This window comes from Paenibacillus sp. MAHUQ-45 (assembly GCF_058133325.1).
Genome location: NZ_JBYUPV010000002.1, coordinates 1 through 56766 on the forward strand (window position 1 = coordinate 1; position 56766 = coordinate 56766).

Below are 56766 nucleotides of genomic sequence, written 5' to 3' on the forward strand. Positions count from 1 at the left end.
CACGATTATTAAGTTTACAAACAGTGTCGTCGGAGTGGAGAATTTATTTAGCTAAATTATGTATTTAAACTCATAATTTAGCTAATCAACAGGTCTAACAATAATGCCCTTAATTCCCTTTTTTACTCTAAAATCATCAATTTAAGGTACAAAAATGACGTTATTTTAATGCTGAGTAGACTTTAGAAAAAGAATTGTTACATGAAGGAAAACGGCGGGGATGGCAACCGTAGTAGCACAGGCGATCAAGTGAAAGCTTAGGTTTTCTGATTCACTGAGTTTGTGTGTCAGCTCCACATTGTGCTCGTCACTTTAGTTCCCAGTCTAGTTCTCGGTAAGCCCTCGGTAAGCCCTCGGTAAGCCCTCGGTAAGCCCTTTGTAAGTCCCAGGTAATGAATAAATTACCACTCTTGTTCGCTGTACGAATCTCCCCGTACCTCCCCGTACCTCCCCGTAATCTTTCCCGCACTAATTCCCCCAACTCCTGTTTACAAAGTACAACATATTCACCGAAGGACCGTCACCGGGTTTCCCTCCCGGGCATATGCTATTGCAGCAATGTGTGGAGGGAGAGATTCTGCAGATGACCTACAAAGGCTTTATTGTACATCATTCCCGCTGCCCGTCAATTAACGGTAAAGGCTTCGACTTTTGGGTCGGGAAGGATGGGGCCGTTTATGCCGCCCCGCTGCTCACCGATCCAGATTATATTCATCTCTGTCTGGAGGGGGATTACAGCACCGCCGAAAGTGTCCCGGAGCTTCAGCACAGAAAGGAGCAGCTGTTTGCCGCAGGCAAACTGATTCTAGAGCTAGCCTCGCGCTACCGAATTACCCCACTTCTTATCGAAGCCCATAACAATTCTTGCCCAGGTGCATTTTTTCCGTGGAATGAACTTGTGATTTATCCCTCGGGTGGTTATCATTAGTCTGAGGTGACTAGTCGAAAATGGAAAGATTACAGAAAGTTTTAGCACAAGCTGGCGTTGCATCCAGACGCAAATGCGAGGAATTGATTTTGGCCGGCAAAGTAGAGGTTAACGGGGAACTCGTAACCACACTGGGTACGAAGGTGGACCCCGCCCAAGATATTATCAAGGTCTCCGGCAAGGAAATCCGGGGCGAGAATAAAATCTATATTATGTTCAACAAGCCCAAGGGCGTAATCACAAGCGCTTCCGATCCTAAAGGCCGTAAGGTTGTTACGGATTATATCAAGGGCATCAACGAGCGGGTATATCCTGTTGGCCGCTTGGACTACGATACGGAAGGATTGCTGCTGCTGACCAACGACGGCGAATTCGCCAACTTGCTGACGCATCCTAAGCATCATGTTCCCAAGACGTACCTGGCCACGGTCAAGGGTGTGCCGCATGGTAGCGCGCTGGACAAGCTCAAGTCGGGCATCAAGCTGGAGGACGGCATGACAGCTCCGGCAGAGGTTGAGTACAAGGACATTGATGAAGCTAATAAGGAAGCGGTAATCAGCATCACGATTCATGAAGGCCGCAACCGTCAGGTGCGCCGGATGTTCGAGGCTGTGTCTCACCCTGTCACTCGTTTGAAGCGGATTTCGTTCGGGGATATTTTGCTGCAGAATCTCAAACGCGGCTCTTACCGTCACTTGACTAAGGATGAAATTAACCATCTGCAGCAAATTGCCAAAAATGGCTTACTCAAATCAAAATCACCACGCAAAGACACATAAAGTTCACAATTCAGCGCCCTAAAGTTGTGACAATATTCGTTATAATGTTCATAGGATGTTCACACCTAACAACTAAAGTAACGAGTTGCGTCACAAGAAGGGGGCTTCATGTGTGGGCAAAGCTAGAAAACCGGTGCAGATTGTAATTTTATTACTGGTAGTCCTGCTTGGCGGCTATGCCATCGCTACCTCCGTATTTGGAGGAGACGGCAAACCCAAGGAAGGTAGCAAGGCGCCAGCATTTGACCTGTTGGGCTTGGACGGCAAAGCTCATACGCTGGATGAGTACAAAGGTAAGGCTGTCGTGCTGAATTTCTGGGGCTCCTGGTGCGGGCCGTGTGTGAAGGAAATGCCAGCTCTCCAGGCTCAGTGGGAGAAATGGAAGAATCAAGGCGTTGTTGTCGTAGGCGTAAATGTAGGCGAAGACCAAATGACTGTGGAAAACTTTGTGAAGATGGTAAACATCAATTTTCCGATTGTTATGGACCCCGGGCGGGATGCAGTGCGCAGCTACGGGATTTCGCCGATGCCTACGACTTTTTTTATTAATAAAAAGGGTAGGGTGGACAGTATTCATATCGGTCAGCTTGATCTGGATACGCTGGATTCACAAATCGGGAAGCTGGTGAGCCCATGAGCGGACGGACGCCGTTAATTACCAACACCAAATGCGAATGCGGCCATCAGAACCCGGTAGGCACAGTCCTCTGTGAAGCCTGCGGTAAGCCGCTGGAGGAAGATGGGGATTCCAGTGAAAACCTTGAAATGCGTTATGACGGCGTAGCCCGCCGTTCACAACGTGCCAACCCGAATGTGATCGACCTCGTCTGGAACTTTTTTTCATCCGTCAAAATTGCTATCTATCTGATTGTTCTGACGCTGCTTGGCTCCATGCTGGGAACTATTTTTCCTCAGGAGAGTACCTTTCTCAATATTGATGCTTCAACGTATTACAAGGAAAAATACGGAATTGCAGGGCAGATCTATTATAAGCTTGGACTATCCCATACGTATGAATCGTGGTGGTTCGTCCTGCTGCTGGTCATGATCGGGGCCTCGCTCGTTATTTGTAGCCTTGATCGCGTGCTTCCACTTTATAAAGCGCTAACAAGACAGAAAATCCGCAAACACCGCCAGTTCCTGACTCGGCAAAAGGTCGTGCTGGTCACGGAAATGCAGGAAGAGCCGGAGGCCTGGGTCGGCCGGATCGCAAAGCCCCTGAAGAAGCGAGGTTACCGTGTCATCACGGAGGGCGGGGCGTTACTCGCCGAGAAGCACCGCTTCAGTCGCTGGGGTCCATACGTCATACATATCGGCCTGATTATTTTTTTACTTGCTGTACTGGCGCGAGGGTTGCCTGGTCTAAATATGGATCAGCATCTTGCCTTTCCGCAAGGAGAGATCACGCCAATTCCGGATACGACCTATTACCTTAAGAATGAGAAATTCACCGTAGAATTCTACACCGACGCTGAAATGCCAGAAGAATTCCGGGGCAAAAAAGTGCTGCCCAAGCTGTACGAAACCAAGGCGGTCCTGTACGAATGTACAGCAGATTGCGGAGATCCGACTCGTACACCGCAGCTTAAAGAAGTGGCCGCACATGATATTCAGGTCAACTCTCCTTTGAGTTACAAAGGTTTGAAAGCGTATCAGTTTGATTATGATCTCACGCCTATCCTGCGTTCAGTACAGCCGGAACTTAAGAATAAGCGTACTGGAGAGGCGTACGGCAAACTCAAGCTGGAGATGAAGAATCCGCAGCGTAGCTTCCAGGCAGGACCTTATACGCTTTCCCTGAAGGAGAAATACATGGATTTTGGCCTGAACGAGAGCGGGCAGCCAGTGTCCAAAACGCCGTATCCCAATGCACCGGCATTTCTCTTCCTGATCAAGGGACCGGACCTGCCGGCAGACGGTCAGCAGTACTTCTATTTCCCTAAGCAGGTAGACAAGGTGCAGTTCCAGCAGGAGGGCATCAACGACAAGCTGGGAGGCGCAGACCGATTCCTGGAGCTTGAAGTCAGCAGCATGCAGGACGTCGATTTTTCCGAATCTACGACATACCTGAATGTGCGTGTGGACCGGGCAATGCCTTTTGTATGGGTAGGTGCGGGTATAGTGATGTTGGGCCTTGTACTGGGCTTCTACTGGCAGCACAGACGTATCTGGCTGACCGTCGCGAATGAAGAGCTTATCCTTGGAGGACATACGAACAAGAACTGGTTCGGATTTCGCCGTGAGATCGTATCCATCTTGGAGAAGGTAGACATGGTAGTGGATGAAAAATCATTGGACAACGGGGGAGGTCAAGCATGAGCTTGCTCGATATCAGCAGTGATGTCTTTATAGCCGCCTTTTTCTTATACAGCGGTTCGTTCATGCTATTCACGATTGCCATCATGGGCCGGAAATGGTCCGGGCGCAAACCAGAGGAGCACACGGCTCGCTGGGGCCGAGTTGCTTTTATTGCCTCCTCACTGGGGCTCTTGTGCCACATGGCTTACTTCTTTACTCGCTGGGCAGGAGCAGGTCATATCCCGGTTAGTAACATGTATGAATTCATGACCTTCCTGTCGATGATGGTGATGGTCGCGTTTACCGTGATGTTTGCTATTTACCGTAAAATCTTGCTGGGACTGTTCGCGGTTCCAATCTCGATTATTATTATGGCTTATGCTGCGGTGTTCCCGCAGGAAGTTCAGCCGCTGATCCCTTCGTTGAAATCTATCTATCTGAACATTCATGTTACACTGGCAGCGCTGGGAGAATCATTCTTTGCCGTCGGTTTTGCTGCAGGACTCATGTATCTCTTGCGCACCGTAAACTTCACCAGCAAGGAGAAAAATGACCGGAAACAGCAACGTCTTGTTGAATTTACCTTGTTCTCGATTATTGTCATTATAGCCTTCCTAGGGTCCGTTTTCGCTTTCCGGGGAGCCGGATACGAATCGATTTTTGTCCGGGAGAACGTTACGATTGACAGCCCTGGGCAGGGAGATAGTACAATAGAGAAAGTGAGTTATAAAATGCCGCCTATTGTGGCACCTTACCATAGCGAAATTGAGAGCTTCCAGCCCTTTTTGGGTATGAAAAAACCGTTGTTCGAGGCGCCTTCGTGGATGAATGGCGTGAACGCGGGCCGGAAGTTTAATACCGTGATATGGTCGCTCCTTTCCGGGCTAATTCTCTACGGGTTGATTCGGCTGATTGTCCGTAAACCACTGGGAGCGGCCCTGCATCCCACAATGGACGGCATCGATGCCGATGATCTTGATGAGATCACCTACCGGGCCATAGCGATAGGCTTCCCGATTTTTACATTGGGGGCTTTGATTTTTGCAATGATATGGGCTCAAGTGGCCTGGGGAAGATTCTGGGGTTGGGACCCAAAAGAGGTCTGGGCTCTTGTCACCTGGCTGTTTTATAGCGCCTATCTCCATTTACGGCTTGCACGCGGATGGCAGGGACGTAAGTCCGCATGGCTCGCCGTACTCGGCTTTTTGGTCGTAATGTTTACCCTGATTGGCGTTAATCTGGTCATCGCCGGACTTCATTCCTATGCAGGAACGGATTAAGTGGTAAGTTAATCTGCCAAAGCAGCCGATAGTAAGGGTAACGTTCTACTGTATTTGATGAAGGGGTTGTTGTGAAATGGCAGATCATTTGAACAGAATTCTGGTTGTGGATGACGAAGAGCGTATCCGCCGCCTACTTAAGATGTATCTCGAAAAAGAAGGTTATGAAATTGATGAGGCGGAGGATGGAGAGATCGCCCTTCGCAAGGCAACAGCCAATGATTACGGGCTGATCTTGCTAGATGTGATGCTACCCGGCATTGACGGGATTGAAGTACTGACTAGACTTCGCGGCGTTAAATCGACACCGGTGTTAATGCTTACCGCCAAGGGCGAGGAGATTAACCGGGTACAGGGCTTTGAGATGGGTGCAGACGACTATGTCGTCAAGCCGTTCAGCCCGCGTGAAGTCATCTACCGGGTGAAGGCGATTATGCGCCGCTCCTCGGCTACAGCTTTTCTATCCAAGGAGAGCAATTCCAGCAATAACATTGTATTCCCGCATCTCATTATTGAGCATGATGCACACCGTGTAACCGCTGGTGGCCAGGAAGTCAGCCTAACCCCTAAGGAATACGAGTTATTGCATTACCTGGCGATTTCGCCGGATAAGGTGTTTTCACGTGAGGAATTGCTTAAGGATGTCTGGAATTATGAATTTTTCGGAGATTTGCGCACGGTAGATACGCATGTCAAGCGTCTTCGTGAGAAATTGAATAAGGTATCACCGGAATCCGCAGCGATGATCACGACCGTATGGGGAGTAGGCTACAAACTTGAGGTACCTAAATAGGTGAACTTCTGGAGAAGCCTTGTCGGCAAGCTGTGGGTCACGATCATCTGTCTGGTTGCTGTCGTACTGATGACACTGGGACTGTTCCTGTTGCCTTATATCGACAGTAATTTTGCCAATTCCGGGGCGATCAAGCGCTTATTTTTGTACACATGCATGATTGGGTTTTCTCTGACGACGTTCTTTGCCTTGTTTCTGTTCACTAAGATAACACAGCCGATGCAGCAGGTGATCGAGGCCGCCAACAATATTCGCAAAGGCGAATACGGAACCCGGCTGACTCTGGTCACTAGTGATGAAATCGGGCAGCTTGCCACCTCCTTCAACCATATGGCGGCAGAGCTGGAAGAGAATATTCGCAGTCTGAATCATGAGAAAGGCCATCTGTCCAGTGTTCTGCGTAGTATGAGTGATGCAGTGGTCACTTTTGACATTGAAGGCCAGATTATTCTCACTAATCCACATGGACAATCCCTGCTGGAGACTTGGCGTAACCTGGAGTGGGTGCAGGAAGCCGATCCTGAGCCCGGTGAGGAGATCATCAGCAAGGGAGAGGTACCACCTCCGCTGCGTCCGCTCTTTCTGAGCACACTGCAGGAAGGGGGAGACCAACGCTCTAACGTGCATGTCCGGCAAGGGGTCTGGTCTGTTCATATGGCCCCGCTGTATTCAGAGAACCATATTCGTGGGGCTGTAGCGGTACTGCGTGATGTGACTGAGGAGGTCAAGCTGGAGAAAATGCGGCGTGACTTCGTGGCGAATGTATCGCATGAGATTCGCACTCCGTTGTCTATGATGCAGGGGTACAGCGAAGCGCTGCTTGATGGCATGGCCTCTTCACCAGAGGAGAGCAGTGAACTGATTCAGGTCATTCATGATGAATCGCTGCGCATGGGCCGACTCGTGAAGGATCTGCTGGATCTAGCCCGAATGGAAGCTGGGCATACCGATATGCTGAAGGCTCGGGTTGATATGAGTGATTTGCTAGAGCGTGTCTATCGCAAGTTCTCTGTGCGGGCTAAGGAACGCGGTATTGATCTGCAGTACAGGAACCTAAGTGAAGAACTCTTGCTGAAGGCGGCCGATGAGGACAAGCTGGAGCAAGTGCTCACGAACCTGCTGGACAATGCTTTCCGCCATACCCCGGCAGGGAAAAAGATTCTGATTGTCGCCGGTCAAACCGTACAGGAGAGCCGCCGTTATGTCGAGATCGAAATTCGCGACGAAGGTGTGGGCATTCCGCCGGATGATCTTCCGTACATCTTCGAACGCTTCTACAAGGCTGACAAAGCCCGTGTTCGCGGAGAATCAGGGGGAACGGGGCTTGGTCTTGCCATTGTCAAGAATATCGTCGAATCTCACCATGGGCACATCTCGGCTGCGAGCAAATTGAGTGAAGGAACGACCTTTACACTGCGTTTACCTGTCGAAAAACAGTAATTCTAAACAAAGCCTGACGGCACCTCTGATTATCAGAGGTGCTTTTTTGTTGAATGGCACCGATTAATCTTGTTCATCGTGGAACAAATGGGGCTGTACAGCCCCTTATCGTCTCCAGAGGCATCTTCAACAGATAAATGAGTAAGACACTAAGACCAGGAAAGAAGAGCCTACTAGAATTGATTGTGGACAGATTTAGAGCTTATAGAAAAAGAAGCATTCCTAAGTAGAAACTACTGTTGGAATGCTTCTTCAGGTTGCTTAAGTAAATAAGCTTAGTATTCTATCACAACTGCAATATTTTGCATGCCTCCACCGACAGTCCAGAATAATACTTTATCGCCGCGTTCGATTTGACCGGTAGATACAGCCTTATGAAGTGCAACAAATGGACTGCTAGTCGAAGTATAGCCAAATTCATCCCCGACATACACGGCTACACTGCTATCAATTCCGACGTTTTCCGCAACACTAAGTATATTGGGAAGAGACAGCTGCGAGAAGCAGGCTGCTTTGATGGATTCTGGAGCGATATCTGAATCGGCAAGCAAGGTCTTGATTGATTCAGTAGCCGCTTCTACACAAATGGAATCATCAAATGGAGTGAATTTTACATTGAATTCACCAGGCGCAACGCCTGTTGTTCCCAATTTGGCTAAGCCTTCAACAGGAAAGATGGAATTGTATAACACACAAGTGTCTGTCTGGTAGATCGAATCGATTAATCCAACAGCATTTTCATCACGCTCTAGAATGACGGCCGCGGCAGCATCGCCGAAGCCGGCATAATATACTGGATTATTGCGGTCGGTATGCGGGAGAATATGGTCAGACCCGATAACTAGCGCGCGGCGGATACGGGGATTTGCCATCATCTGCCGGCTAACCTGATCAAAGGCTGCCGTCATACCTATGCAGTTTGCATTGCTGTCAATGCAGATGGTATGGGAAGCTGCATTAATCAAACGGTGCATGATCACCGAGTTGGTCGGGATAATATATTCCGGCGTCTGGGTGGAGAAGGCGATAAGATCAATATCTTGGCCAGTTAGTCCTGCTTGTTCCAGTACATTACTAGCCGCCTCAAATCCCATAGTCAGTGCATTCTCGTCCTCATTATTAATACTGTAGCGGGTGTTACGACCCAATGCCGCCAGAAGTCCACGAATCTCTATTCCTCTATCGTCAAAATGCTTGATGTAGAAATCATTGCCGATTTTATTACTCGGATGATAGATAGCGATGTCTCTGATGATTATGCCGGCCATTGAATTGCCCCCTTATTAGTGATGAGCTGATGGATAATTGCATGATCAGGCAAAATACAGGTTTTAATATGAAGTTGTGTCTTATGCAGTAACTGTAGAGATAATTTCCAGGTTATCCAGACCCGCTTTACGTCCCAGGCGCGCCAATTGCATTTTAAGAATTGGATTGTTCTCAAGGGTCAGTATCACTTTGGCAAAGCCATCTTGCTTGATCATAGTGAAGCATCCCTCCAGAAGAGGCACAACATTAGGAGCGGTAACGTTAAGCTTTCTGCAATCAAAGCGCAGCTCATAGTCTGCTGGGGTGATCGGATTAATGGTTTGTTGGTAGGCTTGAATGGATTTGATGCCATCCTCTTCAGAGAAAGTGCCATCCAATTCGACATTGATAATCTTTTTAACCGAATCTGTTTCCAAAATAAATTTACCCATTCATTCATCGCTCCCATAAATTAGTATGATCTGATAAATAGGACATCATTTTGCAAATTAATAATATATCCAAAAACTTTGATTCACGATTTTCGACAATCGATATTATACTTATTTTTGGGATATTTTAACTATATTAATAGCATATGATTTATATATTTGCAATGAAAAAGTCGAAAAATGTAAATTATTGTAGTGAACAGGGACTACTTTACTTCTTCCAAAACTTCGAGCAATACGTTAAAGGCACTAATTACACGTGGAGCCCCCAGAGCAGGCACCAAATGAAGCAGAACACCCTTAAGCTGCTCCTCAGTGACACCTACACTTAGCGCCATAACATAATGGACGCCAAGTTGTTCGTATTGTCCCATCGCAATCAGTGCGGAGATTACTGCAACTTCTTTCCAGTCATCACCGATCGTGTTGCGCTGAAAAATGTCACCGTAGGCGGCGCCCATAATATATTCAGCCAGATCTGGGAAATGGTCTTTAATAGGGGCCAAGGCTTTGGCACCATAGTCCCCTGATAAGTTAGCAAAGTGGTTCAGACCACTTTTGATGTTGTTGTTCAAATTGTCGCTCATAAATTGGCCCCCTAATTAAAGATTCACTACACGGTGTGCAGTAGGTGGTACTTCGTCACGGTCTGTCAACAGTTCGATTACTGCAACCTTGTTCAAGGCTACCGCATCTTCGATCGCAGCGGAGAATTGTTCCAACGTCTCACAGCGATATCCGCTTGCTCCAAGGGATTCACCAAACTTCACGGCGTCCATTGGGACTTCGAATAGGGTTCCGTCAATTCGGCCCGTAGTCTTCTGCATTCCCTTAAGCGCCATATCCAGTTGCATGTTGTTCACAACGATAAAAATAACCGGGATATCCTTACATACTGCTGTATTAATCTCTGCACCGAGCATCATAAAGCATCCATCGCCAGTCACACAGAAGATCGTTTCATCCGGTGATGCAACCTTGGCGCCGATAGCCATGCCAATGGCGTTGCCCATGCAGGCAAAATAGGCATCAAACACAAAACTGCCCGGTTTTTTAACGTTATACCATTTAACGGCATTAAAGCCATGGCTTCCGTCATCCACGAACATAGTGTTGTTGTATGGAATCAGATCACTCATCACATTCATGACTGAAGCCAGAGAGAGACCAGGGAGCTCAGGCAGTTCATCCCGATAGTTAAAGCTTTCGGTAGTACGTTTGGTCACAGAATCTCTATCCAGGTGTTCAAGATAATACACAAGATTATCACGCAGATCCCCGGTGACCGGTATTGTTTGGGAGGTCAGAATTTTGCCCACAAACGTAGGATCACTATCGAACTGAATTAAAGTCTCTGGATGGTTCTCACGTTTGAGATTACAGATGGTCATATCGCTCAGGCGGGAGCCCAGTACAATATACAAATCGCTGCGATTTAGCAGATCATCACCATGAGTGCATCCGCCGACACCGACAGGACCGTGATACAGCGGGTGATCCCAAGGAATAGCACCTTTGCCGCCAGGAGAAGTCACGACAGGGATGTTGAAGGTTTCAGCCAATTCGATCAGCTCTTTATGAGCTCCGGAACGGTTAACACCTTTACCCGCAATAATCAGTGGGTTCTCAGCATTGTTGATAGCGTTGATTACACGGTCAAAATTGGAGATGCTTACGAACGATTCGCGCTCTGGATAGACTACCGGGAATTCTTCCAGCAGTTCTGTCTGAACGTCGAAAGGCAAGCAAAGATGAACGGGACCACGGTTACCGCTCAGAGCAATCGAGATAGCATGATTGAAAATGGTACTGAAGTTATCGCCACGTTCTACAAGCTTGCTGAATAGAGTAGCCGGTTTGAACATATCAGCAAGATCAGCCAGATATGAGGAAGAATCCTGACATTGCGGAATACCTAATTCTTTTATGGATTGATGACCTGTAATAAATAGTACCGGAAGGTTATTCGCTTTGGCATGGGCCGCTGCAGTCAGTAGGTTCGTTCCTCCGGGACCGGATGTTCCGAAAGCAACACCTAGTCCGCCAGTCTTAAGGGCATAGCCTGCGGCTTCAAACCCGGAACTGGATTCATGTCTTCCAGGAATAAACTCAATACCGTAATCCACCATCTTTAGAACTAAAGGACAAATGGATTTACCAATAATACCAAATGAATGGGTTACTCCGAGATTACGTAGTGCCTCCGCCATAAAATCTGCGACTGTCTTCAAAAAAAACACCTCTCAAGTGTATGAATTGGGATAAGTAAAAAGATAAATATATTATCGTTCTGGTGATGCGAAATGATTAGAACGATACAAACGGGTATAAAGAAACAACAAAACCTGTGCTCGAATAATGGAGCACAGGTTGGAAGCAAAAAACCGCCACTCAGACCGCAAGATTAAGTCGATCCTCCTGGTTTTCTCTGCAACCTGGCAGTCATGGCCTCAGAAAAATGAGGCTGTAGATCCATGGCTTTGCGTCATTCCTTTTCAGGAATTTTGCCCATATAAATTATATAACTAATTATAAGAATAATTTTCCTTTACATTATATTCCTAGCTCGTCTTTGTCAATATATTTTACACAAATGAACTCGGAATTTGACGAAAAAAATGAAAGAGAATAGGGATATAGTTTTAATTTAAAATGTATCCAAGGGGGTATTGTAAATTAGAATGCGGTTACAAAATAGAGCGAAAATAAACTATTAATTGGGTCAGTATGGAATATTTGACTAGAGGGGTTGGTGCAAAAATGCAAATTGGATCAAAACAATTGGATGGAGAAGATTAGATAATAATTGAAGAAATTAGTTGACTCATCATTTGCCGTGATATTTTTAATGAAAGAATTGAATCCAAATACTTATTTTTTTCTAAACTATAATGGAAGTGAGTGGGTTAAAAGTAGGATGCTTGAGAGGGGAGAAGGCGAATCGTTATTTGTGAGTATGAATTTTACGGAAAGGTCTGAAAGCGATATAATGCAAACGTTTCATAAGTTTGAAAAACTGCCGTATAAAATAGAGCTTATACGGCAGTTTTGTGCTGAAAGGAACAAAAATTAAATTTTGATGACAAATTCTAAAATTTAAAAATATGAATCGTTTTTTGTAGCTGGAAGACGGCTGACGTCATTTTTTCACTCTCTTCTGCAACAGATTCCAGAGCATTGATCTGCTCACTCATCGATGCAGAGACCTCTTCAGTGCTGGCCGCTGTTTGCTGGGTAATGGCGGAGATGTTCTCGATCGCAGAGGAGATTTTCAGGGCACTGTCCAGCATCAGATCGCTTTCCGAAGAGAAGGCGGCGATCTGCTCGGTAATGTACTGTACGCTTTGGACAATTTGCCCGAAAATTTGTGCAGTCTGAATGATCATTTCATTCTGTACCTGAACGACTTCCTCATTGATGGTAATATTCGCAATGGCTTCCTTGATATCGGCTTCAATGCTTCGCACCAAGCTGAAGACCTCTTTGGTCGAGGCCGTTGATTCCTCAGCCAGTTTGCGAACTTCGTGGGCGACCACGGCGAACCCGCGGCCATGCTCTCCGGCACGGGCAGCTTCGATGGAAGCATTCAAGGATAACAGGTTGGTCTGTTCCGCAATTTCGGTAATTGTCTTGGTAATCATGGTGATACCGCGAGCGTTATGGGAGAGGGCATCAATAGTATCAGCTACTTTTTGTGTAGCTTCAATATTCTTGCGCATGCCTTCCGATTGGGTATCTACCGATTGGCGACCTTGCTCTACTAATTCCAGCGTATGTATAGTTTTCTTGTTCATTTCTTTGGTCGAATAAGCGTAATTGGACACCTTGGTTTCAATATCTTTAATAGAATCAATCATGCCAGCAATATCACTAGAAATCTCGTTGGCACCTTGAGCTAGCTCGTTGGAGGAGGTTGCCACCTGAGACATGACGATCTTCAGATTCTGATTCTTGTCTTCAATACCGCGGCTTGCATCCATAACCTGACGTGTGATCTGTGACGCATCGGTCAAAATGGTCTTCAATTTGTCGATCATCGTATTAAAGGAGCGGCTGATATCACCCATGGAGCCATTCTCATCGGCTCTTTGCGTAAAATCCCCCTTAGAAATCGTATGTGTAACGTTAGAGATATCATCAAAAGAAGATGTAAGCGTTCTCTCGACAAAGCGAGAAAGAGGGTAAGTCAGGGTTGTAAGCAGGACCACCAGAATGATGCCGATAACAATTTTGCCGAGAATAATAAATGTGACCAAAACAGGGATGGAGAATAAAGCGGCGATCAAGTAACATCCGGCGACAATTCTTTGTTTCAAAGGCAGCTTGTACATCCAGTCCATAGGAAATATGTCCCCCTTTATTGTTGTGTATTGTAATATTATAGGCGATTAACCGGGTATAGGTCTACTGTAAGAACTGACATAAATGCTATTCGGGATCATCTTTGACGAAATTCTGTCCGACAGACTCATATAGTGCGGTTGTATCTGCCAGTGCTTGTCGTACTTGTTCTTGCAGAACTTGTGGTGAGAGGGCTAGGACACTGGACCCATATGACAAAAGTACCCGGCAGGCCCACTCCATAGTGTTGAAATCGACATCAACCTTCAGCCACCCGGCGTTGGAACATGGGGTAGTTTTTTTTATAGTAAGATATCTCTCCCGCTCAAATTCCTGTATCGTTTCTTCCCGTATCAGCACAGTGGCTAGATAACTCGGCAGGGCAGATTTGAAGGCTTGCGTGGATTGCCGCCAGTACTGGCCAAGATCGAATCCTTCCGGGCGTTGGAAAAAATCGCTCGTGAGCTCTGCATGCTGTAGTCTGGACACCCGGTATGTCCGCAGTACTCCCCTACTTTCTGCAACGACATACCAAACTCCGCGTTTGGTTACTAGCCCGAGTGGATTAATAAGCCGTTCACTGACTTCGTTATTTCGCAGGTATGTTATTTTGACCACCCGATCGTTCCGAAGTGCATCCTGCAGCAGTGCTAGGTAAGGATATGCTTCATCTGAAGGATGCCAGCTCACGCCGTCCACATGTATACGCTGAACTGGATCAAGCGCGAACTTGTTGGAATGCGGGGCTACTATAGCCTCCAACTTCCGGGCGGCAGAAGAGAAGTCCTCTTCAATGCCAAGATCGCTAAGAATCGTTGAATCAGCAGACAGTAGGAGGGAGGCGATCTCTTTCGGTTTCATGCCTGTCAAGGAGGTGCGGTAGCCCTCGGTAAGCATCCAGCCGCCTTCTCGTCCCCGCTCTGCCAGCACGGGAATGCCAGCTGCACTGAGCGCTTCCATGTCCCGGATTATCGTCCGTTCGGACACCTCCAGCGTCTGCGCCAGGTCACGGGAGGTCATTTTGCCGCGATTCTGTAGCAGCAGTAATATAGAAACGAGCCGGTCAGCTCTCATATCTGTTCTCCTCCTTGAGTGTTATAGTTTGAGTTTATCATATTAATATGTCAGTTGATGTCATATATTAAATGGGATTTATGCAAAGCGTGAGTCCTTGTTCCTGAGTAAAATACAAGAAGCCACCCCGCTAAAGAACGGGGATGGCTTCTTAAATGTATCAATAAGAATAACATTTCTGGAGTAGCATTAAGCCTACAGCAGAACAATTTCCTCAGCGGTGTTGATTTCTGGCAGTCCAGCCAGCTTCACCAGCACGTCTTGTGGAACGGCCTTGTCAACAGTGAGTAGCATGATTGCTGCACCGCCAACAATTTTGCGTCCAACCTGCATGGAGGCGATATTCACATTGTTCTCGCCCAGCAGTGTGCCTACCAGACCGATGATACCCGGTTTGTCATTGTGCGAGATCACGAGTTGATGACCTTCTGTCGCAATATCAACCGGGAATTTATTCACTTGTACAATCCGCTCGCCATATCCTTGAAGCAGGGTACCGGCTACGAGGCGCTCTTCATCATGTTCAGCTTTCAAAGTCACAGTGATGAGGTTCGTGAAGCCTTTGGTCTTGGAAGCTTTAGTCACAACGACGTTCACATCGCGGGTCTTGGCCAGGTGCATGGAGTTGACAATATTGACATCACCAGCGAAGTGGCGGGAAAGCACACCCTTCACGATGTAGCGGGTCAGCGGCTGTGTATCTACATCCGAGAGGTCTCCGGCATATTCAACGTGAATTTCGCGAATGGCGGTGTCGGTGATTTGGGTCGCGAAGCTTCCCAGTTTTTCACCAAGGTTAAAGTAAGGCTGCAACTTGTTCATTACGCTTGGTGCTACCGGCGGAATGTTTACAGCGTTAATGAATGGTTCGTTACGCAGGATATTAAGTACCTGCTCGGAAACGTCGATTGCAACGTTCTCCTGGGCTTCAACGGTCGAAGCACCCAGATGCGGCGTTACGATAATTTTCGGATGGGAGAGGAACGGGTGATCAGCTTCAGGCGGTTCCTTCTCAAATACGTCAAATGCGGCTCCAGCAACAATTCCGCTGTCAATTGCTTCTACCAGTGCAAGCTCGTCAATAACGCCACCGCGGGCACAGTTTACAATGCGCATACCTTTTTTCATTACTTCGAATTGCGGACGGGCAATCATATGACGTGTTTCAGGTGTCAGTGGAGTATGAACCGTCATGAAGTCTGCATTCCGGACGATATCATCCACGGAGGCCAGCTTGACTTCGAGTTTCTCAGCACGATCAGCCGTCAGGAACGGGTCATAGGCAAGAATGCTCATGCCGAAGGCTTTGGCGCGTTTGGCTACTTCGCTACCGATCCGGCCCATGCCGAGTACGCCAAGTGTCTTGCCGCGCAGCTCAACGCCGAGGAAAGACTTTCTGTCCCAAGTGCCGCCAATGGTCTTGGCATAGGCTTGTGGAATGTGACGGGCAAGAGCCATCATCATAGCAAAAGCGTGCTCACAGGTCGTAATGGTGTTACCGTCCGGGGCGTTAATAACAACTACTCCACGTTGAGTAGCTGCATCCAGCTTGATGTTGTCAACGCCTACGCCAGCGCGGCCAATGACCTTCAGGTTGGTTCCAGCTGCAATGATTTTTTCAGTAACTGTTGTTTGGCTGCGTACGAGCAGGCCGTCGTATTCTCCAATAATCGCAATAAGTTCGTCTTCACTGAGTCCTGTTTTCTTGTCAACCGTTACATCACTTGCATCCACCAACTGCTGAATTCCCAAATCACTGATCGGATCCGATACTAATACTTTAAACATGTTTTCTCTTCCTCCTTATGATTAGAAAGCTTTTTATGTTGAGGATGCCCCCGAAAGGGCGGTCCACAGTACCTGAAGGATCTTGCATTGTTGCCGCCAAGAAGGAGTGCGCTACAAAAATAGCGAAGCAACGCGGTGTCGCATCAAAGAAAATAGATGCAGCTATCCCGCGAAAATTAGATAAATGCCCATATGAGAGAAGGCCAACGGGACGGCGGAGATACAAAAAAACCCTCAACCCCATACTACTGCCGTAGTAAGGGACGAGAGTTGTCGTGGTACCACCCTAATTCACTGCATCTTGTCAGAAGCAGCCTCAATGGCCTGCATAGGCCACACTGGTAACGGAGTGATCCGATTGCACCTACTTAAAAGTTCGATACAATATCTCAGGAGCGCTAAAGACTTCTGTTCGTCACCGGTTTGCACCAACCACCGGCTCTCTGAAGACTAGCATCGTCTTTGTTCCATCATCGCTTTTGCTTGATTAATTTTTCATAATGTAACATGGCTATGCCAAATGTGTCAATAGGCTTTTGCAGGATGAGTCTTCGGTCTGCTTGAAGTGCGCCTCATTTTTCGATATGATGCAGTAACTGGTCTTATTCATAAAAGAACGGGAGCTGGGGAATCGTTTCCTTGGGATAATATTGTTCCCGCCATTTGATGAAATCCTGCTCCTGAACAGCACCTGTGGAAACCAGCAGCGTCAGGGACGACTGAACGTCTGTGAGCTTGAGCGAGCTTGCAGTGCCAGAGTAAATCATATCGTCTACTTTTGCAGTTATATCCTGGGGATCATACCCCGCAAATATCCCTCGGTTCAGCAGCATGTCCGCGATTGTCGCATTTTTGAGCAGCAACGGCATCTTCTTCCATTGGACAAAGCTTAGACTATTGATTTCCTTGGAAGAGGCAGGGATCTTTTTGTTGGCGCTAGCTCCCCACTTCAGCATGGAATCGTAGAATTGTTTTTGTGACTGCAGGCCGAATTTAACTGCGCTGACTGTAAAAGGATCATTTTTAAGCAGCTTGGCAGTTTCCGTGCCCCCTGCACTGGCAGATACCTTGCCGGAGGCCTGAGAGAAGAGGGTCAGACTTTTCAGGATATTAAGTTGAGACTGCTGAAGCAGCGGCGAATTGGTAAAAACAGAGTCCTGGTTGACTTTTTTGTACTGTTTGTCGGCAAGGATACCTAAATTCTTGAGCGTGGCGGCGTTTTCACGGGCATTCGTGCTTCGAGCGAGCTTGTCGACTTCGCTGTTCCAACTGCGCTTGAATTCCCGATAAGGCAAAAATACGTTATGATAGAAGGTAACAAGATCCTGCTGCTGGTATGATCCAGAAGTTTCCTCGGCGCTCTTGGTTTTCTGGAGGTGCTCGTATTTTGCTTCAGTTTTATCTGCGCCAACCTTCACTCCCGTAAAAAAAGCGGCGAATGTGGAAATCAGGAAAAACAGAAATCCAAGCGTGTACAGCATCTGGGTTCGGGAGGTTAGATTCTTCATAATAAGTGCTCCTTTTTCTGGGGAAATAATCGTTATGTATTTTGCAGTAATTGCTAAGGACGGACTCTACTTTGGGACTGCCCGGAAAAATCATTATAGAACAGGCAGGTTATGATGAGAAAAAAATTTAAGATTGGTGATATCAAAGTAAAAAGGGTAGAACCGCAGCAGCTTACAGACCGTCTTCTTTTGCTTAATCTCTACATTACACAAGGGCTTACGTTATTTATCGGTTTGATCTGGATTTTATTACAGAAAAGAAATCCGCTTCAAGTCATAAATCTGCCCGAAAACACACAATTTCTGTACTGGGGCCTTGGTTTGGCTGGGTTAATGCTAATTGTTGACTTTTTGTTAACATATATTGTGCCAGAAGAAACAATGGATGATGGAGGCATCAATAACATGCTATTCCGCGCCCGGCCCATCTGGCATATTGTGCTGATTGCGGCAATGGTGGCGGTGTGCGAGGAAATGCTGTTCCGGGGAGCGATTCAACATGCATTTGGTCCATATTGGACCAGTATTTTATTCGCTCTGATCCATGTTCGTTATCTGCGGCACTGGATTCCTACGGGCTGGGTGTTCTTGAGTAGTTATGGACTGGGATATATTTACATTCACACAGGAAGCCTCTGGGCGCCTATTTTATGCCATTTTGTAATCGACCTCTTCTCCGGTTTGGTCATCCGATACAGGAGGGAGTCATGAGCGAGCAATTAAGCCGGGTTCAATCCCGGCAGAAGAAAAACCGGAAGCAGTCCTCTGCCAAAGCCGAACCGTCAACCCGGGCAAACCGCAATCCAGCTGTAGATGAGCCGGTTCGTCCAGTCGCGGTAAAGCCGCCGGCCACGCTGTCTCGTAAGGGCCGCCATCAGTCGACCGCGGTTACGCCTCCTGACAAAGGAAACACAGGTGAAGAGTCAACCCCGTCCCGTTCCGAAACCTATTCCTCCGATCGTGTACGCCTCAGTAAAATGTTCGTCAATTCGCTGATTTTTCTATTCGTTTTGCTGCTAGGTTTTCTTTTGACGTGGGGAATTAAGGGTGCCCCGCCATTGGGTGAGTTATGGTGATTGTCTCCATCTACATTTTTGGATCCCTTTTGCTCATTGCAGGAGGTTCATTTGTGCTGCTGATGGTGATCAATGCGTTTAAGAATCGGATTATTGCCGAGGAAATATTTTTGGAGAGTTTGCCCTCATCTTTTGATGGCTATCGGATTCTGTTCATTACCGATATTCATCGGCGGCGGCTTCCTTCGGATATGCTGATGGCACTAAAAGGCAAGGTGGATGCTGTTTTTGCTGGGGGCGATCTGACCGAAAAGAATAGTCCGCTGGATCGTCTGACTGACAATATGGAACTGATGGTATCTATAGCGCCGACCTATGCCGTCCATGGGAATCATGACTATAAGGCAGATATAGATACTGTAGATGAGATTATCCGAAGCAGCGGTGCAAGACTCTTGCTTGATGAGAATGTTCTTATTGAACATGAGGGAGAAGCGGTCTGGCTGACTGGAGTGGACTTTCCCAAGCAGGGTGGGAAGATAGCATATGCCCCACTACCGGTGTTGTCAGGTTCGAAGGCTGACGTCTGCAGAATCTTTCTGGTTCATGATCCGATGTGGCTGTCACAAAGGCGTACAGTTCCAGGCGAATTGGTGCTCACAGGACATACCCATGGCGGTCAGGTGGTTCTGCCGCTTATCGGTAGCAAGCGTGTGGAGAGTTTTTATGATCAATACAAGGCAGGGATGTATCCATGGCCCCGCAATGACGGTTCAGGAGGAACTGCCAAGGTGCTGATCAGCCGTGGCTTCGGTACGGCGCATTTTCCGATCCGTTGGGGCAGTCCTGCCGAGATGCATATACTCACGTTGCGATGCAAGAAGGATGTGTGACACATAAAGAGTCTGTCCCAAACTAGGTATCTCCTTGATGAGAAGCCCATTGACGAAGCTAGCACTGATTTTGTAGTAAGTCCCTAAAAAATACAAAAATAGAACATGGCGGTGCTCAGGAGAGTTCCTGAACCCGCCATGTTTTATTTTGGTTGACGCTCCGCTTCTGGAAGCAAGGAGGGGCAGGCCAAAACTAACGTGAGAGCCAATCTCAACCTCAACCTCAAGCCCAACCCGAACCCGAACCCCACTTGGCCTTCAGACGTGCCGATCCGGTAAAGCAAAAGTGGATGTCATGGGATGCTTAAACAACTGGAAAAACTCCCGTTATTGATTCGCAGAAAGGGATGTTTCTAAAAATAACGGGAAAAACTCCTGTTAATCTCTAGGGTTCCCCTCTATTTTCGAATAAATGGGGAATTTAACTGGAGAAATTCCTGTTAATTCGAACAAAACCCGAGGAAAGGGGAGAAATAACGGTACATTTTCCAGCTAAATCAGGTCCAAACCCAGACCAATCCCAGACCAATCCCAGAGCCAAGCCCAAAGCCCAAAGCCCAAAGCCCAAAGCCCAGAGCCCAGAGCCCAGAGCCTAAAAGCCTAACTCAGAACTTTAGCTCCAAAGATAGGGCGTGGGGACTTGCACCGGGCTCTGATCATCCCAGCATTCTGCACGACATGCGCACGGCGGCGGTTTAAGGTCCCATTTTACTTTTAGTTACTGAACTTTATATACCACTCCTGAGCGTCAGGTGTTGCGTTCGAGCTGGAGCATGCTCTACCGTATCCATTATTTGAATTAACAAAAAACTCCCCTAGTCGTAGCAGAGTTAATGGTTATCTCTGCCTACCAAGAGGGGAGCTTTTACGTTTAGAATCAACGCTGCTTCAAGGGAGCGTTGATTCTAAAATGTCTATTTTTGAACTTTCTACCTCAGTCCTGTCTACTTGAAAGGGGACCGCTCACTTATGAGACGACCCCTTTAATTTTCACAATATCAGCAAGTGGTCTTATTAGTCTTCCATACTCAGCGCATCTTCAATTCAATGCTGCGGGGATCTACAAAGCTGTAGCCTTTTTCCTCCAGTGTCGTTAGCAGCGTATCCAGCGCTTCGGTTGTCCAGGGAAGCTCATGCATCAGAATGTTGCTTCCGGAGTGGAGCTGGCTTGTTACGTTTCCAATCAGTTTTTCTGTCTTGTTGCTATCCTTCTCTTTCATCTCCCAGTCCAGTGAGCCTACTGACCAGGTCATGTAGAGCATGCCATTCTCGGCAGCAACCTTCTTGCCAACATCGCCGCCGCCCCCGTGGGGAGGCCGGAAGAAATGCGGTGTCTCGCCAGTAATCTCTTTGACTGCGGTCTGAACATCTTCAAGCTGCTTCTTTACTGTGTCATAAGGCTTATCCTTTAGGATAATATGATCCCAGCTGTGATTGCCGAGGATGCCGCCCCGTTCGTAAATAAGCTTCAACAATTCGGGATGCTCTTTAACCCGGTAGCCGTTTACGAAGAAAATGGCTTTGGCATGGTGCTTGTCCAAGGTATCTATAATCGAATTGATCATCTTGGCTTCCTTGGGGCCGTCGTCGAAAGTGAGGAGGACTACTTTCTTGGGTGTGCCTTCCTCATTAGGGACGATATCATAATTTTTGTTCATATGGTACAGGAGCGGAATTTCCGTTGCCTGTTCATTGCCACTTGTACTGCCCTCCACGTCTTGGCTTGCCTGTGGGGACGGGCTTACCACATTAGCATCAGAGGTTCCAGTGTTGGTTGCAGAATCAACTGTTTCTGTCGGTGCTGCCGATGCTTCCTGCGATGCAGTTGCTTTAGGTGAATTTCCTGTGGATTTCACTGCCTCAGACTGGCCCCCATTATTGCTGCATGATGCCAGCAGAAAGGCGGCGAGCAGTAGCGTTATTGTTGCTTTACCCACTTTTTTCAACTCGCTTTCCTGTTATTAGACTGTATGAGCCGGATTCTTTCCGCGAACACTAGACATGATTTTACCATACAAGGAGGTTGAGGATATGAATACTTCGTCATTTTTATGCGGAGTTTTGCTGGGTGCTGCTGCCAGTATGATTATCTCGAAAAAACGCAACGCGCTCATGTCTTCGCTAGGACAATCAGGCGCGAACGGGCACGGCGCCGGTGAACGGGCCAAGGATAAAATATTCGGCATGGCTATGACAGGTTTTGGAAATACCTCGGCAGCGGGAGAACAAGGTCAAGAGCATGATGCCAAATCGGACAAGGGAGAGCATAAGAAATCCGAATCCCCGGTTCAGTCCAAAGAATCCAATCTGAAAATGCTTAAGGAATTTATTGGAAGTAATCCTGATGTGAAGCAAGAAGTCGAGAAGATTCTGAAAGAAACGCACTCGACCATACCGGGCTTGTAACCGCAAAAGGCTTCTGCAGAATCATTTTGAGGATGCACATATCCGCAAAATGATTCTTTTTTATTCAGCAAGGCAGACAGCTTAAAAATGGGGTGCGGATTTTATATTTATTTACGTGCATTTATGGCGCCAAAATGATAACATACATACATAGTAACCATTTTTGGCTCATTACTCGGGACTCATCATACATTATAATAAATTGAGCTTGCAAAAGGAGGATCCTGTCATGAGAATAGAGAGATTAGGTCAAGATAAGATTCGGATTTTCCTCACTTTTGACGACCTGAGCGAGCGGGGCATCCAGAAGGAAGATATGTGGCAGGAAGTTCCCAAGGTGCACGACCTGTTTACGGAGATGATGGATCAGGCTTACAGCGAACTTGGCTTTGACGCGACTGGTCCGTTGGCCGTGGAAGTGTTCGCTTTGCCCGCGCAAGGCATGGTCGTTATTGTGACCCGGGGAAAATATGATCACCATCAGTACGGTGCGTCCGGGGAGGATGAATTGCCCGAAGAGATTTACGAAATGGAAGTTACTCTCGAACAAAGCGACTCCATTGTATATGCATTCCGCGACTTTGAGGTTCTGGTTGAAGCGGCTCATGTACTCATCGGCAATATTACTTCCGGGGGAAAACTGTATTCTTATAATGATAAATGGTATCTCTACTTCGATCCGAAGGAATATGAAGAATCTGTGTTATCCGGTCTAGTGGCCGTACTGGCTGAATTTGGTGATTCGTCATCGGTTACAGACGCCGTACTGGCTGAATACGGTAAGACCGTTATGGCTGAGAACGCAGTGGAAGTACTCTGCACGCACTTCAAGCGGCAGGAATAATCAGGGAGGGACAGGGCTGGTAAGCTTGCTTGTCAGCCCTGTTTTGCTTTAAGGAATAGGCAGCTCTTAAGTTGAAAATAGGTTTTGAGGAGCTGGGCATATGCCCGGTTCTTAACATGCAGGGAGGTTGTTCGGTGCTTATCTTATCGATTATTTCGTCGGCAGTGGCGCCAGGCCTAGCTCTGCTAACTTTTTTCTATCTGAAAGACAAATATGATCAAGAACCATTGCACATGGTGATCAAGGTGTTTCTCCTTGGATTTCTGATCGTTTTTCCGGTAATGATTATTCAAAGAGGACTTACGCTAGGCTGGGGCGACGGTCCGTATGTGGAATCTTTCCTCATATCGGCCGGCGTGGAAGAATCTCTGAAATGGTTTGTGCTGTACCATATGATTTACAACCATACCGAATTTGACGAGCCATATGATGGAATACTATATGCCGTAGCGATCTCGCTTGGCTTTGCAACAATAGAAAATGTAATGTACGCCTGGTACAGCCATGCCTCCATCGGCTCCATGTTTCTGCGGGCTCTGCTTCCTGTTTCTGGACATGCCATGTTTGGCGTGATTATGGGTTATCACATGGGCAGGGCCAAGTTCTCAAAAGGGGTCAGAACGCGGTGGATTCTGTTCATTTCACTGGTTTTGCCGTGGGCTTGGCATGGGATTTATGATTTTATTTTGAACACAACAGCTAACTACTGGATATGGTTCATCGTTCCTCTAATGGCTTTTCTGTGGTATGGGGGAATGGGTAAGGTCGCCCGAGCTAACAATCGATCCCCTTTCCGGGCTCTGAAGCGAGAAGAAGAGGTTAATACGTAGTAGAATTGGACACACTTACTCTAAAAGCAATTCCGCAGCAAGGAATTCCATAGAGTAGCGAGGTGTCTTTTTTTGCGGGTAAAGGTTCGAATCATTTGCAGAAACTGCGGGGAGACCTATATTTTAAGAGGGGTTAAGGAACAGGGTGTCATCCAGACCGGCTTCAGGCAATGTCTATGCAGTAACAGCAGCGGCTTTCATATTGAAGAGCATATTTAAGGAGCAGGAGACTGTTAGGGTATAACATTCTTGACTGCATCATGTCCTCGCATTACGCGGGGATTTTTTTTATGTGGACGGTAAAGCTGGTTCTTTTTATGCATAAGACTTCTCGGTTATTGTCAAACTAACGGCAATTAGCTATCGAAAGGAGTCTTGCAGCCATATGTACAAAAGATTAAGTGCTGTAATGTTCCCCTTGACCGCGCTGCTGTTGCTTGGAGCGCTTGTGTGGGGATACCAGGAGAATCAGGAGAAGAACTCAATTTTGCTAAAAGCGGAGAACCAGTACCAGCGTGCCTTTCACGATCTTTCTTATCATGTTGAACGTCTGCACGGTGAGCTCGGAAATACGCTTGCGGTCAACTCTGCATCTAGCGGGACGCACCGCAAAGGTCTCGTCAACGTATGGCGGCTGACCAGCGAGGCGCAGAATGAAATCAACCAGTTGCCATTAACTCTGTTGCCCTTCAGTAAGACAGAGGAGTTCCTCTCCAAAATTTCTAACTTTTCTTATAAAGCCGCAGTACGGGATTTCACCAAAAAACCTCTTACCGACGGTGAACTTCAGAACTTGAAGACCCTTTACACCAACTCGGGTGAAATCTCGAAGAATTTGCAGGACGTACAGAACAAGGTCATCAGCAACCGCTTGCGCTGGATGGATGTGGAGACGGCGCTAGCGACGGAGAACAAATCGGAAGACAATACGATTATTGATGGTTTCAAGACTGTGGACAAGCGAGTAGGAGAGTATCCGGAGCTGGATTGGGGCCCTTCTGTAGCAAGTATTTATGAGAAGCGTTCTGTCAAGAAACTGGGTGGCGCTCCAGTAACCCCAGAGCAGATCCGAAGTAAGGCGATCAAATTTGCTGATGCCGGGTCTAATGCCAAGGTGGATGTTCGGGAAAATGGTAAGGGCACGGAGTGGGAGTCTTATACAGCCACCGTTACCGGCTCAAACCAAAAGCAGCTAATCAGTATGGATTTCACCAAAAATGGTGGTCTGCTGATCTCTTACCACAATAACCGTGAGGTAGGGCCGGCCAAGGTCTCCATGAAAGAGGCGGTAATCAAAGCTGAGGAGTTCCTGAACAAGAAGGGGTTTCCTCATATGACAGCAGTCAGTGCCGATCGGTACGACAACATGGGTAACCTGACATATGTTACGAAGCAAGGTGACGTTCTGATTTATCCGGAGAAAATAACCGTTCGTGTCGGGCTCGACACAGGGGAAGCCACCGGTTTTGAGGCCAGTGACTATGTTAATCAGCATAAGAATAAACGGGAGATTCCGAAGCCGAAGCTTTCTCTGGCAGAAGCACGGAAATTGCTGAATAAAGATTTTAAGGAAAGTTATAACCGCTTGGCCTGGATTAAAAATGACGATTCCACGGAAGTACTGACTTATGAGTTCGGCGGAGAGATTAACGGTTCCAAGTATCGTATCTATCTGAATGCAGAGGATGGTACGGAAGAATCAGTGGAGCAAGTTAGAACCTCCTCAGGAGCTCAGAAAAAATAACGGTTGCTCTTCCCCGAAGAGAGCCGATCAAGCAGGGCGCACCCCTAAAGGGCTGCCGCCCTTTTTTTCTTATCGTCATTAATATATTTCTCACCCGGGTTGTGAAAGGCCATGCTATAATCAGAATTAGAATATCTTACTAATTCATGTGGCGGTGACACCTTTGTATCCCAAAATCAACGACAATCTATACATTCAAGTCGCTTCTAGCGATGCCGTAGAGGCTGAAATTGAATATAGATCGAGAATCGCAGAGACGGAAGATGAAGCTTTTTGGATTGAAATCCCGATGCAAGAGGGCAGCGGGCGACTGAAGAAACTGACGATTGGGGACGAGCTTTCGGTCTACTTTATGACAGAGGGCGGAATCAAAAATTATTTTTATACCCACGTTGTAGGTTTCAAGGAAGATGTAATTCGCATGGTTCGGGTGCGCAAGCCTGCGCAAGAATCGATTTTCAAGATCCAGCGCCGGAGCTTCCTGCGCGTAACCGCAGAATTAGAGCTGGCTGTGAAAACCAGCAGTGGCAGCCGGTTCCTCGTGCGAACGGAGGATGTCGGTGGAGGCGGAACTTCTTTTCTGACCGATGCTAAGGTAAAGCTCGAAGTAGAGGACAGACTGTCCTGCTGGTTGTTAGTTCCTTACCGCAACGGTACATCAGAACATGTGAATTTTGAGGGTGAGGTGGTACGGATCAAAACGCTGGAGAACGGTCGCAGTCTGGCGATGCTGAAGTTTGCCGCGATTTCCGATACCGAACGCCAGAAAATAATCCGATACTGCTTTGAGCGTCAGTTCGATTTCCGCAACAGATAGGGCTTTTTTCTGGTGTGGAATGACCTGTGCGATTTTGCACTGACGTACAAACTGTGATATAATTTCATAAGTCGCAGGCAATGCCTGCTTTTTTCTTGATAATATCGGTGGGGAGTGCCTTGCCGGTATGAAGTCAATGCTGATTTGAAAAGGCATCGTCAGATGCTTTTCTTATGAAAGCGTGTTTGAGGAGGAATGCCCCGTTGGATAGGCAGGGTACACATATTAACGACAGAATTAACGTCGCTATCGACGGACCTGCCGGGGCAGGCAAGAGCACTGTTGCCCGATTGGTTGCCCAGAATCTTTCTTACATTTATGTCGACACTGGAGCGATGTACCGGGCGATAACCTGGTATATGATCCGTGAAGGTATTATGCCGGAAGATGAGAGTGAAGTCGACCGAGTCGTCAACGGCATGGAGATGGAGCTGATTCCGGAGAAAGACAGGCAGAAGGTGCTGATCAATGGGGAAGACGTGACCCCACATATCCGCAGTCTTCAGGTCAGCGGCCTTGTGTCGCAGTATTCCAAGATCGAAGGTGTAAGATCCAGGCTCAGTCACCTACAGCGCCAGATGGCGCTACGCAAAGGGGTTGTGATGGACGGCCGCGATATCGGAACGACCGTGCTGCCGGATGCCGAAGTGAAGATTTTCATGACGGCCAGTGTGGAGGAGCGCGCACTTCGTCGTTACAAGGAGCTCAGGGATACGGAAGAGGTCACTCTACAGCAGCTTGAACATGATATTGCCCAGCGTGACCGTCTGGATGAAGGACGGGAGATCTCACCGCTGCGCCGTGCGGAAGATGCAACTCTTCTGGATACGACGACAATGAATATCACTCAGGTTGTAGAGGCCATCGTGTCACACTGCAGATCTTATGTTGACGGGGAGAGAAATCATTTATGATTTATAACATCTGCGTTGGAATACTCCGTGTGATCTACGCTATTGTCTTTCCATTAAGAATTATAGGGAGAGACAATTTGCCAAAGGAAGGCGGGGTTTTGCTCTGCGCGAACCACATCAGTTTGCTTGACCCGATGACGATTGGTATTAAATTGAAGCGTAAGGTCAAGTATATGGCGAAAGCGGAGCTTTTCGAGGTTCCAGTTCTGGGCTGGCTTATCAGACAGCTCGGTGCTTTTCCAGTCAAACGTGGTGGTGTAAGTAAAGAATCCATTAAAACAGCTCTTACTACGCTACGCAGCGGCTATGTCATGGGCATTTTCCCTGAAGGTACGCGCAATTCCGATGCCGCAGCGGCGAAGAGAGGTGCAGCCAGCTTTGCTCTTCGGAGCGGTGCTGCTGTTGTTCCGGCCGCCATTATCGGCGAGTACAAGCCTTTTCGTCGGATGACTGTTGTGTATGGGGCTCCCATTGATCTCAGTTCGTTCGAAGGTGCGGGTAGCGATTCTCTGGATGCAGTTACTGATCTGATCATGGCCCGCATTCACGAGATGATGGAAACTGGCAAGCCAAGTGCAAGTTAGGTTCAAATCCGGTATCCGGGTGGTAAGATTTTAAGGTAATGATTGTTTTGAACTCTGCTCTACGCGGGTTTAAATAAATGGGGTTTTGAATCGAGGAGGGTAATCACATGTCTGAGGAAATTAAAAATCAAGAAGCTGCGGAGAATGTTGAGAACAACGAAACCGTAGAAGCAACAGAAGCTGTAGAAGCTGCTGGCAACAACGAAGAAGTGACTAACCAGGAAGATTTGGAAATCATTTCTTTGAAAAAAGGCGATACCGTGAAAGGAACAATCGTCAAAATCGAAGATAACCAAGCTTATGTAAGCATTGGATATAAATACGACGGTGTGATTCCAATTCGCGAACTTTCTTCTGTACAACTTGACAACGCTGCTGCAGCTGTCGAAGTTGGACAGGAAGTAGAGTGCAAAGTTGTTAGCATCAACGACAACAAGGAAAGCCTCGTGCTCTCCAAACGTGCAATCGACAGCGAAAAATCATGGGAAGATCTTGAGAAGTACTTTGCTTCCCAAGAAGCTTTCGAAGTTACTGTGGCTGACGTTGTTAAGGGCGGTCTGGTAGCAGATGTTGGCGCGCGCGGATTTATTCCAGCTTCCATGGTTGAACGTCACTTCGTTGAAGATTTCAGCGATTACAAAGGACGTACCCTTCGCGTTAAAGTGAAAGAACTTGACCGTGAGAACAGCAAAGTGATCCTGTCGGCTAAAGAAGTTCTTGAAGAAGAATTCGAAGCCAACAAACAAAAGATCATGGCTGAGCTTACTGAAGGCCAAGTTATCGATGGTACTGTACAACGTCTGACTCAATTCGGCGCATTTGTTGATGTCGGCGGAGTAGACGGTCTCGTACACGTATCCGAAATCGCTTGGAACCATGTTGACAAACCATCTGACGTGGTATCCGAAGGCGATAAAGTAACTGTTAAAGTACTTAAGGTTGACCCTGAAAAAGGAAAAATCAGCCTCAGCATTAAAGCAGCTGCTCCAGGTCCTTGGGATTCCGCAGCAGGCAAAATCAATATCGGCGATGTTGTTACAGGCGAAGTTAAACGTCTGGTAAACTTCGGCGCATTCGTGGAATTGCTTCCAGGTGTTGAAGGACTTGTTCACATCTCGCAAATTTCCCACAAGCATATCGGCACTCCGCACGAAGTGCTGAAAGAAGGACAAGAAGTTCAAGTGAAAGTACTTGACTTCAACCCGTCCGAAAAACGCGTTAGCCTGAGCATCAAAGAAACTGAGGAAGCTCCTGCTCCTTCCGCTAAGCCGGAAAGACCAAGCAGAGACAGAGCACCTAAAGAAGTGCTTAACAACCCGAATGTTTCTCTGAGCAACGAAGGCCTCAGCTTCACACTTGCTGAGCGTTTCGGCGACAAGCTGGACAAATTCAAGGGCAACTAATCCCTTAACCCAGAATGAAACGGACATACCCGTCTTTTCAGGGATGGGGAATCTAACCGGGTAAAGTAATCGGCGAACCCTCAATACGGGGGTTCGCCGATTGTGTTTTTACGGTTAGCCAATTTTATAGTTTTTTGCTATGATGAGTAACGTAAGGACGACAGGAGGAATGAATATGGCAAGACCCGTAGTGGCGATCGTTGGGAGGCCTAACGTCGGGAAATCGACGATTTTTAACAGGTTGATCGGCGACAGATTGGCCATTGTAGAAGATAAACCGGGGATTACACGTGACCGGATCTATGGTATTTCTGATTGGAACGGTACTTCGTTCAGTGTAATTGATACTGGTGGTATTGAAATTGACGGTGAAGACGCAATTCTGAAATCAATCCGTGTTCAGGCGGAGCTGGCGATTGAGGAAGCTGATGTCATCATCTTTATGTGCGAAGCAAAGAGTGGGCTGACAAATGCGGACGAGGAAGTTGCCCAGATCTTGTTCCGCTCAGGCAAGCCAATCGTGCTGGCTATTAATAAAGTGGACAATATGAAACGTGCGGAAGATATCTACGAGTTCTACAGCCTCGGATTTGGCGATCCAATCGGCATTTCCGGAAGCCACGGGACTGGACTCGGGGACCTGCTGGACGCCGTTACCGAACGTCTGCCAGAGCTGACAGATGAAGAGTATGATGAAGATGTGATTCGTGTCGCTCTGATCGGCCGTCCGAATGTCGGCAAGTCCTCGCTGGTCAATGCGATCTTGGGAGAAGAACGTGTTATTGTCAGCAATATTGCTGGTACTACGCGGGATGCGATCGATACGCCATTTGAACGGGACGGACAGCGTTACGTGTTGATTGATACTGCGGGTATGCGCAAGCGTGGTAAGGTATATGAGAATACCGAGAAATACAGTGTGATGCGTGCAATGCGTGCGATTGAGCGCGCAGATGTCGTGCTCGTTGTCATTAATGGCGAAGAGGGCATTATTGACCAGGACAAGCATATTGCCGGTTATGCTCATGATGCGGGTAAAGCATCTATATTTGTTGTGAACAAATGGGATGTTGTAGAGAAAGATGACAAGACGATGCAGAACTTTGAGAACAAGATTCGCGATCATTTCTTGTTCATGAGTTATGCACCTGTAGTCTTCTTGTCCGCACTGACCAAGCAGCGCCTGCAGAAGCTACTGCCAGTGGTTCAACACGCGGCACAGCAGCATGCGCTTCGGATTACGACGCATCTGATTAATGATGTTATCTCTGATGCTGTTGCTATTAATCCGCCGCCAACGGACAAAGGACGCCGTCTGCGCATCAATTATGCAACTCAGGTTGCTGTGAAGCCTCCGACGATTGTCGTGTTTGTTAATGATCCGTCGCTGATGCACTTCTCCTATGAACGTTATCTGGAGAATAAAATCCGTGCGGCGTTTAATTTCGAAGGAACGCCGATCAGGCTCTTTACACGGCGCAAATCAGACGAAGGTTAGGGGAGAAGAAGCGTGGCGCTTGAAATTCTGGTTATCGTTGTCAGCTATTTGCTTGGCTCCGTCAGCTTTAGCGTACTGCTTGCCAAGCTACTGAAAGGCATTGATATCCGTCAGTACGGCAGCGGCAATGCAGGTGCAACCAATACGTTACGGGTTCTTGGAAAAGGCCCTGCGATTTTGGTGCTGGTTCTGGATGTACTGAAAGGGATTGCCGCTGTATGGCTGGGCACCTGGCTTTTCGGCTGGGGCACCTGGGCAGCGGCACTCTGCGGAATTGCTGCTATTGTGGGGCATAATTGGCCGGTGTATTTTCATTTTCGCGGCGGTAAAGGCATTGCGACTACGATCGGTGTAATGGCTACGTTTGCGTTCTGGCCTGCGCTGTCTGCTGGAATCATCGCCATTCTGGCTATTGTCATTACCCGCTATGTATCCCTGGGTTCGCTAATTTTTGTGGCGTTGACACCGCTCTTTCTGCTGTTGACTGATTTTACGTCGCCGATTCTTTGGACAAGCATTGTTATTGCTGTCTTTGCTTTTTGGCGTCATCGGACCAACATTGTGAAGATCGCCGAGGGCCGTGAGAACAAGATCGGCTCTAAGGTTAAAGGAGGAAACCGCGTTGTCTGATAAAGTTTCTGTGCTGGTCGCGGGAAGCTGGGGGACGGCGCTAGCAAGTGTGCTGGCAGCCAACCACCGTGAGGTTTATCTGTGGACGCGCAACCCTGATCAGGCTGCTGAAATTAATTCATCCCATACCAATCATCATTATTTGCCAGGAATTACGCTGCCCGCTAACATTATTGCGACAACGGATTTGGAGAAGGCAGTAACCGGCTCCAGCGCTGTGGTTATTGTCGCACCTTCTTCGGGCATGCGGCAGGTTGCGCGCAGTCTAAAGCCTTTTTGGAGGGAAGACATGATCTGCGTGCATGCCACTAAAGGCTTCGAATCGGAGACCATGAAGCGCATGTCTACCGTGATATCAGAAGAGTTGGGCTGTCCTGAAGGACAGGTGGTCGTGCTCTCCGGGCCGAGTCATGCCGAGGAGGTCGTGCGACTCTGTCCGACAACAGTGGTTGTTGCCTCCAATGACGATCAACGAGCGGCCGCTGTGCAGGAACTGTTCATTAACAATGATTTCCGGGTATACACGAACCGAGATCTGGTAGGGGTAGAGCTGGCCGGAGCTCTTAAAAATATCATCGCTCTCGGTGCAGGTCTCTCCGATGGTCTGGGCTTTGGCGACAACGCTAAAGCTGCGCTATTGACTCGCGGCTTGGCGGAGATCTCCCGGGTCGGGGTAGAACTTGGTGCGAATCCGCTTACGTTTGCTGGTCTGGCCGGAATTGGCGACCTTGTGGTTACAGCTACCAGTCAGCACAGTCGTAACTGGCGCGCAGGATCACTGCTCGGTCAGGGCAAGCCGCTAGCAGAGGTGCTGGATTCCATGGGTATGGTGGTAGAAGGAATTCGCACGACGGAAGCAGCATATGCCATTTCGCTTAAGCTAGGTGTTCAGATGCCGATAACCGATCAGATCTATCATGTGCTGTTCAAGGAAAGAAGTCCGCGCAAGGCGGTAGAAGCGCTGATGGGCCGTGACCGCAAGACGGAAATGGAAGCTATCTCGCAGGAAACTTGGGAACAATGGCACTCCTGATTAGGTTCACCTTTTGCCGGATATCCTCATATGTTGTTATTGGGGATTGACGGAGGAGGGATGAGAAGTGAGCAAAAATTTTTCCAAGGATGCTTTGAACGCCATTAACAAGAAGACAGGGAAAAACATCACCGAAGGCGCCATCAAAAAACTTGCCGGTACTGTTAAGCCGGGAACTACGCAGAATGAAGCCCAGCTCCGCCAGTTGATCAAGCAGGTGTCATCAATGGCTAAAGTACCGGTCAGTGAATCTACGGTGCAAGAAATAGTCAATGCTGTCAAAAAAGGCGGGGCCACTTCAGGCTCGATGGAGTCTTTAATGAAACTGATCCTGAAAAAATAGTTTTATGGCCTGGCAAAAGAGCAATAGAATCTGGAATCAGCAGTATTCCGGTTCTTTTGCTCTTTTTTTTGCAGAAATGGATATCTTTCATGATATAATAGTCCCTATACATTGCAGTCGAATGAGAGGAGCTCAGCCATGGATCCAATGACAAAAATGTGGTTATCCCTGATAGCGATCCTAGTGATGGGATTATCTGTATTCCTGATTACCTTCGCTCGTAGCAAGACTAAGGGCGTAGTTCGGGCCATACTGTCGGTCATTGCTTTTGTGACAATGGTGATTGGTATTTTGGGCGGGGCAGCTTCGATTATGTAAGCCGTTACATAACAACATGGACTAACTTCATAGACAAGTTCTGAAGGAATCGTATCACGATTTTGTAGGGATGGATGTGATGATATGGCCGAACCGGAGATATCTCTGGAGCTGCTGGCAGCGCTGCGTAGCGTGGCCGATTTACTGGATTTTACATGGGACAATAACCCTCCGCTATGGATGCTGGGCGGGAGTTGTGGGCTGCTGCTGCATGGTGTCACGCTGGGGAGAATGCCACAGGACATTGACCTGTATGCCGATTTGGGGGATGCTGAGCGGCTTCATCATGCATTATGTCACTATGCCGTTGATAATCCTGTGGAAGACCTTAGTAACGGCTGTTATTCCTTGCTCAGTCATTATCTGATTGGAGGGATAAGTGTGGAGCTGGTGTGCGGTTTTCGGATTTACAGAGGGCTGTCCCGTTATTCTGTTGATACAGTTCGCTTACTGCGCCATACCTCATTACAAGTGTTTCCAGCGATCGGAATGCTGAGGCTGATGCCACTGGCGCACGAATTTGTGTTCAATATTCTTCGGGGGCGTGTAGATCGTTATAAAGTCATCACCTCTGTCATGAAAAAGGATATGCCGCGCCACTTGCCTCTCTTGCAGGAACTTATCGAACTTCATCAATGGGGACCGACCCACATGTCTATACTGAAGGGGCAACTGGATATTTCCAGGGCGAATGCGTAAGAAAGGATGGACAGCATGATATCGCAAAAAGGAAAAACCGTAGTGTTTCAACCCGAAGGTCGTTCTGTGCTTGTGAATCGGGGAGTTAGTCTGCTGGAAGCCGCCCGCAAGGCTGGCGTGACCATCGCAACACGCTGCGGCGGCAAGGCCGGTTGCCTGATGTGCAAGGTTACAATAGACCCCGAGCAGGCCGAAGGCGTAAGTCCGCCTTCAGATGCGGAGCGAAGAAAGCTCGGAAGCGCCATCGAGAAGGGGCAGCGTCTCGCCTGTCAGGCCGCCGTATGGGACGACGTCACGGTCACTGTGCCGGAGGACCCGCTGAAGGCTGCGGTCCGGCGGAAGCTCGAAGCAGCCAGGCGTGGGGAAGAGGACGAGCTCTGGTAATAGCGAACGATACATTCATAGAGAAGGGGAAGATCTTCTTGAAATACATCTTGCAAAAGAAGAGGCTCAGAGCGGCGGGAAGCCTCCTGGGACTGTTGCTGCTGCTGTCTTTTCCTCTTTCCGGCTGTATGTATCCAGGGGAACCGGAACGGCAGTCAGGGGGGAATTACCGTGAGAGTGTCAAGCGGATACAGGCAGCCGTTGACGATTACCAGCAGGAGGAGGGGCTACTCCCGATTCTGAATGCCGATGAGACAACACCACGATACGAGAAGTTCAGAATTGATCTGGACAAGCTGAACAAAAAAGGGTATCTGGACGACATCCCGGCCACAGCCTTTGAGAAGGGTGGCAGCGCATATTTTCTAATCCAGGATGAAGAAACTAATCCTAAGGTGAAAGTCATGGACCTAGTGACCGTACAGAAGGTTAATGATGTCCAGCGTCAAGTGAATCGCTACAAATCTTCCCATGGTGGGGAGCTGCCGGTGGCAGAGGCGTTATATCCAGGCCTGCATACCATTGATGCCAAGAAAGCGGGAACGGCTAGCATTACGCTGAACAGTGTATACTCTGGCCAGCCTCTTGAATTTATTATGGATAGTGAAGGTACGGTGTACGTTGATTATGTATTCGATATTATGAATGCCATCGACAAGAATGGTGGCGAACATAAAGAAGGGCAGGATCTGCGATTTGAACTGGAGCAGGCCTCCTATTATGTTCCGGTAAAATCCCTTCCCTACCAGTGGATTAACGGACAGCCTGTTCCTCAGCCCCCAAGTTGAGAGAGATTAATAATCTAACTGTCCTAATGTCCTATGAGTAACGGTTGCCCTGTTGGGTAGCCGTTTCTTTTTTTTCCACCTTATGTATACGGTTCTATCAGAGTTACCTTCCTCATATGATTGATGAGAAAGCTTCCGGGCGTTTGGCCGGCCCGCAACCTAAGCGCAGGCTCCTCTTATGATTTTTATACGAATTGCGCGAAAGCAGGTCATAAATCCGTACCGGATACATATGATGATACTAGTCCAAATGCATGTCCGAGCATTCGGAGTTTAGCGCGGGACCGTACGTTCCGTATCGCCAAGCGGCTAAGCTACGAGCGGGCATACGAAGGTCCGGTTAGTGTCCTGCCTTAGGGTCATGATCACCGGCGGAACGCGAAGTCGATGCTCTGCAGGCATTTTTTCTTCGGAAGTATATGAGGAGGGGATCTCTTTTGGAAAAAGTGGATATTTTCAAGGACATTGCCGAGCGAACCGGCGGAGATATTTATCTTGGCGTCGTCGGCGCGGTCCGCACGGGTAAATCAACATTTATTAAGCGCTTCATGGAGACTATCGTCTTGCCTAACATCACGAGTGAAGCGGATCGAGTAAGAGCTGTGGATGAGCTTCCGCAAAGTGCGGCCGGCAAAACAATTATGACAACAGAACCGAAATTCGTCCCCAACAATGCGGTGCAAATTAAGGTCGCGGAAGGGCTGGAGGTAAACGTTCGGCTGGTCGATTGTGTCGGTTATGCGGTTGATGGGGCCAAAGGTTACGAGGATGAGAATGGTCCGCGCATGATCTCGACACCTTGGTTCGAAGAACCGATTCCGTTCCAGGAAGCGGCAGAGATCGGAACTCGCAAAGTCATTCAAGAGCATTCCACACTGGGGGTTGTCGTCACTACCGATGGCACTATCGCAGAAATTCCCCGCGTCTCCTATGTGGATTCAGAAGAACGCGTCATTGCCGAATTGAAGGAGGTAGGCAAGCCTTTTGTGCTTGTTATCAACTCTACCCGGCCACGCAGTGAGGAAACTCAGCAGCTTCGCAGTGAACTTGCTCTCAAATACGATATTCCAGTCATGACCCTAAGTGCAGCCAACATGTCCGAGGATGATGTGACCGGAGTTCTACGTGAAGTACTCTATGAATTCCCTGTGCATGAAGTGAATGTGAATTTGCCGAGCTGGGTGATGGTCCTTGGCGAGAACCACTGGCTGCGCAGCAGCTATGAGAATTCGGTTCGCGATACGGTCAAAGACATTCGTCGTCTGCGCGATGTTGATCGGCTGGTCTCCCAGTTCACTGAATATGATTTTATCGAAAGAGCCGGTCTCAGTGGGATGAACATGGGGCAGGGGGTAGCCGAGATTGACCTGTTTGCCCCGGAAGAGCTGTACGATCAAGTTCTGGTGGAAGTGGTCGGGGTTGAAATTCGCGGCAAGGATCATCTGCTCCAGCTTATGCAGGAGTTCTCACATGCCAAGCGCGAGTATGATCGCTTCTCCGAAGCGCTGGAGATGGTCAAGACCACAGGCTACGGCATAGCCGCACCATCGCTGGCTGAAATGGCTCTGGATGAGCCGGAGCTGATTCGTCAGGGCTCGCGCTTCGGGGTCCGGCTGAAAGCCACAGCACCATCCATTCATATGATCCGCGTCGATGTTGAGTCGGAATTCTCGCCGATTATCGGAACGGAGAAGCAGAGTGAAGAGCTGGTCCGCTATTTGATGCAGGACTTCGAGAACGATCCGATCAAGATCTGGGAGTCGGATATCTTCGGACGGTCACTACACTCCATCGTCCGTGAGGGCATTCAGGGTAAGATCGCTATGATGCCGGATAACGCCCGTTACAAGCTTCAGGAAACGCTGGGCCGGATCATTAACGAAGGCTCGGGTGGATTGATTGCGATCATTCTTTAACCAAATAGACACAATGAAAGAGCAGGAGCCTTCCTGCTCTTTTTTTGCTAGCTGCAGCTGTTTTTATGTTAGCATAGGACCTGAAAATCATGCAGGTTCGCCATTGCGGCTGATACTTTCTGCTCCTTTTTTAAGTAACGCCTTGAAATTATGGATGGGCTGTATTACTATAAGTTTGTTGCGCTTTTAGGGTCTAAGGGCGCCATTGTACTTTAATAAACGGGATTATCACGTATATTTTGCGTTGAAACGGAAAGAGTGAATGATACCGGAAATTTACTATAGGGAGGTGAAAAGATATGAATAAATCTGATTTGATCAATGTTGTTACTGAAGCAACTGAACTTCCCAAGAAAGATGCTACCAAAGCGGTAGATGCTGTATTTGAAGCCATCGCGGAAGCTCTGCAAAACGGTGACAAAGTTCAACTGGTTGGATTCGGAAACTTTGAAGTGCGCGAGCGTTCTGCACGTAAAGGCCGTAACCCGCAAACTGGTGAAGAAATCGAAATTCCTTCTAGCAAGGTCCCAGCGTTCAAACCGGGTAAAGCTCTTAAAGACGGAATCAAATAAAGATTTCTACATATCGACCCGATTTTTCGACAAACACGATGCCGCCCTCCCAGGCGGCATTTGTTTTTGAGACAGTCTAAGGACAGATTAATAGGTTCAGAGGAGGATCAGAGATGACGGAGAACAAGAGCGGCGGGAACCCGCTTCCTTCAGGAAGCGACTACATCGTGATCAAGGCTAAGGAAAACGGAGTGCAGGTAATCGGATTGACACGCGGTCTGGACACACGGTTTCACCATACAGAAAAGCTGGATAAAGGCGAGGTGCTGATCGCCCAGTTTACCGATCATACCTCAGCGATGAAAATCCGCGGAAAAGCCGAAATTTGGAGTAAACACGGACAACTGGAGAGCGAGAGCTGAAAAGCAGGCATAGCCTGCTTTTTTTCGAAATATAAGTAAGTATGAATCATTTCATAAGTCCGCATCATGAAATTGATTCAGTATGTCTTTTCGTATAAATAGACAATGCGGCGGAAACGATGGATAAGAAGGGGGGCGTAACTATGAATCGGACTTGGTGGATCGGGGCCTTGCTGCTGTTGACGGCGGGCTCGGCTATACTATTGCCGCAGTTTGCAGAGCTGGAATTATCACTCCGGCAGGAGCGCGGAGCGGTTGAGACCTTCAGTGAAGGCAGCCATAATGTGCTGGACGACACTAATCTTGTGGATGCCATAGGAGCGCTTCCTCTGACATTATCCATTGGCAGTGTTGGTTGGGAGAACGGGGTGTTGTCGCTTGATCTGATGGTAACAGGCAATGATCATGAGCCAGAGGAGCTGTACCGCAATATGGCCCAGGCGATTGCTTTTGCCATTCAGGACACGTCTAACGTGAAACAGTTGCTGCTGCGTATTGTTGCCGAAGATAAGTGGACCCAGACCCGCAGATTACTGCTGGCCGGAGATATTCGCCGGCAGGAATGGTCGGGAGAACTGCAAAGAGAGCTTTTGAACACGGGAAATCATCCCCTCTCGGGACACCTTATAAGCAGTTTCAGGATTAGCGAAAGCGACCTGTGGAAAAACCAGTTCATTTCTCCCTGACCTGGGTAAAAGAAACTAGGACGCCTTATCGTGCGTCATAAAAAAACATGTGATATAATAGACAAGATTGTGAGCAAAGATATTGTATTAACGTCAATGGCTTCGGAGGCTAAAATGAAACCGTACCGCATACCGCAACTGGCTACACCCTACACTGACTACGACATGATTCAGCGGCACACGGAATTGCCGCCGTTTTCGGATGGCCGGAGTCATTTGTTATATATTTTTCTGAACCAGGGCTCCTCTGCTGAAGGACAGGGCAGTGAGCTGTACACGCTGGTCACCGCACTGGCACAGCTTGGTCTTGATACCCATGAGGGAATTGATCGGTCGGAGAATGATCCCGGAGGCGATTTCATGCGCTCCCGGCAATTGAAAGTGCTGGCAGGCGATTATTTCAGCAGCTGGTTCTACCATTTGCTGTCAAGACGCGGTGAGGTGGCACTTATCGGTACACTGAGTACTGCCATTGCTGATTTCAATGTCACAAAAGCCCAGCTTTACAGAAAGATGAAGGGCATGCAGCTTACTGCTGATGAATATTTGCGGTACAAGGTACAGCTCAATATGGTGCTGTTTCTTTCTTTTACTCCCAAGATCGATTCCGCACTGGCCGGTTTGTGGGAGAATCTGCTCGCAGAAATCAGTCTGTGTGAGGCGCTGGCTATGGAACTGCGCCGCAGCAATGATCTCTCTCAGGCGGTGGATAGCTACAGTTACTGGAAGATGCTGGAGCTGGGATCTGAAGAGGAGCAGTGGTTGTTGCGCGAAAGGGAACTCGAGCTGAAGGATTGGAAGAAGCTGATGATGAAGTATAAATGTGATTCCCTGCTGACGGACAAGCTGCATCAATGCATTCAGTCCATACAGGGGCTGCTGCAGGGAGTGAAGGATGAGGAGCTTCTGACGGAACTTAATACCTTGCTGAATGGCTTCCTGCTGCAGATGGAAATTCCGGGACAAGCAGCCGTGGAGGGGTAATGATGACTATGGAGAAAACAACGACATCCGTCCATGTAGACGGAGTCAAACCTAAAGAGCAGTTTGTACATTCCGTGTTTGAGAGCATTGCAGGCAAATATGATGTCATGAATGATATCATAAGCTTCCGGCGCCACAAATCGTGGCGGAAATTTGCCATGAAGAAAATGGCAATGCGTCACGGAGATACCGCTGTGGATCTTTGCTGCGGCACCTGTGACTGGAGCATCGCTCTTGCTGAGAAGAGCGAGACAGGTTCAGTTATGGGGCTGGACTTTAGTGCCAGCATGCTTGAGGTAGGTCGCCGTAAAGTGGAGGCACGGGGCCTACAGGACCGTATTTCGCTGGTCGAGGGCAATGCGATGGAGCTGCCGTTCGGCGATAATTCTTTTGATTATGCAACAATCGGCTTTGGTCTCCGCAATGTGCCTGATCCTGTGCAAGTCTTGAAAGAGATGCAGCGCGTGGTGAAGCCGGGCGGCATGGTGGTATGTCTTGAGCTGTCCAAGCCGATGACACAGCCTTTCAAAGGTATTTATTATTTTTATTTCAAACAAATTCTTCCTTTAATGGGCAAGCTGTTTGCGAAGCGCTATGAGCAGTACAGATGGCTACCCGAATCATTGGCTCTGTTCCCTGACCGGGAGCAGTTAGCTGCTATTTTCCGTGAAACCGGACTGAACAAAGTGGAATCCTTCCCCTTGACCGGAGGCATCGCGGCACTACACATTGGGCTCAAGGAGAAGTGAGATGTTTAAGAAAATCGGCATCTTTTTGCAAATGATCAAGTTTGAACATACTGTTTTTGCTTTGCCCTTCGCATTTATGGGCGCATTACTCGGTTCGGTGGTTATGTTTGGTACGCTGCCGTCCTGGGCGCAGATTGGCTGGGTTGTTGTGGCCATGTTTGGCGCGAGAAGCGCGGCTATGGGTTTAAACCGGTTAATTGACCGGGTCAGTGACGCCAAGAACCCACGTACAGCTGGACGAGCCATCCCGGCAGGGTTACTCAAGATTGGAGAAGTCGTCATCTTTATCGCTTTTTCGTTCTTCTTGCTCTTCTGGGCTGCATTTAAGCTGAATCCGCTGTCGATGAAGTTATTACCGATAGCCGTCTTTTTTCTTGTTTTTTATTCTTTTACCAAACGTTTTACCTGGGCTTGTCACCTTATTCTTGGCCTGACAGTGGCGCTAGCTCCACTAGGCGGCTGGGTGGCAGTAACCGGAACGGTGGATCTTACGGCCATGGTGTTCTACTTCACGATCGTATTCTGGTTAGCAGGGTTTGATGTTATCTACGCCTGTCAGGATGTGGAGTTTGACACGAAGGAAGGCTTACATTCCATTCCTGTGCGGTTTGGCGTGGCTAAGGCGCTGGTTATTGCTCGCGTATTTCATATTTTAACCAGTATTGGTTTTATATCCTTGCTATTCATGGCCAATTTGAGCTGGTGGTATGCAGCGGGAATGATTATTGCGTACATCATTCTGTTCTATGAGCACTATATTGTTACTCCAAATGACTTAAGTCGTTTGCAGACTGCCTTCTTCACCATGAACGGTGTGCTTAGTATCGTTGTTTTCTCATTCACATTGATTGACCTGGTGGTGCAATACTATAAATGATTACTTCTACACCTAAAAGTTTTGTTGTGGGCATTACAGGGGCGAGCGGCGCGATATACGGCGTTCGCCTGACGGAAACTCTGCTGTCCATGGGGCATGCCGTGCATCTTGTAGTAAGTACAGCAGGCTGGCGTGTCTTCAAGGAGGAGCTGGGCTTCGCCGTCTCAGACCGGGAAGGCTTTTTGAACGACACGTTCAAAGGCCATCCCGGTTCTCTGCATTATCACCCGGTTGCTGATATTGGGGCTTCAATCGCCAGCGGCTCTTTTCGTGTAGAGGGCATGATTATTATGCCGTGCTCTATGGGAACACTTTCTGCAGTAGCGAATGGCGCTTCTGATAACTTGATGAGTCGTGCGGCAGATGTCATGCTGAAGGAAGGACGCCCGCTGGTGCTGGTGCCACGCGAGACGCCGCTGCATGCGATACATCTTGAAAATATGCTGAAGCTGGCTCGCTTGGGCGTTCGCATCATTCCGGCCATGCCGGCATTTTATCATGGTCCGCAAAGCATGGACGATCTGATTAATTTTATGGTGGGCAAGGTACTGGACAGCCTGAATATTGAACATCAGCTATTTCGTAGATGGGGGGAGTAAAGAGATGAGCAACAGTGCTACTGTAATTGGAAAAATAAGCTATACCAACTCATGGCCGGTCTTTCACAACTTTCATCCTTCTTCCCTGAAACATCCTGCAGTAATGGTCAGTGAGGTACCGGCCGTGCTGAACCAGGGTATGAGTGAGGGGAGCATCCATGTCGGCGCTCTATCTTCCTTCGCCTACGCAGAGGCTAGTGATCGTCTGCTGCTATTGCCTGATTTGTCAGTTAGCTCCAATGGTCCTGTAAGGTCCATTCTCCTGTTCTCCAGAAAGCCGCTGGAAGAGATCGGGCACGGAACTATAGCGGTTACCAACACATCGGCAACTTCGGTCAATCTGCTGAAGATTATTATGCAGAAAGCGATTGGAGGAAGTCCACAGTACATAAGTGCAGAACCTGATTTGGACGCAATGATGGAGCAGGCTGATGCCTGTCTCTTGATCGGAGACAATGCCATCAAGGCTTCCTGGCAGAATGAAGGGTATCTGGTGACCGATCTCGGTGAGTTCTGGAAAAAGTGGACCGGACTTGGCATGACCTTTGCAGTCTGGGCGGTGAACCGGGATGCGGCGCGTAACAAATTCGATGCGGTCGCGGAAATCGCAGAAGCCTTTGCTGAGAGCAAACGGCGCGGGGTGCGTGATCTTGCGCCCATCGTGTCTGAGGCCATACGTGCGGTTGGCGGTACGGAGGCTTACTGGTACGGATACTTCCGCAATTTGTGTTATGACTTTGAAGAAAGGCAGCAGGAAGGTTTGAACCTCTATTTCCGCTATGCCTATGAAATGGGCCTGCTGCCGCAGGAAGTGAAGATGGAGCTTTGGAGCCACAATCTGCTGACACGGGTGAAGGAATGAAAAGACTGCAAATATTTGGCATGCTTAATAAAGATATGGACCAGATTGAAAAAGAGCTATACCGCAGTGTGCAGGGTGACGACGAACTGCTGACCGAGACCTCGTTGCATCTGCTGAAGGCTGGGGGCAAACGTCTGCGCCCTGTCTTTGTACTCATGGGAGGCAAATTCGGAACTTATGACCTGGAGAAGCTTAAGCGTGTGGCCGTGCCCCTGGAGCTGATTCACAGCGCTTCACTGGTCCATGATGATGTCATAGATGATGCCGAACTGCGCCGCGGCGAGCCGACGGTCAAAGCCAAGTGGGATGAGAAAATCGCCATGTACACAGGGGATTATATCTATGCCAAGGCCCTTGTGATGACAACGGAACTGAAGAATCCACGCATTCATGAGATTTTATCCAAAGCGATGGTGGAAATGTCTATCGGAGAGATGGAGCAGATCCGCGATTTTTTTAACAGCGGGCAGAGTGTCCGCCATTATCTACGGCGTATCCGCCGGAAGACAGCACTGCTGATTGCGATCAGCTGCCAGCTTGGTGCGCTTGCCGCAGATGCGGAGCCAGAAGTAGCGCGGCTGCTCTACAATTACGGCTACAACGTCGGCATGGCGTTTCAGATCCGTGATGATCTGCTCGATCTTTCCGGAACGGAGAAACAAATCGGGAAGCCGCCGGGCAGTGATATGCGACAGGGCAACATCACTCTTCCTGTCATATACAGCCTGGAGGATGAGCGCTTGCGGCTCCCGCTGCTGGAGGAACTGGATGCCATTCGCAAAGGACATAGCGGGGTAGGCCGTGCCATTGACCTGATCCTGTCAGGAGAGGGGATTAGCAGGGCCGAGGAGCTGGCTTCCCGTTATATTGAGAAGGCGCTGGCTGCGCTTGAAGCACTGCCGAATAACAAAACCAAGCGGAGTCTCCGCGATATTGCTTTTTTCGTAACAGGTCGAGCTTATTAAATGATTTAAGCGTTCACATAAGCCCAAGTTTCTGCTAATATCAGAAAGTATATACTTCCTTAAATTCTCATAAACACCCATCCTATGTATAGGAAAATGGAGAGTGACCCATGGAAAAAACATATCTGATGATTAAGCCGGACGGTGTTCAGCGCGGATTGATCGGGCGAATTGTAGCCCGTCTGGAAGACAAGGGCTTTAAGCTGGTAGCTGCCAAGCTGATTCAAGTTACGGAAGAGCAGGCCAAGAGACATTACGCAGAGCATGAAGGCAAGGATTTTTTCCATGAGCTGGTGGGCTTCATTACGTCTGGTCCTGTATTTGCTATGGTCTGGGAAGGCGATGATGTGATTGCACTCAGCCGTCTGCTCATCGGTAAGACCAAAGTAGGGGAGGCGCTGCCGGGTACGATTCGCGGCGATTTTGCCAGCCACACCCCGCTTAACCTGATTCATGGCTCCGATTCGCCGGAAAGTGCGGAACGGGAAATCGCCAATTTCTTTGCTCCCGAAGAGTTGGTGCAGTATAACAAAGACATCGCAGTCTGGATGTAAGTTTCGGGCGGGAGGCAGGAGATACAATGTCTGATATTGACAATCAAACAGTAACAACAGACCCGGATTATCTCGGGTTTATTCATAACGTCAAACAGAGCACAGGTATTGATCTGGCTCAGTATAAAGAAGCGCAGATGAAGCGTCGTCTGACGACGTTGCGGATGAAGAATAATTATAGAAGCTTCACCGATTTCTATGCGGCGATGCTGAAGGATAAGGCCTTATTCTATGAATTTCTGGATCGAATGACAATTAATGTATCGGAATTTTGGCGTAACCCCAATCGCTGGGAAGTGCTACGGGATACTATCTTGCCGGAACTGGAGCGTTCCAGCCGCAGGTTGAAGCTGTGGAGCGCTGCCTGTTCGACCGGGGAAGAACCGTATACGCTGGCGATGATATTGTCCGATAAAGGCATTCTAGGGCAGACCGGTATTCTGGCTACAGACATTGATGACGGTGCCTTGGCGAAGGCGAAGCAGGGCCTGTATCTGGAGCGTTCCATCAAGGATGTGCCGAAGGATGTGGCGGACCGTTACTTTGCACCAGAAGGTCCGGTTCTCAAAGTCAGCGATTCTCTGAAAAAGCATGTTGATTTCCGCAAGCAGAATTTGCTGCTGGACAAGTTCGATGACGGGTTCGACCTCATTATTTGCCGCAATGTGATGATCTATTTCACGGAGGAAGCGAAGCATAAGCTGTATCACAAATTCGCTCAAAGCCTTCGTCCCGGCGGATATCTTTTTGTCGGCAGCACGGAACAGATCTTCACTCCGGGACAGTATGGCTTTGAAACGACGGAAACGTTCTTCTACCGGAAAAAATAAAGCCTTCTTTTTCATCTTTTAAACAGCCTGCACGTATACTTTGCACGGGTTCCAGCGATACTGGATCTTAGACAGCAATCTGAGTACGAAGCGAAAGGTCGTTTAATTGATGGACAAAAGTAAGGTTATTGCCGCCTATCGGCGCGGTTTCATTACCGTTCGTGAGTGCGGGCAGATTCTCGGCATGGATGATGTGCAGCTTAAGACCCTGCTGCAGCTGGAAGCGGACCAAAAAGTCCTGCCTACGGCCAGACGGCGTGTCGGCAGTTGATCACCATCACCCGGGCCCAGAGCGGCGCCGTTTATACCCAAAAGGGTGTAGGCGGCGCTTTTTAACTTCCAGAAGGGATCTCTGCAATGAACTGACTTCCTTGTCAAAGCGGATTCCCTATACTATAATGAGCAAAGATCATCAACATTTTAGCGGTTTACAGTTTAAAAGTGTGAAGGGGGAACGCAGCATGAGTTTACGCTATTTAACAGCGGGGGAAACGCACGGCCCCCAGCTTACTGCCATTATTGAGGGATTGCCAAGCAATCTTACACTGAATTTTGAAGAGTTGAATTTCCAGTTGCAGCGCCGTCAAAAAGGATATGGTCGTGGCCGACGGATGCAAATTGAGAAAGATACCGCCAATATTGTCGGGGGTGTACGTCATGGTTACACCACAGGTGCTCCAGTTGCGCTCGTTGTAGAGAATAAGGACTGGACACACTGGAGAAATATCATGAACATCGAGCCGATTCCGGGCAACGACGAAGAGAAACGCCGGGTGAATCGCCCACGTCCAGGTCATGCGGATCTTAACGGTGGTCTGAAGTATAACCATACTGACCTACGTAATGTACTGGAGCGCTCCAGCGCACGCGAGACGGCAGCAAGAGTAGCCTGCGGTGCGGTGGCTAGACAGTTTCTGGCCGCGTTTGGCGTGAAAATTGCTGGACAGGTTATTCGAATCGGCGAGATTGAAGCGCCTGCGAACGATCTGCCAATCGATGAATTGATCGCCCGTACAGAGGAATCCTCTGTAAGAGTTGTGGATAAAGAGACAGAACAAAAAATGGAGTCCTACATAGACAAGATCAAGGAAGAAGGCGACTCCATTGGAGGCATCGTCGAGTGTATTGTTGAAGGTCTTCCTATCGGACTAGGTAGTCATGTTCAATCCGATCGCAAGCTGGATGGTGCCATTGCCGGAGCGGTAATGTCCATTAATGCGTTCAAGGGCGTAGAGATCGGCATCGGCTTTGAAGCAGGCAAGCTGCGCGGTTCGCAGGTTCATGACGAGATTGCTTACGAGGCGTCCAAAGGCTACTACCGGTCGAGCAATCGTCTGGGCGGTTTTGAAGGTGGTATGACCAACGGTATGCCAGTAGTGGTCCGCGGCGTGATGAAGCCGATCCCTACTCTCTATAAACCACTGCAAAGCGTGGATATTGATACGAAGGAGCCATTCACGGCTCAAGTAGAACGTTCGGATGCTTGCGCAGTACCGGCGGCATGTGTAGTTCTGGAGAACGTTGTAGCTTGGGAAATTGCGAAAGGCTTCCTTGACAAATTCGGTGGAGATTCCATGGAAGAAATCAAAGTCAACTACGACAACTATCTCGCCCAACTGGAGCGTTACTAGTCATGCGTAGCATCAGGGTGGAATTGGGTGAACGTTCTTATCCGATTCATATCGGCAGCGGCTTGCTGGTGGAGATTGGCGAGCGATGTACGGAGGCCGGATTCCCGGTTCGCAGCCCGCTGCTGATCGTCAGCGATTCGGAAGTAGCCCCGCGCTACCTTCCGGCATTGGAAGCTGCTCTGCGGAATTATGGCTACACTGTTGTTAGCCATGTATTTGAAGCGGGTGAAGCTTCGAAGTCGCTGAAGGTCTATGAAGAAGTCATGACCACAGCCATCCAGGCTGGGCTGGACCGCCGTTCGGCGGTGCTGGCCCTGGGTGGTGGTGTTGTTGGCGATTTGGCGGGCTTCGTGGCTGCGACCTATATGCGGGGAATTGGCTTCCTCCAGATTCCTACTACGATATTGGCGCATGACAGTAGTGTAGGCGGCAAGGTGGCAGTGAATCATCCGCTGGCGAAGAATATGATCGGTGCTTTTTATCAGCCGTCAATGGTGCTCTATGATTTGGATACGCTGGCTTCATTACCGGCACGTCAAGTCTCTTCCGGACTCGCTGAAGTAGTGAAGCATGGCCTCATTCTGGATAAGGATTTTGCCTACTGGTGCCGGGAGCATGCGGCTGAACTGCTGGCACTGCAGCCTGAAGCTCTAGGTTATGCGCTAGAACGCGGCTGTGCCATTAAGGCTCAGGTCGTGTCAACCGATGAACGTGAGCAGGGTCTGCGTGCCATTCTGAACCTTGGCCACACAATCGGTCACGCGATTGAAGCGGTTGGCGGCTATGGGGTATTCCTGCATGGGGAAGCCATTGCCATTGGAATGGCAGGTTCGGCACTTCTGGCTGTGAAGCTGGGACGTGACCAATCCATCTATGATGAGACGGTCTCCATGCTGACGTCGCTTGGACTTCCGGTCACTCTTCCTGCCGAGTACAGTGAGGACGAGCTGATGGAAGCCATGATGCATGATAAGAAATTCAAGGAAGGCCGAATGACCTTTATCGTACCGGATGAGATCGGAGCGGTCAGTATTGTTGATGATGTGCAGGCATCGCTGGTACGCGAGGTTATTGCACAGCTCAAGAAGGAGGGAAGCCCGTGGTAAACCGGGGAATTCGCGGAGCAACAACCGTGACGGGCAATGAAGAAGCAGAGATTCTGCGGGAGACCGTTGTGCTGTTGCGGGAGATCGTAGAGCGCAATGATGTTATTGCCGAGGATATTTGCAGTGTCTGGATAACCATGACTGAGGACCTGGATGCTACATTTCCGGCCCGTGCCATTCGGGAGATAGAAGGCTGGGAAATGGTGCCTCTGATGTGTGCCGTTGAGATTCCTGTCAAGGGCAGCCTGCCTCAATGTATCCGCCTGATGGTACAGGTTAATACGGAGAAGACACAACGTGAGATTCATCATGTTTATTTGAATGAAGCACGCAAGCTTCGTCCAGACCTAGCACAGAGCAAGTCATAAATTCATGATTCGGGGTTGTCAGTGACCTCTGTCATCATGTATAGTGTAGTTAGCCGAGTATAGCAGAGTTTAGTTTAGTTGAGATGAGTATAGCTGAGTTGAGTACAGGATTTTAGATGAGATTAGCTGAGAGCATAGAGTGAGGAAGATTCTTTTTTTGAGTTGTCTGATTACAGGTGAAGTGTATTCAGTGCAGCCATTTAAGGATATTTCTGCAAATGCGCTGCTGATTTGTCCTATACTTTATTTCATATACTTACTTACACAAACCTCTACTTCGGTAGAGGTTTTTTTGATTTTATAAACCAACCATTCCCTCAGGAGGTACCCAATGACGAATCCGAGTGTTGAACAAGTAGTGGCGCTGTCGCGGGACTATAATCTGATCCCTGTTGTAAAACGGCTGCTTGCCGATATGGAGACGCCGATCCGGCTCTTCCAGCGTTTTGCTTCACGTGACCACGCATTTTTGCTTGAAAGTGTGGAAGGCGGCATCCAGTGGGCCCGGTATTCCTTCATTGGCAGCGACCCGTTCTTGTTGATCTCTGGCAAAAAGGGAGTGATCGAGGTTGAGGTTGGCGGCGAGAAAAAGCACCTGAAAGGTAAACCTATAGAGGAGCTTAAGGCGCTACTTCGTTCCTACCGTAGTCCCAAGCTGCCGGAGATGCCCCCGTTTACGGGTGGCGCAATCGGATTCTTCGGATATGATCTGCTGCAATATTATGAGAAGCTCTCCCCACATGCCAACGATGATCTGAAGATGGATGATATCCGCTTTATGTTTTGCGACCGGATTATTGTGTTCGATCATGTGAAGCAGCAGCTTCTGCTGATTGGCAATCTGCATATCAAGGACGGCGACACCGATGCAGACATTCGCGCCAATTACGAGACCCTTAGTGCGGGGCTGGAGGAGATGGCCGAAGAATTACAGAAAGAAGGGCCCAAGGAGAACGTCAACAAACGCAGTCTTCCAGAAGACATTGAGCTCGGGGATATCCACTCGAATCTGACGAAGGAACAGTATATGAACAATGTGGAGCAGGCTAAGGAATATATCCGGGCTGGGGATATTTTTCAAGTGGTGCTGTCCCAACGGCTGCATATTGAAACTGAGGTCTCACCGCTTCATGTCTATCGACTACTGAGAACATTGAACCCTTCACCTTATATGTATTATTTGAAAATGGATGAGGAGATCATCGTCGGCACCTCGCCAGAGGCGCTGGTCAAAGTAGACGGTAGCCGGGTGGAGACGCGGCCGATCGCCGGAACTCGTCCCAGAGGCCAGAATGAAGCTGCGGACCGTGCGCTGGCTGCTGAATTGCTGGAGGATGAAAAAGAGCGCGCCGAGCACCTGATGCTCGTCGATCTTGGACGCAACGATCTCGGCCGGGTCTCAAAATTCGGCACTGTAAAATGTGATTCATTCATGGAGATTGAGAAATACTCACATGTCATGCATATGGTCTCCGGGGTGTCAGGCACATTGGCCGATGATAAGGATTTCTTCGATGCCTTCCTGTCCTGCTTGCCAGCGGGCACGGTCTCCGGTGCACCGAAGCTGCGGGCGATGGAAATTATCGCAGAGCTGGAACAGGAAGCGCGGGGGGCTTATGCAGGCGCTATAGGTTATCTCGGATTTTCCGGTAACATGGACTCCTGCATCACAATTCGCACAATTATTTTCCGTGAAGGCAGAGCCTATGTGCAGGCCGGGGCCGGGGTTGTGTGGGATTCGGTTCCCGAGAAGGAGTACGAAGAAACAATGAACAAGGCGAAAGGTATGCTGAAGGCGATCCGGATGGCAGAAGCGATGTTTCCGGCTCAGGTCCAAGAGAAACAGGTAATCAATCAGGATTACATGTATGAATATACCCCTTGATAGAATCATTCAACTGAACAGGAGGAAGAGAGCATGGAAGCAACGAAATTGATACAATCGGGACTCGCCGGTTTGATCGAAGGCAAGGATCTTTCCCGCAGCGAGGCGCGGGACATTATGGGCGCGATTATGGACGGCAAGGCATCTTCTGCGCAGATTGGCGCCCTGCTGACCGCGCTGCGGATCAAAGGGGAGACCGTAGATGAAATTACTGGGTTCGCGGAAGCGATGCGTGGATTCGGTACGCATGTATCCACAGAGAGCGCTCGCCTGCTAGACACTTGCGGCACAGGCGGCTCCGGTATTCATAAGTTTAACATTTCCACAGTCTCGGCGATTATTTCGGCAGCAGCGTCGGTACGGGTCGCCAAGCACGGCAACCGTTCCGCCTCAGGGCGCGCGGGCAGTGCTGATGTGCTAGAGGCTCTGGGTGTTAATATCCATCTCAATGCCGAGCAGGCACGTCAATGTCTGGACAGCATCGGCATTTGCTTCCTGTTCGCACAGATCTATCATCCCTCCATGCGGCATGCTGCGGCACCGCGTCGTGAGCTGGGTGTTCGTACAGTATTCAACATGCTGGGGCCGTTGACCAACCCCGCCGGGGCGGACCGCCAGCTTCTTGGTATCTATGACCGCAGCAAAACAGCAACTGTAGCGACTGTCCTGAAGGAGCTTGGCTCCAAGCGAGCGATGGTTGTCAGCAGCCTGGATGGTCTGGATGAGATCAGTATCTCGGCACCGACATTGGTGTCAGAACTGAAGAACGGTGTAGTGAGCACCTATGAGGTGACACCACAGGAGCTGGGCCTCACGATGCATCCACTGGAAGACGTACTGGGCGGTGATGCAGCTGAGAATGCGGCAATTATTACATCGGTACTGCAAGGCCAAGTCAGCCCGTATCGGGATATCGTTCTGGCGAATGCGGGAGCCTGTATCTATGTAGCAGGTCTTGCCGATACGCTGGCCGGGGGCGTAGAGAAAGCTAAGGCAGTAGTGGATTCGGGGCAGGCATTATCCAAGCTGAAACAGCTTGTAGCGATGACGGAGGAGCTTAACTATGTATCTTGATAAAATTGTTGCCACCAAGATTAAAGAAGTAGAGACGCTGGCGGCCAGCTTTTCGCTAGCCCAGGCTGAACGTGATATTGCAGCATTGCCGGGAACGAGAGGCTTCCGTGAAGCCCTGGTAAGCCGCAGGAACAGAGGAATGGGATTGATCGCCGAAGTGAAAAAGGCGTCGCCCTCCAAGGGATTGATCCGTGCCGATTTCGACCCTGTTGCCATTGCCAGGGGCTATGAAGCAGGAGGCGCGGATTGCTTATCCGTGCTGACGGACAAGGAATATTTTCAAGGTAGCGGTGCGTATCTGCAACAGGTTCGCGAAGCCGTCGGACTGCCGCTGCTGCGCAAGGATTTTATTATTGATGAGAAGCAAATCTATGAAGCCCGCCTGCTTGGTGCGGATGCAGTGCTGCTGATTGCGGCCATTCTTACACCGGCAGCGCTGGCTTCATTCACAGATACGGCCGGTAGTCTTGGTCTCGATGTGCTAATTGAGGTGCATGATCGAACCGAGCTTGCGACTGTATTGGATACTGGAAAAGGAACGGCCTCACATGTGCTGCTGGGGATTAATAATCGCAATCTGCGGACGTTCGAGACTTCGCTTACTACCACAGCGGAACTGGTCAGAGAAATCCCGGCGGGTGTGCCGATAATTAGCGAGAGCGGGATTGCCGGGCCTGCAGATATCGCCTATTTAGGTACAACAGGGGCGCAGGGTGTGTTGGTCGGAGAGTACTTGATGCGCCAGCCGGATGTAGAGACTGCCGTGAATATTTTGCTCGGTCCTCTCCCCGAAGGAAAGGGCCGTGTCCGTCATGGCTGAGACAAAGGTAAAAATCTGTGGACTTCAGGACGTTGAAGTGCTAAAATCTATGGAGCGCTTGCCTTTGGATTATATCGGATTCGTCTTTGCTCCCAGTCGTCGAAACGTGACACGGGAAAAAGCCGCAGAGCTGGTCTCTGAGCTGCGGAATTGGAAGACCGGCAGCATTCCCAAGGCTGCCGGTGTCTTTGTCAACCCTGAGCTGGCAGAGCTCAGAGCGTTGCTTGATGATGTGCAACTGGATGTCATTCAGCTGCACGGAAACGAGAGCCCGGAGTTTTGCCAGGCGGTGAAGCTTGCTTTTCCTGGAGCCCAGGTATGGAAGGCACTATCGGTACAGGAGACAGACAGTGCTGCTGCCGGAAAGGGTCCAGCTTCTCTTGAATTATACGCAGGGAGTGTGGATGCGCTCCTGCTCGATACCTATGATCCCCTGCAGAGTGGAGGCTCCGGCCGTACCTTTGCCTGGGAACTGATTCCGGCTTACCGTGAAGCAGCTGCTGCACATGGATTGCCGCTGTTTGTCGCTGGCGGGCTTCATCCCGGCAATGTTGGGGAACTGCTGGAGCAATACGCACCAGACGGCGTAGACGTCTCCAGTGGTGTAGAGAGCGACGGCATCAAGGATATTATCAAAATGACCGCTTTTGTGGAAAGGGTGAAGCAATCATGACACAGGTACCGGACCAGCATGGACGTTTCGGTTCTTTCGGGGGCCGCTTCGTACCCGAGACTTTGATGAACGCACTGATTGAGCTGGAGGAAGCCTACCGCAAGCATTCGGCAGACCCTGCTTTTCAGGAAGAAATAGATTATCTGCTTAAGCAATACTCCGGGCGTGAGACTCCGCTGTATTACGCGGAACGCCTTAGCAAGCATCTGGGTGAAGCGAAAATCTATCTGAAGCGGGAAGACCTGAACCACACCGGCGCGCATAAGATCAACAACGCTATCGGTCAAGGGATTCTGGCCAAAAAGATGGGGAAAACAAAGGTGATCGCCGAGACAGGCGCAGGTCAGCATGGTGTTGCTACCGCGACTGTGGCAGCGCTGCTCGGGATGGAGTGCAAGGTATTCATGGGTGAAGAGGATACTCGCCGCCAAGCCTTGAATGTGTTCCGTATGAAGCTGCTCGGCGCAGAGGTCATTCCCGTAACCTCTGGCACACGCACGCTCAAAGATGCCGGTAACGAAGCACTACGCTACTGGGTCAGCCATGTGGATGATACGTTCTACGTACTGGGTTCAGCAGTAGGGCCGCACCCATATCCGATGATGGTTCGTAACTTCCAACGAGTGATTGGAGATGAGACCCGCCGCCAGATTCTAGAGGCTGAAGGCCGTCTGCCGGATCTCTTGATCGCGGCAGTCGGAGGAGGCAGCAATGCCATTGGCATGTTCTATCCTTTTGTAAAAGATGAGAATGTAGGAATGATCGGTGTTGAAGCAGCGGGTAAAGGGGTGGACACGCCTTATCATGCAGCTACTATGAGCAAGGGAACCCAAGGGGTCTTCCAGGGCTCCATGAGCTATCTGCTACAGGATGAATATGGTCAGGTGCAGGAAGCCCACTCCATATCGGCAGGTCTGGATTATCCGGGAGTCGGACCAGAGCACTCCTATCTGAAGGATATTAAGCGTGCGCAGTATGTGCCGATTACCGATGCCGAAGCGCTGGATGCGCTGAAGCTGCTGTCTGTTACGGAAGGCATCATTCCTGCCCTGGAGTCGGCTCATGCCATTGCCCAGGCCGTGAAGATTGCACCGACCCTGACGAAGGATGATATCGTGGTCATCTGCTTGTCTGGACGTGGCGATAAGGATGTAGAATCGATAATGGCGTACACGGAAGGGGCAGAAAAAGCATGACAACCGAAACAACGAACCGGATGGATCTGGTGTTCCGGAAGCTGAAGGCAGAGGGACGTACGGCGCTGATTCCTTTTCTTACCGTTGGTGACCCCGATCTGGAGACGACATTAGCCATTATCGCTGAGCTGGAAGCTGCAGGAGCCGACATTTTGGAGCTGGGCGTTCCATATTCCGATCCGCTTGCGGACGGTCCGGTCATCCAGCGGGCCTCCACACGGGCACTGCGCGGACAGGTTAATATCCGCATCTGTATGGAGACCGCGCTCAAAGCGCGTCAAGCCGGCAGCCAGCTGCCGTTCATTTTGTTCACCTACTACAATCCCGTTCTGCAAATGGGCCTCGATACCTTTTTTGCCGAGCTTAACGCTTATGAAATCAGTGGCCTGATTATTCCCGATCTGCCTATCGAGGAAGCGGAGGATATGCGCAACCGCAGTCGTGAAGCCGGGATTAATCTCATACCATTGGTGGCTCCAACCTCCAGTGAGCGTATTGCTCGAATCGTGAATGGGGCCAGCGGTTTCGTGTATTGTGTATCCTCGCTGGGCGTTACAGGGGAACGCTCCTCTTTTCATGAAGGCGTCGATGCCTTTATCCAATCCGTACGACAAGCGACAGATCTTCCGGTTGCTGTGGGATTTGGGATCTCGACTGGTGAGCAGGTAGCTCGCTTCGCCAAGATTTGCGACGGAGTTGTGGTGGGGAGTGCCATCGTCCGCAAAGTGGAGGATGTGATTCCACTACTGGATAACCCTTCCACACGCCAGGAGGGGCTGTTGCAAATTCGCGAATTTGTGGCACAATTAAAACCATAACTACAATTTGGAGAGCGAGGAAGGGTTCATGAATCCTAAACCGAATATCGTAGACTTGCCAGTCTACAAACCAGGGAAACCTATTGAAGATGTTAAAAGAGAGCTTGGCTTAGAAGAAGTTATCAAGCTGGCTTCGAACGAGAATCCTTACGGGGCTTCACCAAGCGCGAAAGCCGCTATTATCAAGGAACTGGACAATCTGTATCTTTACCCGGACGGGTCGGCTGTTGAATTGACAACTGCGCTGGCTGCTCATCTTGGTGTGAAGAATGACAATATTATTTTTGGCTGTGGCTCTGACGAAATCATCGCATTGATCACTCGTGCATTCCTCTTGCCTGGTGATGAGACGATCATGGCTGATCAGACCTTCTCTGTCTATAAGAGCAATGCGGACATCGAAAGCGCGATTACAATCGAAGTGCCGCTGATCGACGGAACGCATGATCTGGACGGTATCCTGGCCCGTGTTACGGACCGCACCAAGATCATCTGGATCTGTAACCCAAATAACCCTACAGGAACGATTGTAGCGCATGATGCTCTGCTTGCATTCCTGGATGCCGTGCCTGCACATGTTATGGTTGTGCTCGATGAGGCTTACTGTGAGTATGTAACTGATCCCTCCTACACGGACGGCATCAAGCTGCTTGGTACCTACCCTAACCTTGTAGTGCTGCGTACTTTCTCCAAAATCTACGGATTGGCCGCCCTGCGGATTGGCTATGGTGTTGCCAGCCCGACTATCATTTCGTTGATCAACAAAGTGCGCGAGCCATTCAATACGACCCGTGTCTCTCAGGCAGCAGCGTTGGCTGCTCTGCAGGATCAGGACTATGTACAAGAATGTCGTCGTCTTAACCGTGAGGGCATTGTACAGCTTCAAGGAGAGTTTGAACGTCTTGGACTGAAGTCTTTCCCGGCGCATGGTAATTTCATTATGGTGGATGTGCGTAAGCCTGGGACGGAGATCTTTGATGCGTTACTTCGCAAAGGGGTCATCATCAGAGCAGGTCATCAAGTGTATCCAACTTACATTCGTGCTACGGTGGGTTCCACTGAGCAGAATAAAGCCCTAATCGCTGCACTCGAAGCAGTGTTGTCCGAGCAGGGTGTGCTGGCATAACGGGATACAAATGAACTGAAATCACAGAAGGCAGGTAGTTCAAAGAACATGACGACAAAAATAGCAATATTCGGTGTCGGTCTGATCGGAGGCTCTCTGGCCCTTTGCTTTAAAGGCAAGGAGGGCCTGACCGTTGTAGGCCATGCCCACCGTCCTGAACTCGTTCAGAAATACATTAGCAGAGGCGTGGTCGATCATGCCACGCTTTCTGTCGAGGAAGCGGCACTTGATGCCGATTTTATTTTCTTATGTGTGCCTGTAGGACTGCTGGAGGAATATCTTATTCAGCTCAGTAAGCTCCCGCTGAAGCCAGGCTGCATCATCACGGATGTTGGCAGCACCAAAGCCAGCATCTCCGCATGTGCGCTCACGCTTGATTTGCCGGATGTGCATTTTATTGGTGGGCATCCGATGGCAGGCTCCGAGCGTTCCGGGGTGGAAGCAGCCTCTTCACTCTTGTTCGAGAACGCCTACTATGTGCTAACACCTCCACCTGATGTACCAGAGGAGGCCTATAATGCACTATCATCTCTGCTTTTACATACGAAAGCACAGATTGTAAGGCTGGACCCCGAGCACCACGACGAGATCGTTGGTGCGATTAGCCATCTGCCGCACATCATAGCTGTAGCGTTGGTGAACCAGATTCATGCCTACGACAATAAGGATTCGCTCTACAGCACACTGGCTGCGGGTGGCTTCCGTGATATTACACGGATCGCTTCCAGTGATCCCGTGATCTGGCGTGATATTCTGCTCAACAACCGTTCCGTGATGCTGCGCCTGTTGAAGGACTGGAACCAGGAGGTCGATGCTTTTATCACCTTGCTGGAGGCTGGGGATGGAACTGGGATTGAACAGGCTTTCCACGAAGCGAACAGTTTCCGCAGCCAGCTTCCGGAGCGGCGTAAGGGCATGATCACGCCGTTGTTCGACCTTCATATTGATGTTCCGGACCATCCGGGTATTATCGGACGGATTGCGACTGAACTGGGCGATCAGGGCATCAACCTCAGCAACGTGCAGATTATTGAGAGCCG

At 49.1% G+C, this 56766-nt stretch carries 61 protein-coding genes, 1 riboswitch and 1 other annotated feature (1 of these 63 only partly in view); of the genes, 52 read left to right on the forward strand and 9 right to left on the reverse strand.

What is annotated here, in order from left to right; translation table 11 throughout:
• The first annotated feature begins 544 nt into the window (after positions 1-544).
• From AC3Y23_RS03700 to AC3Y23_RS03730, 7 genes are all read left to right on the forward strand, one after another.
• A complete protein-coding gene (locus tag AC3Y23_RS03700) occupies positions 545-928 on the forward strand; it encodes an N-acetylmuramoyl-L-alanine amidase (protein WP_379195800.1) in 384 nt (127 codons plus the stop codon).
• A gap of 20 nt (positions 929-948) precedes the next feature.
• Complete coding sequence (locus tag AC3Y23_RS03705; RefSeq protein WP_379195802.1) at positions 949-1707, forward strand: pseudouridine synthase; 759 nt, start codon at positions 949-951, stop codon at positions 1705-1707.
• 112 nt (positions 1708-1819) lie between these two features.
• Complete coding sequence (gene resA, locus AC3Y23_RS03710) at positions 1820-2344, forward strand: thiol-disulfide oxidoreductase ResA (protein WP_379195804.1); 525 nt, start codon at positions 1820-1822, stop codon at positions 2342-2344.
• Entirely contained in the window at positions 2341-4026 is a 1686-nt protein-coding gene (gene resB, locus AC3Y23_RS03715; protein ID WP_379195806.1) for a cytochrome c biogenesis protein ResB, read from the forward strand. The genes resA and resB overlap by 4 nt, the downstream gene beginning before the upstream one ends.
• Positions 4023-5285, forward strand: coding sequence for a cytochrome c biogenesis protein CcsA (ccsA, locus tag AC3Y23_RS03720; protein ID WP_379195809.1), 1263 nt, complete (start codon positions 4023-4025; stop codon positions 5283-5285). The genes resB and ccsA overlap by 4 nt, the downstream gene beginning before the upstream one ends.
• Positions 5286-5361: 76 nt before the next feature.
• Positions 5362-6078, forward strand: coding sequence for a response regulator transcription factor (locus tag AC3Y23_RS03725; protein WP_379195811.1), 717 nt, complete (start codon positions 5362-5364; stop codon positions 6076-6078).
• Positions 6079-7518 carry an ATP-binding protein gene (locus AC3Y23_RS03730; RefSeq protein ID WP_379195813.1) on the forward strand — a complete coding sequence of 480 codons (1440 nt, stop codon included), beginning with the start codon at positions 6079-6081 and terminating at the stop codon, positions 7516-7518.
• Positions 7519-7793: 275 nt separating this feature from the next.
• Here the strand turns inward: AC3Y23_RS03730 and AC3Y23_RS03735 are convergent, their stop codons facing one another.
• The 4 genes from AC3Y23_RS03735 to AC3Y23_RS03750 all read right to left on the reverse strand — a co-directional run bounded on the left by AC3Y23_RS03735 (position 7794) and on the right by AC3Y23_RS03750 (position 11458).
• On the reverse strand, positions 7794-8786 hold the full coding sequence (locus tag AC3Y23_RS03735) for a 3-oxoacyl-[acyl-carrier-protein] synthase III C-terminal domain-containing protein (RefSeq protein ID WP_379195815.1): 993 nt from the start codon (positions 8784-8786) through the stop codon (positions 7794-7796).
• 81 nt (positions 8787-8867) lie between these two features.
• Positions 8868-9218, reverse strand: coding sequence for a hypothetical protein (locus AC3Y23_RS03740; protein ID WP_379195817.1), 351 nt, complete (start codon positions 9216-9218; stop codon positions 8868-8870).
• A gap of 206 nt (positions 9219-9424) precedes the next feature.
• Positions 9425-9805, reverse strand: a complete 381-nt coding sequence (locus AC3Y23_RS03745) for a carboxymuconolactone decarboxylase family protein (protein ID WP_379195819.1) — start codon at positions 9803-9805, stop codon at positions 9425-9427.
• A 15-nt stretch (positions 9806-9820) separates the two neighbouring features.
• The gene (locus tag AC3Y23_RS03750) at positions 9821-11458 is read right to left on the reverse strand and encodes a thiamine pyrophosphate-binding protein (RefSeq protein ID WP_379195821.1); all 1638 of its coding nucleotides are present in this window, start codon (positions 11456-11458) and stop codon (positions 9821-9823) included.
• Positions 11459-11644: 186 nt separating this feature from the next.
• Positions 11645-11737, reverse strand: a riboswitch (cyclic di-GMP riboswitch).
• A gap of 287 nt (positions 11738-12024) precedes the next feature.
• Here AC3Y23_RS03750 and AC3Y23_RS03755 point away from each other — a divergent pair.
• Positions 12025-12291: a hypothetical protein gene (locus tag AC3Y23_RS03755; protein WP_379195823.1), complete on the forward strand. Its 267-nt coding sequence runs from the start codon at positions 12025-12027 to the stop codon at positions 12289-12291.
• A gap of 16 nt (positions 12292-12307) precedes the next feature.
• Here AC3Y23_RS03755 and AC3Y23_RS03760 read toward each other — a convergent pair whose 3' ends face one another.
• From AC3Y23_RS03760 to AC3Y23_RS03775, 4 genes are all read right to left on the reverse strand, one after another.
• A complete protein-coding gene (locus AC3Y23_RS03760; RefSeq protein WP_379195825.1) occupies positions 12308-13558 on the reverse strand; it encodes a methyl-accepting chemotaxis protein in 1251 nt (416 codons plus the stop codon).
• 88 nt (positions 13559-13646) lie between these two features.
• Positions 13647-14633 (reverse strand): helix-turn-helix transcriptional regulator, encoded by a 987-nt coding sequence (locus tag AC3Y23_RS03765; protein ID WP_379195827.1) that lies wholly within the window; start codon positions 14631-14633, stop codon positions 13647-13649.
• A gap of 195 nt (positions 14634-14828) precedes the next feature.
• Positions 14829-16421 carry a phosphoglycerate dehydrogenase gene (serA, locus tag AC3Y23_RS03770; protein WP_379195829.1) on the reverse strand — a complete coding sequence of 531 codons (1593 nt, stop codon included), beginning with the start codon at positions 16419-16421 and terminating at the stop codon, positions 14829-14831.
• 256 nt (positions 16422-16677) lie between these two features.
• Positions 16678-16904: a binding site (T-box leader), on the reverse strand.
• 119 nt (positions 16905-17023) lie between these two features.
• A complete protein-coding gene (locus AC3Y23_RS03775) occupies positions 17024-17929 on the reverse strand; it encodes a hypothetical protein (RefSeq protein ID WP_379195831.1) in 906 nt (301 codons plus the stop codon).
• A 114-nt stretch (positions 17930-18043) separates the two neighbouring features.
• Between AC3Y23_RS03775 and AC3Y23_RS03780 the strand changes: the two genes are divergently transcribed.
• From AC3Y23_RS03780 to AC3Y23_RS03790, 3 genes are all read left to right on the forward strand, one after another.
• Positions 18044-18640 carry a CPBP family intramembrane glutamic endopeptidase gene (locus AC3Y23_RS03780; protein WP_379195833.1) on the forward strand — a complete coding sequence of 199 codons (597 nt, stop codon included), beginning with the start codon at positions 18044-18046 and terminating at the stop codon, positions 18638-18640.
• Positions 18637-19005 carry a hypothetical protein gene (locus AC3Y23_RS03785; RefSeq protein WP_379195835.1) on the forward strand — a complete coding sequence of 123 codons (369 nt, stop codon included), beginning with the start codon at positions 18637-18639 and terminating at the stop codon, positions 19003-19005. The genes AC3Y23_RS03780 and AC3Y23_RS03785 overlap by 4 nt, the downstream gene beginning before the upstream one ends.
• A gap of 62 nt (positions 19006-19067) precedes the next feature.
• Positions 19068-19838, forward strand: coding sequence for a metallophosphoesterase (locus tag AC3Y23_RS03790; RefSeq protein WP_379197080.1), 771 nt, complete (start codon positions 19068-19070; stop codon positions 19836-19838).
• A gap of 1028 nt (positions 19839-20866) precedes the next feature.
• On the opposite strand, the gene AC3Y23_RS03795 is transcribed toward AC3Y23_RS03790, so the two are convergent.
• Complete coding sequence (locus AC3Y23_RS03795; RefSeq protein ID WP_379195837.1) at positions 20867-21775, reverse strand: polysaccharide deacetylase family protein; 909 nt, start codon at positions 21773-21775, stop codon at positions 20867-20869.
• Positions 21776-21869: 94 nt separating this feature from the next.
• Between AC3Y23_RS03795 and AC3Y23_RS03800 the strand changes: the two genes are divergently transcribed.
• The 41 genes from AC3Y23_RS03800 to AC3Y23_RS04000 all read left to right on the forward strand — a co-directional run.
• A complete protein-coding gene (locus AC3Y23_RS03800) occupies positions 21870-22244 on the forward strand; it encodes a hypothetical protein (RefSeq protein ID WP_379195839.1) in 375 nt (124 codons plus the stop codon).
• Between the two features lie 229 nt (positions 22245-22473).
• Complete coding sequence (locus AC3Y23_RS03805) at positions 22474-23088, forward strand: genetic competence negative regulator (RefSeq protein ID WP_379195841.1); 615 nt, start codon at positions 22474-22476, stop codon at positions 23086-23088.
• A 134-nt stretch (positions 23089-23222) separates the two neighbouring features.
• Positions 23223-23918, forward strand: a complete 696-nt coding sequence (gene prsW, locus AC3Y23_RS03810; RefSeq protein WP_379195843.1) for a glutamic-type intramembrane protease PrsW — start codon at positions 23223-23225, stop codon at positions 23916-23918.
• Between the two features lie 385 nt (positions 23919-24303).
• Complete coding sequence (ypeB, locus tag AC3Y23_RS03815; RefSeq protein WP_379195845.1) at positions 24304-25662, forward strand: germination protein YpeB; 1359 nt, start codon at positions 24304-24306, stop codon at positions 25660-25662.
• A 163-nt stretch (positions 25663-25825) separates the two neighbouring features.
• Positions 25826-26479, forward strand: a complete 654-nt coding sequence (locus AC3Y23_RS03820) for a flagellar brake protein (RefSeq protein ID WP_379197082.1) — start codon at positions 25826-25828, stop codon at positions 26477-26479.
• A 203-nt stretch (positions 26480-26682) separates the two neighbouring features.
• Positions 26683-27393, forward strand: a complete 711-nt coding sequence (cmk, locus tag AC3Y23_RS03825) for a (d)CMP kinase (RefSeq protein ID WP_379195847.1) — start codon at positions 26683-26685, stop codon at positions 27391-27393.
• Complete coding sequence (locus AC3Y23_RS03830) at positions 27390-27977, forward strand: lysophospholipid acyltransferase family protein (RefSeq protein WP_379195849.1); 588 nt, start codon at positions 27390-27392, stop codon at positions 27975-27977. Before cmk ends, AC3Y23_RS03830 begins: the two co-directional genes overlap by 4 nt.
• A 107-nt stretch (positions 27978-28084) precedes the next feature.
• Complete coding sequence (gene rpsA / locus AC3Y23_RS03835; RefSeq protein ID WP_379195851.1) at positions 28085-29380, forward strand: 30S ribosomal protein S1; 1296 nt, start codon at positions 28085-28087, stop codon at positions 29378-29380.
• A gap of 175 nt (positions 29381-29555) precedes the next feature.
• Positions 29556-30878 carry a ribosome biogenesis GTPase Der gene (der, locus tag AC3Y23_RS03840; protein ID WP_379195853.1) on the forward strand — a complete coding sequence of 441 codons (1323 nt, stop codon included), beginning with the start codon at positions 29556-29558 and terminating at the stop codon, positions 30876-30878.
• A 12-nt stretch (positions 30879-30890) separates the two neighbouring features.
• Positions 30891-31508, forward strand: coding sequence for a glycerol-3-phosphate 1-O-acyltransferase PlsY (plsY, locus tag AC3Y23_RS03845; protein WP_379195855.1), 618 nt, complete (start codon positions 30891-30893; stop codon positions 31506-31508).
• A complete protein-coding gene (locus tag AC3Y23_RS03850; protein ID WP_379195858.1) occupies positions 31501-32541 on the forward strand; it encodes an NAD(P)H-dependent glycerol-3-phosphate dehydrogenase in 1041 nt (346 codons plus the stop codon). The genes plsY and AC3Y23_RS03850 overlap by 8 nt, the downstream gene beginning before the upstream one ends.
• Positions 32542-32608: 67 nt before the next feature.
• Positions 32609-32884, forward strand: coding sequence for a stage VI sporulation protein F (locus AC3Y23_RS03855; protein ID WP_379195860.1), 276 nt, complete (start codon positions 32609-32611; stop codon positions 32882-32884).
• A 138-nt stretch (positions 32885-33022) separates the two neighbouring features.
• On the forward strand, positions 33023-33202 hold the full coding sequence (locus AC3Y23_RS03860; RefSeq protein WP_379195862.1) for a DUF2768 family protein: 180 nt from the start codon (positions 33023-33025) through the stop codon (positions 33200-33202).
• Positions 33203-33286: 84 nt separating this feature from the next.
• Positions 33287-33901: a nucleotidyltransferase family protein gene (locus AC3Y23_RS03865; RefSeq protein WP_379195864.1), complete on the forward strand. Its 615-nt coding sequence runs from the start codon at positions 33287-33289 to the stop codon at positions 33899-33901.
• A 15-nt stretch (positions 33902-33916) separates the two neighbouring features.
• On the forward strand, positions 33917-34285 hold the full coding sequence (locus tag AC3Y23_RS03870) for a 2Fe-2S iron-sulfur cluster-binding protein (RefSeq protein WP_379195866.1): 369 nt from the start codon (positions 33917-33919) through the stop codon (positions 34283-34285).
• A gap of 38 nt (positions 34286-34323) precedes the next feature.
• Positions 34324-35073, forward strand: coding sequence for a YphF family lipoprotein (locus AC3Y23_RS03875; protein ID WP_379195868.1), 750 nt, complete (start codon positions 34324-34326; stop codon positions 35071-35073).
• A gap of 123 nt (positions 35074-35196) precedes the next feature.
• On the forward strand, positions 35197-35430 hold the full coding sequence (locus AC3Y23_RS03880; protein ID WP_379195870.1) for a hypothetical protein: 234 nt from the start codon (positions 35197-35199) through the stop codon (positions 35428-35430).
• An 80-nt stretch (positions 35431-35510) separates the two neighbouring features.
• Positions 35511-36989 carry a stage IV sporulation protein A gene (gene spoIVA / locus AC3Y23_RS03885; RefSeq protein ID WP_379195872.1) on the forward strand — a complete coding sequence of 493 codons (1479 nt, stop codon included), beginning with the start codon at positions 35511-35513 and terminating at the stop codon, positions 36987-36989.
• A 299-nt stretch (positions 36990-37288) separates the two neighbouring features.
• On the forward strand, positions 37289-37561 hold the full coding sequence (locus AC3Y23_RS03890) for an HU family DNA-binding protein (RefSeq protein WP_066363296.1): 273 nt from the start codon (positions 37289-37291) through the stop codon (positions 37559-37561).
• Between the two features lie 113 nt (positions 37562-37674).
• A complete protein-coding gene (gene mtrB, locus AC3Y23_RS03895) occupies positions 37675-37923 on the forward strand; it encodes a trp RNA-binding attenuation protein MtrB (protein WP_066363294.1) in 249 nt (82 codons plus the stop codon).
• Positions 37924-38066: 143 nt separating this feature from the next.
• Positions 38067-38609 carry a hypothetical protein gene (locus AC3Y23_RS03900; RefSeq protein ID WP_379195875.1) on the forward strand — a complete coding sequence of 181 codons (543 nt, stop codon included), beginning with the start codon at positions 38067-38069 and terminating at the stop codon, positions 38607-38609.
• Between the two features lie 114 nt (positions 38610-38723).
• Positions 38724-39593, forward strand: coding sequence for a heptaprenyl diphosphate synthase component 1 (locus AC3Y23_RS03905; RefSeq protein ID WP_379195877.1), 870 nt, complete (start codon positions 38724-38726; stop codon positions 39591-39593).
• A gap of 2 nt (positions 39594-39595) precedes the next feature.
• Positions 39596-40342 carry a demethylmenaquinone methyltransferase gene (locus AC3Y23_RS03910; RefSeq protein WP_379195879.1) on the forward strand — a complete coding sequence of 249 codons (747 nt, stop codon included), beginning with the start codon at positions 39596-39598 and terminating at the stop codon, positions 40340-40342.
• A 1-nt stretch (position 40343) separates the two neighbouring features.
• A complete protein-coding gene (locus AC3Y23_RS03915) occupies positions 40344-41219 on the forward strand; it encodes a UbiA-like polyprenyltransferase (protein ID WP_379195881.1) in 876 nt (291 codons plus the stop codon).
• Positions 41216-41818: a UbiX family flavin prenyltransferase gene (locus AC3Y23_RS03920; RefSeq protein WP_379195883.1), complete on the forward strand. Its 603-nt coding sequence runs from the start codon at positions 41216-41218 to the stop codon at positions 41816-41818. The genes AC3Y23_RS03915 and AC3Y23_RS03920 overlap by 4 nt, the downstream gene beginning before the upstream one ends.
• Before the next feature lie 4 nt (positions 41819-41822).
• Positions 41823-42680 (forward strand): menaquinone biosynthetic enzyme MqnA/MqnD family protein, encoded by an 858-nt coding sequence (locus AC3Y23_RS03925; protein ID WP_379195885.1) that lies wholly within the window; start codon positions 41823-41825, stop codon positions 42678-42680.
• On the forward strand, positions 42677-43645 hold the full coding sequence (locus AC3Y23_RS03930) for a polyprenyl synthetase family protein (RefSeq protein ID WP_379197084.1): 969 nt from the start codon (positions 42677-42679) through the stop codon (positions 43643-43645). The genes AC3Y23_RS03925 and AC3Y23_RS03930 overlap by 4 nt, the downstream gene beginning before the upstream one ends.
• A gap of 110 nt (positions 43646-43755) precedes the next feature.
• Positions 43756-44199, forward strand: a complete 444-nt coding sequence (gene ndk / locus AC3Y23_RS03935) for a nucleoside-diphosphate kinase (protein ID WP_379195887.1) — start codon at positions 43756-43758, stop codon at positions 44197-44199.
• Between the two features lie 26 nt (positions 44200-44225).
• Entirely contained in the window at positions 44226-45029 is an 804-nt protein-coding gene (locus AC3Y23_RS03940; RefSeq protein WP_379195889.1) for a CheR family methyltransferase, read from the forward strand.
• 109 nt (positions 45030-45138) lie between these two features.
• Complete coding sequence (locus AC3Y23_RS03945) at positions 45139-45300, forward strand: hypothetical protein (protein WP_379195891.1); 162 nt, start codon at positions 45139-45141, stop codon at positions 45298-45300.
• A 190-nt stretch (positions 45301-45490) separates the two neighbouring features.
• On the forward strand, positions 45491-46660 hold the full coding sequence (aroC, locus tag AC3Y23_RS03950; RefSeq protein ID WP_379195893.1) for a chorismate synthase: 1170 nt from the start codon (positions 45491-45493) through the stop codon (positions 46658-46660).
• Positions 46661-46662: 2 nt separating this feature from the next.
• Complete coding sequence (aroB, locus tag AC3Y23_RS03955) at positions 46663-47766, forward strand: 3-dehydroquinate synthase (RefSeq protein WP_379195895.1); 1104 nt, start codon at positions 46663-46665, stop codon at positions 47764-47766.
• Positions 47760-48134, forward strand: coding sequence for a chorismate mutase (gene aroH, locus AC3Y23_RS03960; protein ID WP_379195897.1), 375 nt, complete (start codon positions 47760-47762; stop codon positions 48132-48134). Before aroB ends, aroH begins: the two co-directional genes overlap by 7 nt.
• A gap of 331 nt (positions 48135-48465) precedes the next feature.
• Positions 48466-50019, forward strand: coding sequence for an anthranilate synthase component I (gene trpE, locus AC3Y23_RS03965; protein WP_379195899.1), 1554 nt, complete (start codon positions 48466-48468; stop codon positions 50017-50019).
• 33 nt (positions 50020-50052) lie between these two features.
• Complete coding sequence (gene trpD / locus AC3Y23_RS03970) at positions 50053-51093, forward strand: anthranilate phosphoribosyltransferase (RefSeq protein WP_379195901.1); 1041 nt, start codon at positions 50053-50055, stop codon at positions 51091-51093.
• Positions 51083-51913, forward strand: coding sequence for an indole-3-glycerol phosphate synthase TrpC (gene trpC / locus AC3Y23_RS03975; RefSeq protein ID WP_379195903.1), 831 nt, complete (start codon positions 51083-51085; stop codon positions 51911-51913). The genes trpD and trpC overlap by 11 nt, the downstream gene beginning before the upstream one ends.
• Positions 51906-52586 carry a phosphoribosylanthranilate isomerase gene (locus AC3Y23_RS03980; RefSeq protein ID WP_379195905.1) on the forward strand — a complete coding sequence of 227 codons (681 nt, stop codon included), beginning with the start codon at positions 51906-51908 and terminating at the stop codon, positions 52584-52586. Before trpC ends, AC3Y23_RS03980 begins: the two co-directional genes overlap by 8 nt.
• A complete protein-coding gene (trpB, locus tag AC3Y23_RS03985) occupies positions 52583-53782 on the forward strand; it encodes a tryptophan synthase subunit beta (protein ID WP_379195907.1) in 1200 nt (399 codons plus the stop codon). Before AC3Y23_RS03980 ends, trpB begins: the two co-directional genes overlap by 4 nt.
• Positions 53779-54600, forward strand: coding sequence for a tryptophan synthase subunit alpha (gene trpA / locus AC3Y23_RS03990; RefSeq protein ID WP_379195910.1), 822 nt, complete (start codon positions 53779-53781; stop codon positions 54598-54600). The genes trpB and trpA overlap by 4 nt, the downstream gene beginning before the upstream one ends.
• A 28-nt stretch (positions 54601-54628) precedes the next feature.
• Positions 54629-55726, forward strand: coding sequence for a histidinol-phosphate transaminase (gene hisC, locus AC3Y23_RS03995; RefSeq protein ID WP_379195912.1), 1098 nt, complete (start codon positions 54629-54631; stop codon positions 55724-55726).
• Positions 55727-55774: 48 nt separating this feature from the next.
• Positions 55775-56766 carry the 5' portion of a prephenate dehydrogenase gene (locus tag AC3Y23_RS04000; RefSeq protein ID WP_379195914.1) on the forward strand. Its footprint extends 103 nt past the window's final position, so the window shows 992 of its 1095 coding nt (coding positions 1-992); it begins with the start codon at positions 55775-55777; the stop codon falls past the right edge of the window.

Excerpts from the sequence above, each read along its gene's own strand:
- AC3Y23_RS03700 (WP_379195800.1), top strand. The coding sequence starts at position 545 with ATGCTATTGCAGCAATGTGTGGAGGGAGAGATTCTGCAGATGACCTAC.
- AC3Y23_RS03705 (WP_379195802.1), top strand. The coding sequence starts at position 949 with ATGGAAAGATTACAGAAAGTTTTAGCACAAGCTGGCGTTGCATCCAGA.
- resB (WP_379195806.1), top strand. The coding sequence starts at position 2,341 with ATGAGCGGACGGACGCCGTTAATTACCAACACCAAATGCGAATGCGGC.
- ccsA (WP_379195809.1), top strand. The coding sequence starts at position 4,023 with ATGAGCTTGCTCGATATCAGCAGTGATGTCTTTATAGCCGCCTTTTTC.
- AC3Y23_RS03725 (WP_379195811.1), top strand. The coding sequence starts at position 5,362 with ATGGCAGATCATTTGAACAGAATTCTGGTTGTGGATGACGAAGAGCGT.
- AC3Y23_RS03735 (WP_379195815.1), bottom strand. The coding sequence starts at position 8,786 with ATGGCCGGCATAATCATCAGAGACATCGCTATCTATCATCCGAGTAAT.
- AC3Y23_RS03740 (WP_379195817.1), bottom strand. The coding sequence starts at position 9,218 with ATGGGTAAATTTATTTTGGAAACAGATTCGGTTAAAAAGATTATCAAT.
- AC3Y23_RS03745 (WP_379195819.1), bottom strand. The coding sequence starts at position 9,805 with ATGAGCGACAATTTGAACAACAACATCAAAAGTGGTCTGAACCACTTT.
- AC3Y23_RS03760 (WP_379195825.1), bottom strand. The coding sequence starts at position 13,558 with ATGGACTGGATGTACAAGCTGCCTTTGAAACAAAGAATTGTCGCCGGA.
- AC3Y23_RS03765 (WP_379195827.1), bottom strand. The coding sequence starts at position 14,633 with ATGAGAGCTGACCGGCTCGTTTCTATATTACTGCTGCTACAGAATCGC.
- serA (WP_379195829.1), bottom strand. The coding sequence starts at position 16,421 with ATGTTTAAAGTATTAGTATCGGATCCGATCAGTGATTTGGGAATTCAG.
- AC3Y23_RS03775 (WP_379195831.1), bottom strand. The coding sequence starts at position 17,929 with ATGAAGAATCTAACCTCCCGAACCCAGATGCTGTACACGCTTGGATTT.
- AC3Y23_RS03780 (WP_379195833.1), top strand. The coding sequence starts at position 18,044 with ATGAGAAAAAAATTTAAGATTGGTGATATCAAAGTAAAAAGGGTAGAA.
- AC3Y23_RS03785 (WP_379195835.1), top strand. The coding sequence starts at position 18,637 with ATGAGCGAGCAATTAAGCCGGGTTCAATCCCGGCAGAAGAAAAACCGG.
- AC3Y23_RS03790 (WP_379197080.1), top strand. The coding sequence starts at position 19,068 with ATGGTGATCAATGCGTTTAAGAATCGGATTATTGCCGAGGAAATATTT.
- AC3Y23_RS03800 (WP_379195839.1), top strand. The coding sequence starts at position 21,870 with ATGAATACTTCGTCATTTTTATGCGGAGTTTTGCTGGGTGCTGCTGCC.
- AC3Y23_RS03805 (WP_379195841.1), top strand. The coding sequence starts at position 22,474 with ATGAGAATAGAGAGATTAGGTCAAGATAAGATTCGGATTTTCCTCACT.
- ypeB (WP_379195845.1), top strand. The coding sequence starts at position 24,304 with ATGTACAAAAGATTAAGTGCTGTAATGTTCCCCTTGACCGCGCTGCTG.
- AC3Y23_RS03830 (WP_379195849.1), top strand. The coding sequence starts at position 27,390 with ATGATTTATAACATCTGCGTTGGAATACTCCGTGTGATCTACGCTATT.
- rpsA (WP_379195851.1), top strand. The coding sequence starts at position 28,085 with ATGTCTGAGGAAATTAAAAATCAAGAAGCTGCGGAGAATGTTGAGAAC.
- der (WP_379195853.1), top strand. The coding sequence starts at position 29,556 with ATGGCAAGACCCGTAGTGGCGATCGTTGGGAGGCCTAACGTCGGGAAA.
- AC3Y23_RS03860 (WP_379195862.1), top strand. The coding sequence starts at position 33,023 with ATGGATCCAATGACAAAAATGTGGTTATCCCTGATAGCGATCCTAGTG.
- AC3Y23_RS03865 (WP_379195864.1), top strand. The coding sequence starts at position 33,287 with ATGGCCGAACCGGAGATATCTCTGGAGCTGCTGGCAGCGCTGCGTAGC.
- AC3Y23_RS03870 (WP_379195866.1), top strand. The coding sequence starts at position 33,917 with ATGATATCGCAAAAAGGAAAAACCGTAGTGTTTCAACCCGAAGGTCGT.
- AC3Y23_RS03880 (WP_379195870.1), top strand. The coding sequence starts at position 35,197 with ATGAGAAAGCTTCCGGGCGTTTGGCCGGCCCGCAACCTAAGCGCAGGC.
- AC3Y23_RS03890 (WP_066363296.1), top strand. The coding sequence starts at position 37,289 with ATGAATAAATCTGATTTGATCAATGTTGTTACTGAAGCAACTGAACTT.
- mtrB (WP_066363294.1), top strand. The coding sequence starts at position 37,675 with ATGACGGAGAACAAGAGCGGCGGGAACCCGCTTCCTTCAGGAAGCGAC.
- AC3Y23_RS03900 (WP_379195875.1), top strand. The coding sequence starts at position 38,067 with ATGAATCGGACTTGGTGGATCGGGGCCTTGCTGCTGTTGACGGCGGGC.
- AC3Y23_RS03905 (WP_379195877.1), top strand. The coding sequence starts at position 38,724 with ATGAAACCGTACCGCATACCGCAACTGGCTACACCCTACACTGACTAC.
- AC3Y23_RS03910 (WP_379195879.1), top strand. The coding sequence starts at position 39,596 with ATGACTATGGAGAAAACAACGACATCCGTCCATGTAGACGGAGTCAAA.
- AC3Y23_RS03915 (WP_379195881.1), top strand. The coding sequence starts at position 40,344 with ATGTTTAAGAAAATCGGCATCTTTTTGCAAATGATCAAGTTTGAACAT.
- AC3Y23_RS03920 (WP_379195883.1), top strand. The coding sequence starts at position 41,216 with ATGATTACTTCTACACCTAAAAGTTTTGTTGTGGGCATTACAGGGGCG.
- AC3Y23_RS03925 (WP_379195885.1), top strand. The coding sequence starts at position 41,823 with ATGAGCAACAGTGCTACTGTAATTGGAAAAATAAGCTATACCAACTCA.
- AC3Y23_RS03930 (WP_379197084.1), top strand. The coding sequence starts at position 42,677 with ATGAAAAGACTGCAAATATTTGGCATGCTTAATAAAGATATGGACCAG.
- ndk (WP_379195887.1), top strand. The coding sequence starts at position 43,756 with ATGGAAAAAACATATCTGATGATTAAGCCGGACGGTGTTCAGCGCGGA.
- AC3Y23_RS03940 (WP_379195889.1), top strand. The coding sequence starts at position 44,226 with ATGTCTGATATTGACAATCAAACAGTAACAACAGACCCGGATTATCTC.
- AC3Y23_RS03945 (WP_379195891.1), top strand. The coding sequence starts at position 45,139 with ATGGACAAAAGTAAGGTTATTGCCGCCTATCGGCGCGGTTTCATTACC.
- aroC (WP_379195893.1), top strand. The coding sequence starts at position 45,491 with ATGAGTTTACGCTATTTAACAGCGGGGGAAACGCACGGCCCCCAGCTT.
- aroB (WP_379195895.1), top strand. The coding sequence starts at position 46,663 with ATGCGTAGCATCAGGGTGGAATTGGGTGAACGTTCTTATCCGATTCAT.
- trpE (WP_379195899.1), top strand. The coding sequence starts at position 48,466 with ATGACGAATCCGAGTGTTGAACAAGTAGTGGCGCTGTCGCGGGACTAT.
- trpD (WP_379195901.1), top strand. The coding sequence starts at position 50,053 with ATGGAAGCAACGAAATTGATACAATCGGGACTCGCCGGTTTGATCGAA.
- trpC (WP_379195903.1), top strand. The coding sequence starts at position 51,083 with ATGTATCTTGATAAAATTGTTGCCACCAAGATTAAAGAAGTAGAGACG.
- AC3Y23_RS03980 (WP_379195905.1), top strand. The coding sequence starts at position 51,906 with ATGGCTGAGACAAAGGTAAAAATCTGTGGACTTCAGGACGTTGAAGTG.
- trpB (WP_379195907.1), top strand. The coding sequence starts at position 52,583 with ATGACACAGGTACCGGACCAGCATGGACGTTTCGGTTCTTTCGGGGGC.
- trpA (WP_379195910.1), top strand. The coding sequence starts at position 53,779 with ATGACAACCGAAACAACGAACCGGATGGATCTGGTGTTCCGGAAGCTG.
- hisC (WP_379195912.1), top strand. The coding sequence starts at position 54,629 with ATGAATCCTAAACCGAATATCGTAGACTTGCCAGTCTACAAACCAGGG.